Raw genomic sequence first — 56,973 nt, 5'->3', positions numbered from 1 at the left:
CGATCGTCTTCCAGATCCGGGCCGCCTGAGCCGCGACCGCCGCCATGTTCAGCGTCGCGGCGGTGCTGGTCGCCGACAACCGGCGGACTTGGCCGTCCTGGTGCGGCAGCGTGGGCAGGCCGGTCCAGTTCGCGTCGTGGATCTTGTGGTGCACCATGCCGTCGGGCGCCTGCATCTTCAGCAGGAACTCGACCTCCCAGCGTGCCTCGTCGAGGATGTCGGGCACCCCGTTGGCCTTTTCCGGGATGGCGAGCTTGCCGTCGCCGAGTGCGGCGGTGTCACCGATCAGCTTGGCGCGCTCGTAGGTGTTGAGCACCTGCCACGCCGAGATGCCGCCGTTGACGACGTACTTGCCGTGATCGCCCGCGTCGTACCAGCCTCCGCGCACGTCCAATGTGTAGCCACAATTCAGGTCCGACCGGCAGGGCACGTCGTCGTCGCCCTGGTTCGGAGCGACGTTGAGGTGGCCGGCGGGCCGCGCGTAGGTGGCGCCGACGTCCTGCGCTCCGATCTCGATTCCACTGCGCTGATGGTGGAAGAACGCCAGCGAGTCGTACCGAAGTTTCTTGATCGGGTCGGCGGAGATGTCGAACGGGAAGCTGGTCTCAGCGCCGACGGTCAGCGTGTAACCCGTGCCCGCGGTGTCGTAGGACGAGAAGTCGACCAGGTGGACCGGATCACCGGAGAGCGAGTCGACTCCCTTCGGCGTGGTCCGGCCGGTGGCGACGGTCGTACCCGCGGAGTTCTTCAGCGCCCACGTCCGCGCGGCGGACGCGTCGGACACGAGAGTGGCGTGCTTCGGCAGACCCGGCAGGTACGCGACCTGGTCGACCTGGACCTTCTTCGTCGGCGCGGCCGGACCTCCGGGCGGGATCACACCGCCGACCAGTGAGACGTTGTCGACGCAGACGGTGTTGTTCGCCGCGTTGCCGCCGAGCTGGAAGGTGATCTGGCCGCTACCCGAGTCCGGGAAGTCCAGATCCGACGTGAAGGTGAAGGTGTACTTCTGTTTGCTCGTGGTCAGCTGGACCTCGTGCCGGGCGATCCCTCGATAGGGGCTGACCCCTTCGCCCGCGTTGGCCGCGATGGGCTGGGGTGTGGTGGCGTAGGCGTCGAAGGACATCGTGTACTGCTGTCCGGCCTCGAACGGCACACCGTTCTGGCCGATCAAGGCGTCCCAGGGATTCGCCGTGCCGCCGGTGACCGACGCGCACAGCTCGTCGTCGACGACACGGTTGGTCACCCCGGCGCTCGCCCACCAGGGGTCGGCGGTACCCGAGTCGAAGGCGCCGTTGAGGATCCGCTGGTAGTCGGCGGCGTGGGCCGTGCCGGTGGCGAGCGACGCGGTGAGGACGACAAGGGTCAGGGCGGCGGTCGCGTGGCGGCATCGGCGGGGAAGGGGAAGCGATCTCATCGGACTGGTCTCCTCCGTCTGCTCTGACGGTCGACGAACTGCCTGGGAGCGCTCCCAGTCTTACCGCAGGGGGTCCTTGGTTCGCAAGGGTGGGTGGGACGCGGATGTCTGTCCGCGGTCGGCTTAGCGTGGCGGAATCACCCTTCGGGGTTATTCGGACCACTTTCATTATTGCCCGCCATTGCGAACACGTGTTCGACAGGTTCTGGTATTCTTGGGGCGTGTCCGAGACGACGTTCCTTCCCGAGTTGCCGCAGGAGTTGTGGCGCGCCGGCAAGCTGGAGCTTGCTCATGGCGTGCAGCAGTTCTTGCAGGTGATGCGGGTCGCCTCTGCTGGTCTGGGTCGGTATTTGGCGGAGATCGAGTCTCGGGGCTGCAAGGATTTGTACGGGTATGGGACGACGTTGGCTTGGTTCGCCGATATCGCCGGTTTGTCCCAGACTGAGGCGCGCCCGTATGTGAATCAGGCGATCGATCTGAATCCCACGCGCGCTCTCGACGGCCGTGAGGTTCCCGCGTTCGCACCGGCTACGGCTGTGGCGGCGTCCGACGGTGCGATCGGGCAGGAACGGATCAAGCAGGTCCTGGGAATCTTGAAGGAGATCCCGGCTGAGGTGTCGGCTGAGGATCGGGAGCGTACGGAGAAGACCCTCGTCGACCTGGCTCGGGACGCGGGTCCCAGTGAAGTTTCGGGGCTGGGGAACACTCTGCTGGGCTTGCTGGATCCTGACGGTGCGGAGCCGAAGGATCCCGAACCCGCTCAGCCGCGTCGTGAACTGACCGTGGAACGCCGTAAGGACGGGTTCTGGAAGATCAAGGGCCTGCTCGATGATGAGTTGGGTGCTCGTACCGCGGCCGCGCTTGAGGCTTATGCGAAGCCTCGCCCAGTCGACGAGTTCGGCGAGGCTGATTGGCGTACCAAGGCCGAGCGGCAGGGTGACGCCTGGGCCGAACTGCTGGATCTCGCGATCGCCTGCCCGGATCAGCCGGGCACCAGCGGCTACCGGACCCTGATCCACGTGACCGTCGGTCTCGACGAGTTGAAGACCGGGATCGGGAAAGCCTGTTTGGATTTCGTCGGGGAGATGACGGCCCGCGAGGCGCGGATGGCCGCCTGCGACTGTCTCATGCTGCCGGTCGTGTTGAACGCCGCGGGAGAACCGCTTGATGTGGGGCGGCTCCGACGGTTCGTGACTCCGGGCCAGCGACGGGCGTTGAACATCCGGGACGGGGGCTGTGCGTTCCCGGGCTGTTGTCGGCGGCCGAAGAATTGTCACGCTCACCATATTCGTCACTGGGCAGACGGCGGGCGGACCGATCTCCGGAACCTGGTGCTGCTGTGCGGTTTTCATCATCGGTTGATTCACCATGGTGAGTGGGAGGTGCGGATGGCCGCGGATGGATTGCCGGAGTTCATCCCGCCCCAGTATCGGGACCCGTTACGACAACCTCGGCGCAACACGCTTCACCGCGCCGCCGCTTGACCCGCAGGATCCGAAGAGCCCGCCACCGATCCGGCGACGGGCCCTTCGGCATGCCCGCTGGCCGGGTCTGTCGCCCTGGGCTCAGTCCGCGACGTCGCCAAGGATGCGAGTAAGGCTTTTCTCGGTGTCGTTACCGACCTTTTCGAACACGACCTTGGCGATCGGGGAGGCCAGTTTCGCGGCCCCGGAGAACTCGATGGTGGCGTGGTAGGTCAACTCCGTCGTCGAGGGTCGTTCGCCGGCGGTGATGGTGATGTCGTCGGTCGAGGTCGCGGTGTCGTTCGTGCCCACGAACACGATCCGGCCGGGCTCGAGACGGGTCAGTTCGTAGGTCAGCTCGGTGCGGATACCGCTGATCTTCGAAACGTTGTGCCACTTCGCGCCGACGGCGAGCGGGCCCGCGTCGATGCGTTCGCAGGACATCGTGCCGGGATCCCAGTCGACCGCACGGGAGAAGTCCCGCAGGTAGTCCACTACGGCGTCCGGCGATGTCGCGACGGTGAAACGCCGGGTGACTTCGACCATGGTGCTTCTCCTCTGTCTGTCGGGGGTGACACGCACGGATACCCCGGCGACGCCGGGTTCACGCGTGTGGTGTGCGTCTCGACTCGGCAGGCCGGAGCCGTCGGCGATTCGACGGCTCTTTACAAGCCATTCCGACGGCGCTACGGTCCTGTTCTGGGAGCGCTCCCTGGTTTTCGCCGGCCGCTCGACCGCCGAGGCTTAGATCACCCTCATTTTGCTCGTTTCGGCTCTGCGCACTTCACTGTCAATGCCGACATCGGTGAGGAAACCATGTTGAAGAAATGGGTAATGTTCCTGGCGGTCGCCTTGGCCGCGGTGGCTATCCCTGCATCCGCCGCTTCGGCCGCGGCCGGATTCCACGTCGGCAACGGCAGGTTGCTCGACGCCAACGGCAACGACTTCGTGATGCGCGGGGTCAACCACGCCCACACCTGGTACCCGAGCACCACCACCCAGTCGTTGAAGGACATCAAGGCGCTGGGCGCCAACACCGTCAGGGTGGTGCTCAGCTCCGGCGACCGGTGGACCAGGAACGAGGCCTCCGAGGTGGCGGGCGTCGTCGCCCAGTGCAAGGCCAACAAGGTGATCTGCGTGCTGGAGGTGCACGACACCACCGGCTACGGCGAGCAGAGCGGTGCCGTCACCCTGGCCCGCGCGGCCGAGTACCTGCTCGGCGTCAAGAGCGCGCTCGTCGGTCAAGAGAAGTACGTCATCGTGAACATCGGCAACGAGCCGTACGGCAACACCACTTACCCGGCCTGGACCGGCGACACCAAGAACGCCATCCAGGCGCTGCGTTCCGGCGGCCTGACACATACGCTGATGGTCGACGCGCCGACGTGGGGCCAGGACTGGTCGTTCACCATGCGCGACAACGCCGCGTCCGTCTTCGCGGCCGACCCGCAGGCCAACACCGTGTTCTCCGTCCATATGTACGGCGTCTTCGACACGGCGGCCGAGATCGACGACTACCTGAACCGGTTCGTGGCCGCGAAGCTGCCGATCGTCGTGGGGGAGTTCGGTTTCGACCACAGTGACGGCAACCCCGACGAGGACACCATCCTCGCCACCACCCAGCGGCTCCAGCTGGGCTACCTGGGCTGGTCGTGGTCGGGCAACGGCGGCGGCGTCGAATACCTGGACATGGTCACCGACTTCAACGCCGCCCAGCTCACTTCGTGGGGGCAGCGCATCTTCAACGGCGCCAACGGAATCAAGGCCACGTCGCGCGAAGCGAGCGTCTTCGGCGGTAGCACGGGCCCGGCCGACAGGACGCCGCCGACCGCTCCCGGCACGCCGGTGGCCTCCGCGGTGACGTCCACTTCCGCGAGCCTTTCCTGGGTCGCGTCGACCGACGACGTCGGCGTGACCTCGTACCAGGTCGTCCGGGTCGACGGCGTGACCGAGACGGTCGCGACGACGTCCACCGGCGCCTCGGCGGCGATCACCGGTCTGCGCCCGTCCACCGGCTACGGCTTCGCCGTCTACGCGCTGGACGCGGCCGGCAACAAGTCGACTCGCTCCGCCCTCGTCGCGGTGACCACGCGCACCGGAGAGAGCGGCGGTTGCGCCGTGACCTACAAGGTCGGAAGCCAGTGGCAAAGCGGCTTCCAAGGCGAGGTGTCGATCCGCAACACCGGGACCTCGGCCGTCGACGGCTGGACGGTCGCCTGGTCGTTCGCCAACGGTCAGCAGGTCACCCAGATGTGGGGCGCCATCGCCACCCAGGGCGGGGCCGGGGTCAGCGCCCGCAACGAAAGCTGGAACGCGGCCATCCCGGCGGGCGGGTCGGTGAGCCTCGGCTTCACCGCTTCGCACACCGGCATCAATACCGCGCCGTCCGCGTTCGCCCTCAACGGTGCTTCGTGCGTTGCCGGCTGAAGGTTCCGGGCGTGTCAGGGGCCCGCTCGCTCACCTGAAACGCTGGCCCGGGATTCGAGCTCTTTCGGGATATCGGGTTTATCCCGAAGCGGAATGGAAACACCTCGTGTGGGTCGTTCGCACGGGTGCGCGATCCGGGCCCTGCCGGTCCAGAACCGGGCCGGCGGGGCGTGCCCCTTTTTCTGTTCCGGACTGGATATCGCCACTCGCCGAATCGGAGAGACACCATGTCGACCGACGCCATCGTCTTGCTGAAGAACGATCACGACACCGTCGAGAAACTGTTCAAGGAGTTCGAAAAGGCCGGTCCGAACGCGTACGTCACCAAGCGGAAGATCGTCGACTCGATCATCGAGGAACTCACGGTGCACGCCTACCTCGAAGAGGAGATCTTCTATCCCGTCGCCCGGGAGGCGGTTCCGGATACGAAGGATCACGTGCTCGAAAGCGTGGAGGAACACCACGTCGTGGTGTGGATGCTGAGCGAGCTGGCCGGGATGGATCCCGAAAACGAGCGGTTCGACGCGAAGGTCACCGTGCTCATCGAGAGCGTCCGGCACCACGTCGACGAGGAGGAAGAGGAGTGGTTCCCGGACGTGCGTGAAGCGATGGGGCGTAAGCGTCTGCAGGAAATCGGGCGGCGGATGCTCGACGCGAAGCCGTCGGCGCCCCGTGATCCGCTGAAGTTGCAGAGCGCCACCGCCTAGGAGACCGAGGCCATGGCGGGCGACGTGGACCGTGCGGCCGAAGCCAGGAGATCCAGCTTTTCCGCGTCGGCGGACCCGGCGTCCGGGTGGAACACGACGAGCATCAGGCCCTCGGTTCCGCCGATGCCCAGTCGTTCCCGGTTGAGGGTCAGTTCTCCGACCCGCGGGTGATCGAGCCGGATCGGCGTCCCGCGCTGCCCGCGGACCTCGTGGCGTGCCCACAGCTCGCGAAAACGTGGACTCGCTTCGGCGAGTTCTCCGGTGAGTTCGACGAAGCGAGGATCGTCGACGTCGTTGCCCACGGACTGCCTCAAGTTCGCTACGAAGCATTCCGTGACGTTCTTCCACTCCGGATGCAGCGCCTGCTGCTCCGGATCCAGGAACAGGTCCCTGAGCTGATTGCCGCCTGCGGCGAGACCGGGGGAGAGCGCCCGAGCGAGGGCGTTCGAGGCCAGGATGTCGAAATACCGGCCTTCGATGAAGGCGGGCTGGGCGAGGGAGTCCAAGAGCTTGAGCGCGCCGGCCGGTGGGATCTCCTCGGCCGGTCGCCGTCCGCGCTGCCGGGGTGCCTCCGCGACCAGGAGCCGCAGGTGGGCGAGGTGGTCGTCGTCGAGCCGTAGGACGCGGGCGATCGACTCGAGTACCTGCGGGGACGGGTTGCGATCGCGGCCCCGCTCCAGCCGGAGGTAGTAGTCGGCGCTGATGCCGGCGAGCAGGGCGACCTCCTCGCGCCGCAGTCCGGGTACCCGCCGTACGCCGACATCGGGGATGCCCGCCTGCTGGGGTGTGACCAGCTCGCGCCGGGCCCGAAGGAACGCACCGAGGGCGTTCGAGGTGGACAGAGGGGGTCCTGCCACACCCCGGGTTCGAGAGGGCTCTGGCTGAGGCGGATAGCTGCTCATACCGTCCTCAACGGTCCATCCGGGCCGCGTATTTCGCGAGGAGAGCCATGACCGTCACCTTGATCACCGGCGCCAACAAGGGCATCGGTTTCGAAACCGCCAAACAGCTTCTGGCGCTGGGACACGTCGTCTACATCGGTGCGCGCGACCTCGAGCGCGGCGAGAAGGCCGCGGCGTCGCTCGGCGCGCGATTCGTGCAGCTCGACGTGACCGACGACGCGTCGGTGGCCAGCGCCCTGGAAACGATCGGTTCGGCCGAGGGCAGGCTCGACGTTCTGGTGCACAACGCGGGCGTCCTCGAGAGCGACGTCATCGACGGCCCCACGGCTCTGAGGGTCTTCGACACCAACGCGGTGGGGATCGTGCGCGTCACGGAGGCGGCGCTCCCGCTGCTGCGCGAATCTTCGAATCCGACCGTGGTGACCGTGTCGAGCAGCGCCGGCTCGTTCTGGGCGGTGAACAACCCCGACCGGCCGGAATTCCATCTGCCGCTGACGCTCTACTCCGCGTCCAAGGCGGCCGCCACCATGCTGACGGTCCAGTACGCCAAGTCCGAGCCGGGCATCAAGTTCAACGCACTCGAACCCGGCCCCACCGCCACCGACATGACCGCGGCCTTCGGGATCGGGCGAGCACCGGAGGAAAGCGCCGGGGTCGTCGTGCGCTTGGCGACTCTCGACGTGGACGGTCCGACGGGGACCTTCCAGGACGAGGCCGGGGAGCTGCGCTGGTAAGGCCAAGGCGCACAAGGACATCTTCGTCGGCCGGTTAGGCGCGGTCGCTCGGCCGAAAGCAGCTACACCCGTAGATCATACGCACATGCGTACTAATCTGAGGAGCCTGAAGTTCCCTTCGCGTACACGCTCTGGCTCGTGCGACGTCACCGGTGATCACTTCAGACGTCCTACCTTTGGCCCGTCGGTATCGGGTGTAGCTGAATGTGGGTGTTCGATGGATCGCAGGTCGTTCATGCTGGCCACGGGTGGCGCGGTGGCCGCGACCACCGTGCTCGGCGCTCCGGCGGAGGCCGCCCCCGGCCGGGATCCGCTCGGCCCGGCCGTGCGGTTCAACATCATCAGCGACATCCAGGGAGACCTCGCCGATTTCGGCAAGGCGCTGAACGACATCGAGGTCACCAACCCGCGCGGTGCCGGGCTCGGCGTGGCGGGGGACATCACCCCGCGCGGCTACGACTTCGAGTACGCGCAGGTGCGGTCGGTGCTGGACAAGCACCCGCATCCGAAGAACGTGGCCTGGGCCATCGGCAACCACGAGTTCTACGTGCCGAAGTGGCGGGACCCGGACACGCTCGCGCAGGAGACCTGGCCCAACGGCACCACCGAGGAGTCGTTGTTCCGCAGCTTCTACAACTTCGCCAGGCGCAACACGGTCTACTCGGAGACCTCGTTCGGCGGGGTGCCGGTGTTGTGCCTGGGCACCGAGCGCTACGCCAAGTACCACGACCCGAAGCTCTGGGACGAGGTCTGGCTCAGTGACCGGCAGTTCACCTGGCTGGAACAGCGTCTCGCGTACTGGGACCGGTGGCGCAAGCCGGTGATGGTGCTGACCCATCACCCGCTGCCGAACACCGTGTCCGGTACCCGCAACAAGCTCTACCTCGGCGACTACCTTCAGGCCGACCGCCTGCTCGCGGTGCTCGGCAAATACCGGGACGTGTTCCTGTTCTCCGGGCACACCCACTGGGATCTCAACCTGTCCGACTGGGTCACCCGCCGGGTCGTTCCGGGCAGTGGCAATCTCGAAGGCTTCACGGTGGTCAACACCGGAGCCGTGCAGACCGGCTGGGTGGACGACGGCAAGGGCGGCGAGGTGTCCCTGGGCGGCGGTTTCAACCAGGGCCTCCAGGTAGAGGTGTACCACCGCGCCGTGGTGATCAAGGCGCGCGACTTCACCACCGGCACCTGGCTGAAGCAGATCACCGTGCCGCTGCGAGACAGCCTCTGAAATCCGAATGACCACTTTTCTCTGCGCTTTCAGTGCTGAAGACGCATGAATGGCGTGCCGGCGGGATCAGATTCCGTGGTGCTGGATCAGGGGATACTTCTGGTCGGCTTCGACTCGCCACTGTTGTCGCCGGCACCGCAGAATCACGACCGCCAGTAGCGCGCTGCTCAGCAGGGCCGAGGCCACGGCGAGCGGAATGCTGCCGGACGCCATGGACAGGAGGACGAGGCCGAGTCCGCCGAGGAAGAACGCGGCGACGGACAACGCGGCGGGGCCGGCGGGCTGCCAGACCCACCGGTCACCGTTTTCCACGGTGGCAAGGAGTTCTCGTGCGCTCGTCTCGAGTTCGGGGTCGTTCACCTGGAGATCCAGGATGCGTCGGCCGGCCTCGCGGCAGAGTTCTCGCTGACGGCTGGTGGTCAGTATCGGCCCATGATCACGTGTGACGCTACGCGCTTCCGACGCGCGCCGATAAAGAACCGTGGCCATTTCATGTCGTAAGGTGTAATCCGCCGGACTGTTGGCCAATAACCGTTCCAGTTCGGTAAGTCGTTGCGAGTATTCTTCGTACACGGATCCTCCGAAACGTTATTCGATCCTGTTTGGCGTCGTGCTACGGTCTGCAACTTGCAGAATGCAATGATCGACGAGGGGGTCGGATGCCTGGGATCGCGCAACTCGACGGTCGGCGGCTCGCGGCTGTCGCCGTCGTGGTGAATCTGGTGTGCTCTTCCCTGGTCGGAGTGACATGGGCGCTGTTCGACCGTCCCCCGGGGACGGGGCCGGCGGAAGTCGCCGCGAATCTCACCGGCACCGGTGAACCTCCTGCCATTCCGACCACCACCGCCGAGACGCGGCGACCTCCGCCGGTGACCACGGTGACGCGGACACCTTCGACCACCGAGACGTCGGGCGGCGGAAACTCGTTACCGCTGTCCATGGAACGGGTGAACGGGCCAGGTGGGCTCGAAACCGTGATTCCCCGCGGCTGGCCGACGAAAACGCTCTCCGAACCCGGAAGCGAGCAGGCCACGGATCCCCTCGACGACCGCCGCGTCATCAAGTTCGGCGGGGCGCCTCCGACCGACAGTTCGAGCATCTTCGACTATCACGCCGATTACGAACGCAAGGTCTCGAAGCGTTCCGGTTACGTTCTTCACGCTCTGACGCCGACGTCGGTGCGGGCCCAGGAGGCTGTCGACTGGCAGTTCGAATGGAACGCGCCCGAGGGTCGTCGTCACGTTCGCGCCGTGTACTGGCGGGCCGGTGGCATCGAGTTCTTCGTGTATGCGCACGGGCCCGCCGAGAGCTGGCCGGAGACCGCGTCGATCGTACAGACGATGGTGGATCAGTCGACGCCGTAGCCGCGGAGCCAAAACCACTTGAGAGGAACACATGTCTGCCCCCGGTGCTGACGACACCACGAGATATCTCTGTGCGGCGTCCTATTTGGACCCCGCGTACGGTGGCCGCGCCATCAGCGAGTTCTTGGTCGAGCCGACCCGTCCCGTGCCGCCCTCGCCGGGACTGGACGCGGGAAAGGTCCTCGCCGAAGCCATCCGGGCCCGAGCGCGGCGCAAGAACTACGACGGGCTTCTCATCCTGGTCATGCTCTTCGTGGTGGGCCTGGGATGGGGGAGCACCCTGCTCTACGCGTGGATCGGCCTGTCCGTGCTCTTTTCGATTCCGGGGTGGCTCAGCAGCGTCAAGCCGGGAGGTGAAAGAACGTGGAACCCGAAGGGCGTGATGTTGCTGCTGTTCCTGTTCCCCTTCCTGCTCCTGATGGTCGAGAACGCCGACGACATCTTCGACGGCGGCCCCAGCTTCCTCAGGGGGCTGCCGTCGGAGGGAGACACCGTCCGGCTGGTGATCGCGGTGATTCTCGCCCTCGCCGCAGGGGGCATCGTGGCGTATGAGCGGTGGACCTTGTGGCAGCTGCTGAGCACCAGATTCAGGCGCGGAGCGAACGCCGACTCGAGCGTCCCCGGCATGACCGGCTTTCTCACCGAGGACTTCAGCGAACAACTCGGCCGCTATCACGGTGCGGAACGGCTGGACGGCGTCCCTGGCGCCCCTCTCGTCGTGTATCGCGGCTACAACCCCTTTGTCGGTGCGGGATTCCGCCGCGGTGCCTGGTCGATGGCGATTCCCTTGGAACGCGATCCGGATGCCGGAGAGCTTCGGCCGCTCTCGACGGCCATGCTGTACGACGGAGTCCGTGCCGCGATCGAGCGGCTGCGCACGGCGGGACCGCTCTCGCCTGATCGCCGCCTTTCCGGACTGCGCGTGACCGACATGGTCTTCACCCCGGCGGCCGAGCTGATCGATCACCTCGCGAGTCCCGAATCGCGGAGCTACCTCCAAACGCTGACCGAACCGCCCAGCACGCGGCTGACACCGGCAGAAGTGACTCACCTCAAAGAGGAACCTCGCGAATGGGCGCGCTACTACCAGCGGTTCGAGGTCGAGACGTGGGACAGGGACCTGGTGCTCTCCACGTTCCTGCACCTGGCCGTCGACGAGACCACGCTCTACCTGGAATGGACGCCCTTCGTGCTGCCGCCGATCCGTGCGGAGTACCGAGTGGTCGACAAGATGCGTCCCGATTCCCTGCGACCCCTCGCCCAGGGGCTGCTGATGTGGTTGAAACTGCCGGCGAGCCTGCCGGGAAGACTGCTGAACCTGGTGTCGTGGATCCGGCCTCCGAAGCGGGAGAACGGTGTGATCGACGCCGACCGCTACGGGGTCGCGCAAAGCTTGCGGGAACTCGCCTCGGTGAACCTCTTCGCCGACTATTTCCAGCTCGTCGACATCGAGCGCTACGAGAAGATCATCGAGAGCAGGCTGCTCCCCGCGATCGGGAAGCTTCTCGGTGACGCCGGCTACTCCACCGCGAAGTTCGAGGAACAGGCCGCGGTGGTCGTCAACCAGGACATCACCATCTCCGGCAACAACAACGCGCCCATCACCCAGGCCGGCCTGCTTCGCCGGCAACGCCGGGTCAGCCAGTAGGGGAGAAGATCGTGCACCGGATCAACCAGAAGATCAACGTGGGCCGGGACAACTCGGGGGACATCACCCAGACCGGCGTATCCGGCGATACCGCCGACACGACGAAGGAACTGCTCGACCTGATCGGCCGTCTCCAGGCCGAACTCCGTGGCGGCAACCTGCCCAAACAGGAAGTTCTCGACGACGTCCTCGACGATCTGGCAACGGACGTCAGCCGGGGCGACGGCGAGCCCGCCGTGATGCGCCGATGCTGGGAGAAGGCGAAGAACCTGCTTTCCGGTGCCTCTCAGTTCACCGAGCTGGTCGCCAAGATCTCCGACGAGGTGGAGAAAGTCGTCAGCTGACGCACTCACGTATCGCCCGGGCCGGCGGCTTCCCGTAGTGCGGCCCGGGCCCGGCCTCGCAGCCAGGCGTGCGCGGGGTCGTTGTCGTAACGCTGATGCCAGGTGAGCTGGATGGGGATGGCGGGCATCGCCACCGGCAACGGCGCAACGCGGAGCCCGAGGTCCTGAAGCAGCGGGCGGCTGACGAGCTCGGGGACCGCCGCGACGAGGTCGTGGTGACGGACGAACTGCAGTGCCGCGACGTTGGTCGGGGCGGCGGCGACCACATGCCGTTCGAGGCCCTGTGCCGCCAAGGCGTCGTCGATGGGGTCCCGCAGCCTTCCCCGGCGTGACACGGTGATGTGTTCCGCGGCCGCGTAGTCATCGAGGGTGAGGGCGCCACCGTTGAGCGGGTGCTCCGGGCGCAGGGCGAGCACGAGCCGGTCGTGGCCCACGATCTCGTGACGGTGCTCGGGTGCGGAGGGCGTGGCCGCCCCGGCTTCGAGGTCGATGTCCCCTCGTCGCGGGTCCTGGACGTCGCTGCCGGCTTCGGCCATGAAGCGGAGACGGACGCCAGGTGCCTCGGCTCGCACGGAATGGAGCAGAGCCGGTCCCGCCGCGGCCGCCAGGGCGTCGTGCCATTTCAGGATGAAGGTCCGCTCCAGGGTGGCCAGGTCGACGTCGGTGTCCGGGGAGAGCACGACCTGAGCCCGCTGGACCAGGTCGTGCACGGTCTCGCGGAGGGCCAGGGCACGCGGAGTCGGCGTCATGGTCCGGCCGGTGCGTACGAGGATCTGGTCACCGGTGGCCCGGCGGATACGGCCCAGGGTGCGGCTCATCGCGGGCGCGGTGACGTGGAGACGGGCCGCGGCGCCGGTCACGCTGCCCTCTTCCAACAGAGCGTCGAGGGCGAGAAGCAGGTTCAAGTCCAGTTGCATATGAGTAAACCCAGCCGTAACTAGATTGCATTTGCTGTTAATGATGCCCGCTCTTAGTGTCGAAAGCGAGCCAAGAAACTACGAAATCCCTTCCCAAGGAGTGATCATGGACGTTCTCCCCGCCGTCGTGGCCGTGGTGAAGGCAGCCGGCGAACGCCTGCTCAAGCGATACGACGTCGATGCCCGTCCCGGTGATTTCGGGGAGATCGTCCGCGAAATCGACGCCAACGACGAGGCGATCCTCGAAGTCGTCAAGGAACCTCTGTTGCGGACGCGGCCCGGTTCCCGGTGGGCCGAAGACGAACTGGCGGGCGGACCGCTGCCCGAGGGCGAATGGTGGGTGGTGGACACCGCCGAGGGCAACATCAACCACATCCACGGCATGGGGGAGTGGTCGGTGACCGCCACCCTGGTGCGCGACAACGTCCCGGTGCTGGCCGTCGTGCACGTGCCCTTGACCGGCGAGACCTACACCGCCGTCCGAGGCGGCGGGGCGCACCTCGACGGGGTGCCGTTGCGCGTCTCCGCGAAATCAGAGCTGAAAGCGGCACTCGTCGGCACCGGGCAGGCCAAACCCGGTGAGAAGGAGGAAGACCTCCGCCGGATGGGTTCCTCGGTGACCGCCATGCTCCTCGACGCACTGGTGGTTCGCGTCTCCGTACCCGCGACCATGCAGCTCATCCACGTCGCGGCCGGCCGCATGGACGTCTTTTGGCAGTTCTCCGACGTGCGTTCGGGCCTGCTGCCCGGTGCGCTGCTGGTCGCCGAGGCGGGCGGCATGGTCACCGACACCCGGGGAGAACCGTGGACCTTGGCCAGTAAGGACTTCCTGGCATCCGCCCCGGGGCTGCACGCGCGGGCCGTCACCGTCCTGTCCGAGCAGGTCTGATCACTTTTCCTGCTGTGAAGGGAGAACAGGATGAAAATCGCCGTACTGGGCGCCACCGGCCGGACCGGCAGGCTGCTGGTCGCCCGTGCCCTGGAGCGCGGTCATGACGTCATCGCGCTGGCCCGCAGACCGGAGCAGGCCGATATCTCCGGGAACCTTCGGGTGGTCCGGGCGGACGTGGCCGATCCCGGCAGTGTCGCCGCCGCCGTCGAAGGCGCCGACGTCGTGCTGAGCGGTCTGGGTATCACCAAGACGCAGGATCCCGCGATCCTCGTCGACGGTGCCCGGGAGATCGCCTCGGCCGCGCCCCGCGTCATCTGGCTCACCTCGCTGGGCATGGGCGCCACCCAAGGAGCGCTCGGCACCCTCACCGGCGCGCTCCTCGAACGCGTTCTGCGCTACGAATGGGACGCGAAGGGCGAGGCAGGCCGCGTGGTCCGGGACGTCGGCGGGACCACCGTCCACGCCGGACCCTTGACCGACAAGTCCTATCGGGGCAACGGGAATCTGCTGCGCGCCGAGGAGTACGAGCCCCGGCTCTTCCCGCCCCTGGCGCCGCGCGCCGGGATCGCCGACCTCATGGTCGCGGAAGCGGAGACGCCGCGTTTCCCCGACGCGGACACGGTCGCCGTGTTCCTGCGCCAGACTTATTGAGAGGTAAGGCAAAGGTGGCGTGGTCGGCGCCGGTCGTTGCGTCCGGCCGCGCGGCAGGTGTTGCGAAAGCCACTCTCGCAACGTCGAAGGTTGCGAAAGTGGCTTTCGCAACCTTGACGAGCGGGTAGCTGAGACACGAAACGTTTGCCTTACCCCTCAAGAGAACGTGGCAATCCGGGTCGGGCGCCCTGTGCGTCAAGACTCCTTTGTGGACGTCCTTTCGGCGGAAGCGTTGCTCTCCAGGGGGTTCTCGTGCTCGCGCCGGGTGAGGACCAGTGGGGCGTCCTCGGTGATGGCCACCGTGTGTTCGGAATGGGCGGTGCGGGAACCGTCGGCGGAGCGGATGGTCCAGCCGTCGTCGTCGAAGATGATCCGGTCGGTGGTGCGGGCGAACCACGGTTCGATCGCCAGGGTCAGTCCCGGCTGGAGTTTCAGGCCGCGGCCCGCCTTGCCCTTGTTGGGGATGTGCAGGTCCTCGTGCATCTCGCGGCCGATGCTGTGCCCGCCGAATTCGGTGTTGACCGGATAGCCGTGGCCGGCGGCCACCGCCCCGATGGCCGCCGAGATGTCACCGAGGCGGTTGCCCGGACGCGCCATCTCGATCGCGGCCTCCAGTGCTTCCTCAGTGGCGCGGATGATCCGCAGGTCCTCCTCGGCGGCGGTCCCGACGATGACCGTGCGTGCGGAGTCGGCCGCCCAGCCGTCGATCTTGACCGCCAGGTCCGCGGTGAGCACGTCCCCGTCGCGCAGGGTGTAGTCGTGGGGGAGACCGTGCAGGACGGCGTCGTTGACCGCCAGACAGATGACGTTGCGGAACGGGCCCTTGCCGAAGGACGGCTCGTAGTCCCAGTAGCACGACTCCGCCCCGCGCCGCTCGATCATCCCGCGCGCGTGGTGTTCCAGATCCAGGAGGTTGACGCCCACGTCGGCGATCCGGCCGATCTCGGTGAGCACCTCGGCGACGAACCGTCCGGTCACGTGCATGCGCTGGATCTCGGCGGGCGTCTTCAGTTCGATCACGGGTACCTCACGGTCAGGGTTGGTATTATTATACCGGCACCCTAGCAGGGGTCGGTATAATAATACCAGTCGGGTTGTCGCGTCCACATGAGACGGATCGAGTCGCGCGACGACGGCTACTCGGGAAATTCAGAGTTATTCCAGAGTCGCGAGACCGGCGGTCCCGGTGAACAGGGGGCCGGAAAACGGTTAAAGCCAGTCGATTCATCGTATACGCACCGTGTTCGCATCGTCGTTCATCGTTGGCGGGCGCCTGGATAATCTGGTGAATCTCCAGCCGGCGAGCGCCATCCCGTTACTCGCCGGTGTGTTGTCGATCCTCGGTCCACCACCACCCGCCGACCGGATGGAGAGAGTTCATGGAGGTCGAAGTCCGGCACCTTCGAGTGATCGTGGCCATCGCGGAAGCCGGCAGTGTCAACCGGGCCGCCCGACAGCTCGGGGTCTCCCAGCCCACTCTCGTCGGACAGCTCCGGCGCATCGAGCGTGCGCTGGGCGGCGCGTTGTTCCTGCGCGCCGAGAGCGGTTCGAGTCCGACACCGTTCGGGCACCACGTGCTCAACGACGCCTACGTCGTGATGCGGGGACTTCAGAGCATCCAGCGGGAGGCGCAAGCGCGGCGGGCGGACGGGTTTCCCGGTACCGCGGCGCGTATCGGAGGGCGCTGCGGTTTCGCGCAGGTCGAATTGGTGCGATGGATGACCCGGACCGGCTGGGGCCACGGCGCGCGGCTCCAGGTCCGATACGATCCGCAGGCCGCCGTCGACGAGGTGGCCGACGGGACGCTGGACCTGGCGGTGATCCACGACTGGCCGGGATTCGGCGTGCGGGTACCCGACGGGTTGCGGGAAGTGATCCTCGTGCCGGACGAGCCCGTCTTGGTCATCATGGATCCCGAGCATCCTTTGGCGGACCACGACATCGTGCGGGTGGAGTCGGTCGCCGAACATCCTTGGCTGGACGAGCCCGCCGGGGTGAGCCACTGGCTCGCCTACCTGCACCACGTCGGCCATCAGCGGGGCGTGACGTTCGAGCAACGACACGAGGTGTTGTCCGATGTCGCGGCCTTCGCCCTGCTCTCCGGAAGCAGGTCCATCGCACCCGCCTCGGCCACGTTCTTGGCGCGTGAAGAGAAGCTCGCCCTGCGTGGCCTCGCCGGGAATCCACTCCGTCAGCGGCTGCTCGCGGTGTACCGGCGACGATCGTCGATCGCCGCGCATATCGAGGAGATCTGCGCGCACATCATCGAGATCTATCACCGTCGCCGGGAGTGCAACGACTATTTCAACCAGTGGTGGCTGGAGGAAGGCAGTTCGACGGTACCGACCTTCTGAGCGGGGCCCGTAATCCCAGGCCGCTATCGCGTCGCCCGGAAGTGCTATATCCCGCCGGGATCTCCCCGGCCGCCGGCGAACGATCAACGATGGTGACCTCGCCCCCTCTCGGCTGTTTCCACCACGAACCTAGGAGTCCGATGAACATCGAGAACGACGACCAAGCCGACGCCGGCTCGACGGACAACGAGATCACCCGCAAGAAGATGCTGAAGATGACGGCCATGGCGGCACCGGTCCCGCTCCTCCTGGCTGCGGGAATCGGAGTGAGTTCGGCGCAGGAAGGCGTTATCCGACCGGACGCGAAGGACGGTCTGCTGCCTGCCACTCCGGAATGCCAGGACGGCGATCGGCCGACCGTGGCACAGACGGAGGGCCCGTACTTCACTCCCGGCTCGCCGCGACGCTCCGAACTGGTGGAGCCCGGAATGGTGGGCACCCGGCTGCGTGTCACCGGCTTCGTCTACAACCGGAGTTGCACTCCGGTGGCGAACGCGCTGATGGATTGGTGGCAGGCCGACAACGGCGGCAACTACGACAACCGGGGATACCGGCTACGCGGTCACTTCTACACCGACAGCGCGGGCAAGTTCACCCTGAGCACCATCGTTCCGGGTCTCTACCCGGGCCGTACACGACACCTTCACGTCAAAGTGCAGGCGCCCAACCGGCCCATCCTCACCACCCAGCTCTACTTTCCCGGCGAACCGGGCAACAGCAGGGACACCATCTTCGACCCCCGGCTCCTGATGAAGATGAGCAACGGCGGGGGCGGCCGTGTCGGTACCTACGACTTCGTCCTCAACTTCACCGGCGGGTGAACGGGGACGTCGAACACGGCGACCGGACAGGCCGACGGGGTCCGGCGGGAGGGCCAGCGAGAGCCGGCCTGATCGGTGAGGGGACCGGGTCGCCCTATTCCCATTCCCAGCGGATGCCCGCGACGCCACGCCTGGGATTCTGGGCCGCCATGAGCGCGAAGTGCGCGTTCGTCAAGTGGATCTCTTGTTCGGCGCGGGGTTCGTCGGCGTGTGCGGTCCGGAACTGGTAGCACCGGACGGGAAGTTCCGACGAGGCGAACTGGACGCGGAGTACGTAGAGGCCGACCGATCGGGCGAAGGCGCGAAAGTATTCGTCTTCGTCGATCGGCTGGTCGATGACCGCCGAGTACTCGATCAAGAACGTTTCGCCCGTGTTGTAGACCCGGTCGAGAAGTAGTTCCGTGCCGACCAGCCACCGGGAATAGTCCCTGCGGACCCGGCCGGGCCGGCAGTTCAGCACGGCCTTCACCTGAACCGTGTCGAGGTCGTGGGCGCGGTCGGCGAGGTTCACCGCGAAACACCGGTCCACACCGTCCGCGCCCGCCTGGGCGAGAAACCGTGTCCGGATCTCGTAGAGAACCCGCCCTGGCGCGAGAACCACTTCTTCTTCCGTCTGCAGGACCTTGACGTCATTGGGTATCTCGGGACAGATCTCGCCGATGATCTTCGCGACCGCCGGACCGCCCGGTACGGCGTCGAATCGCAGGTGCTCCAGACCTCCGGCGGACAGTCTGCCTCGAGGGCGGCGCGGGCCGAGCAGGGCTGTCAGGGCGCCGGGGGCGAGGGTGAACAACTCTTCGAGCGCGGCGACCGCCCGCAGGGACTCCGCTCGTTCCGGGCGGTTGAGGCCGGTCTGCCAGCTGCTCAGGGTCCCGACCGCCACCTGGACGCCGCGGCGGGCGAGGCGGCCTTGGACGGCGTGCAGGGTCAAACCGCTGTCGACGATCGCGGATCGAAGCGCGGTCTCGAAGGTGAGGTGTGCCCGTGAGCGCATGGTCGGCCTCCAAACCCCGTGATGGTCCCACATGTCGGGTTCGCCGGGTTCTGGGTTTTTCCGGGGACTCATGGTCTTTCCGCGGCCTGTGTCGGCTCGTCAGGAAGTGAGATGAGCGCGGTCGGTGCTGGGCGGTCGAGATCGCCGAGAATGGCGAGGGCGTGGTTCCAGATGGTGTGAGCGGCGTCGGAGTCGTCGGTGGCGTGGTGGATGTTGCCGAGGTGCGTGAGGGTGCCCGCTTCGTTGTAGCGATCGCCGAGTTGGCGGAACAGCCGGAGCGCGTGCTGATAGCAGGCGGTGGCGTGCCGCGAGGCGCCGAGGTGGTGGTGGGCGTGGCCGAGGCTGTCCCAGGTATGCGCCTCGCCGGCCCGGTCGCCGAGTTTCCGGTGCAGGGCAAGGGCTTGCCGGCAGTGAGAGAGGGCTTGGTGGTGGTCGTCCAGGTGGGCGTGACACCAGCCGATCTGGTTGAGGGCCCTGGCCTGTCCGTCCTGGTGGCCGGTGGCGGTGAACAGGTCGAGGGCTTGCGAGGCGTGGCCGAGTGCCTCGGCGTGGCGGTTCTGCCGTTCGAACAGCCAGGCGAGGTCGAGGTGGGTGTGGGCTTGTCCGGCACGGTCACCGAGCCGGGAGAACAGGGCGAGGGCGGCTCTCAGGTGGGTGTGGGCGTCGGAGTACCCGCCCAGCCGGATTTCGGCGCCCGCCAGGTCTTGGTGGGCTTGGGCCTGGGTGTGCCGATCGGCCAGCCGCCGCGCGCCTACGAGCGCGGCGCGTTGTGCCGTGGCCAGGTCGTGCCAGTGCCCTTGCCGTTCGAGGAAGGTCGAAAGGGACCAGGCCAGCCGGCAGGTGTGGGTGTCGGCCCCGGTACCGACGGCGGTGCCGATGACGGCCAGGAGGGTGGGGCGCTCGGTGGTGAACCAGACCAGCGCCCGTTCGACGTCGGCCGGTCGCTCGACGGTGGTCCCGGCTTCCGGTGCCGTCAGGGCGAAAGGGTGGAAGCGATGCGGGTGGAGCAGCAGGGCCGCGTCGTGCGCGGTGTGCAGGTAATGGTCGAGCAGCCGGTGCCGGACCGTCCGTGGCGGGTCGTCGGCGTCGTGGGCGGTGGCTTGCTCGGCGGCGTAGGCACGGAGCAGGTCGTGGAAGCCGAATCTGCCGGGGGCGTGTTCGGTGAGGAGGTTGGCTCCCGTCAGTTCGGCCAGCAGCGTCCGCGCCTGCCGGAGCGGGACACCGGCGAGGCTGGCGGCGGCCGCCGTCCCGATCTCCGCGCCGGGATGCAGGCCCAGCAGGCGGAACATCCTCGCCGCCGTCGGGTTCAACGCGTGATAGGACCAGGAGAACACGGCACGGACGTCGGTGGCCGGGTCGCCACCGCGGAGGGTGTCCAGCGCGCTGGTGGCATCGCGTAGCTGCGCCACCAGCGTGGCGAGCCGGAAGCCGGGACGGCTGGTGGCCTGGGCGGCGACGATGGCCAGTGCCAGCGGCAGCCGCGCACATCCTTCGATGATCGCTTCGATCGCCAAGGGTTCGTTCGCCACCCGGTCCGGCCCGAGACGGTGAACGAGGAGGTCTCGTGCCTCGGCATGAGGCAGCAGACCCAGGTCCAGCGCGTGAGCGCCTTCGACGGCGACGAGAGGGGTGAACCGGTGTCGGCTGGTCACCACGACCAGGCAGCCCGGAGAACCGGGGAGCAGAGGGCGGACCTGTTCGAGGTCTCCCGCGTTGTCCAGAACCACCAGCATCTGCTTGCCGGCGAGCGCACTGCGGTAGAGGCCGGTCAGCGCGTCACGATCCACCGGGAGCCGCGCCTCGGGAACACCGAGAGCGCGGAGGAACCCTCGCAGCGCGTCGGCGGGGTCGAGCGCGGATCCGGCGGTGCCGAACCCTCGCAGGTTCACGTACAACTGCCCGTCCGGGAACCGGGCGGCGACCCGGTGAGCCCAGTGCACGGCCAGCGCGGTCTTTCCCACTCCGGCGCTGCCGGACACCGTGGCGATCGCCACCGGTGCGGACTTGCCCGGCAGGATCGCCTCCAGTTCGGCCAGTTCGCCGCCGCGGCCGGTGAAGGAGCGCACGGCCGGCGGCAATTGCGCCGGACGGGCCGCGGCCGAAGACGTGGCGCGCGCGAGGAGCAGGCGCGAGTCCTGGGCCAAGACCTGCCGATGGATTTCGGAGAGCCCGGCGGAGGGCTCCACGCCGGAATCCTCGATGAGCACCTCGCGGGCCCGGTGGAACGCGCTCAGCGCGTCGGCCTGGCGTCCGGCCCGGTACAGGGCCGTCATCAGCTGACCCCAGAGCCGCTCGTGCCCGGGGTGCCGTGCGAGCAGACCCTCCAGTTCGGCGACCAGAACCTCGTTCTTCCCGGTCGCCAGATCCGCCGCGATCCGATCCTGCACGGCGGTCAGGCGGAGCCGCTCCAGCGGGGTGCCTTCGGCGTGAAGCGCGGCGGTGTCGGTGAATTCGCCGTACGCCTCGCCGCGCCACAACGCCAGCGCCGAGGCCAACCGTTCGGCGGCGGCGTCCGGCTGCCCCGCGTCGAGGGCCCGCCGCCCGGCCACGGCAAGCCGTTCGAACCGTCGCGCGTCCAGCATGTCCGGCTCCCGGCGCAGCGCGTAGCCGGGCGGCCGCGTCACGATCAGATCTTCCGCCCCGGTCCGCCGCAGCGTCTTGCGCAGCCGCGAGACATAGGTGCGCGTCGTCCGCGCGGCGTCCGGCGGGGCCTCCGTCCTCCACAGGCTCTCCACCAGCGCCGCCACGCTCACCGCGCGGCCCGCGTCGGCCGCCAGCAGCGCCAGCACGAGACGTAACCGGGGGCCGCCCAAATCCTCGACGACCCGGCCGTCCACGGCGACCTCCAACGGGCCGAGCACGCCGACGGTCCACTCACCGTGTGCCGGTACCGGCCCGACTTCTCCCACGGTCCCGCACCACCCGCCCTGCTCTGCCGAGAAACGCGTCGGTGACATGAGCCGAGGTGGCCAGGCCCAGATACGTCGACTCGTCCGATCGGCCAGGGCCGGCCGCTCCGGCGGAAGGACTGTCGACCGGCTGTCGACGGCTTGTCGACAGCCCCTGCCACGGTGAGTTCGCCGACGAGGTCTAAGTCTCGAACCGGATCGACGGGAACTGGCCCTAGAAACGAAATCCGGCACGGAAACAGGGATAAGGGGAGAATGCCATGCGAAAGTCAGTGTTGAGTATCGGGGCGATGGCGGCCGTGTTCGGTCTGTCCGTCGCGCCTGCCGCCGTCGCGTCGTCCGGCTCGGCGGGGCAAGGAGGTGCCGGCACGCTCGCGTCGGTGGTCATCTCGGCCAAGCGGATCCCGGTGGACAACCGCTACATCCCGCCGCGGGTCGGGGGAGACGCCGAGTTCAACGGGCACGGTCCGGACGTCTTCGCCAGCGCGACGCTGGTGGGAGTGGGCACGAATCGCCTGCGGGTCAGGATCTTCATGGACGCGATCGAAACGAGGGCCGACTTCACGCACGCGAGGGGGACGTCGCCCGACTTCCTGATCTACGTGGCACCGCCGGGGCAGTGCGTCCGGAGCGTCAGCCGGGGAGGATATGAGGAAATCCGCTATCGCGACACCGATCACGCGGTCGACGCGTTCGCGGGTCAGGTCACGGACAGCTTCGTCAGTGGCTGGTCCTTCGTCGGGGACACCGACGGTTCGGAAGCGGGCACCAGAACGGGTGCGGCCCTGACCACCTTCAGTTTCGTCGCCGACGTACAGCCCTGCTGAGGCCGGACCGGTCCGGCTGACCGGCGGTGTCGCAGGTACGCCTGTGCCGCGCCGGTCAGCCGTGCCGCCCTGTTCGGCGGTACCGCCGAGGTCTAGGCTGATTACGCGCCTTTCTCGATGGCGCACCGGACATCCGCTCCGGACTTCGGCGGCGCTGGCAGGTTTCGCCGACGCCCAAGGGGGCCGCGGATATGTCGTCAACCTCGTCCGAAGTGAAGGTCGAGCGGCCGATCCACGCCGCGAGCGTCACGGCCGGAGTCGGTCTGCTGCTCATGTCGGTGCTGGCCGGTTTCGGCAAGTTCGTCGCGGTGGACGGGCTGGTGACGCCAGGAGACGCGGCGCGGACGGCGAGGGACATCACCGAATCCGCGGGGCTTTTCCGGCTCGGTATCGCCAGTCTTTTCCTGGTGATCGCGCTCGACGTCGTCGTGGCGTGGGGACTGTATCGCGTGTTCAGCCCGGTGAACCGGAATCTCTCGATGGTCGCGGCGGCGTTCAGACTCGTGTATTCGGGGGTCTTCCTCGTCGCGATCGGTCAGCTCTTCGGGCCGCTTCGCCTGTTCGCGGGCGATGCCTACCTCGGGGTGTTCGACGCGGATCAGCTGAATGCCCAGGCATTGCTGGAGATCACCGCGTTCGCCGACCTGTGGATGATGTCCCTCGGCTTGTTCGGAATCCATCTGCTCGTCTTGGGCTACCTGGCGTATCGATCAGGGTATGTGCCGAGGGTGCTGGGTGTCCTGCTGGCCGTCGCGGGGCTCGGCTACGTGATCGACACCTTCGGCGTGCTGTTCTCCCCGAATGGCTGGACCGATGTCTCCACCTACACGTTCCTCGGCGAGTTCCTCCTGGCGCTGTGGCTCGTGATCCAGGGCCGACGGGTCACCTCGACCGGTTCCTCCAACTGAATAGAGAGTGAATTCCCATGGCTGCACCAGAAAGATCGATCAGCCCTCCGGACGCCGGCCCACTCGACCGGCCGAGCGGGCCGACGACGGCGTCCACCCGCAAGACCGCGGTCCTCATCGGACTCCTGTTCCTCGCCGCCACGGTCGCGTTCATCTTCGCCGACTCGCTCACCAGCGGGGTACTGGGCAGCCCGGACTTCCCGGCCGGCGCCTCCACGCAAACCGGAGCGCTGGCCACCGGTGCCCTTCTGCTGGCCGGGCAGTTCGGGGTGGTGGGCATCGCCGTCCTCCTCTTCCCCTTGGTGAAACACCACGGCGAAGCACTGGCGTTGGCGCACATCGGCTTCCGAGTCACCGAACTCGCCGCGAGCCTGTTCTACCTGGCCGTCCCGCTGATGGTGATCGAACTCGGGGCCGGCCTGCGTGACGGCACGATCGACGCCTCCACGTCGGCGAGTCTCGGCGCTTCGCTGAAAGCGCAGCAGGGCGTCGCCACCATGCTGATCTATCTGGTCGTCACCGCGGCGGGCCTGTGCATGTCCATCCTGCTCCACCGATCGGGACTCGTCCCGCGCTGGCTCGCGGTCCTCGGCATCGTCAGCTATCCGACGTTGCTGGCCGGATGCGTCCTCGACCTGTTCGGCGTGGTCGACGTGACCCAAGGCGTCGGGCTCGTCGCGCTGGTCCCGGGCGGCGTCTTCGAGGTGGTCCTGCCGATCTGGCTGTTCGTCAAGGGATTCACCTTCCCGGTTCACACCCGGAGCCAGGCGATCCCGCGATAGGTGGCGCCCGCCGCGTCGAATCCGTAGCCGATGATGACCGTGCCGGTCCGGTTGATGTGCTGGGCCACCATCGCCACGAGACCGGGCGGCGACGGCAGCGGGATCGGGATCGCCTCGGCGTCCCAGTGCACGGGCCGGACCGATCCGTCATTCACGGATTCCCCGACGACCGTTCCGGCGTCGTCGATGTCGAAACAAGTGGTGGCGACGTCGGACGGAAGCGGGACCAGTCTGGTGGGCCGGCCGGCGGCGTCCCACCGGACGCAGGTCGCGTGCCGGTCGGTGGTCACACCCCATCCGATCGCGGCGCCGGAGCCGGTGATCCGGACGGCCTGGCCCGCGGTGAACCCCGGATCGCCTTCCAGCAAGGTGGTTCCGCCGTCGCGCTTCCACACCACGCCGTCGCCGAGGACCGCGCCGGGGTCGTTGATGTCGCAGGCGGTCGCGCGGCGAGGCGGAGGCAGTTTGCTGATCTTGCCGGTGCGGTCCCACCGCACCGCGGCGCGGATACCGGCCCCGTCCCTGGCGGATCCGGCTACCTCGTCCAGCTCGTTCATCCCGTGTGCCTGGGTCTCGCCGTTCCCCGGCAACGTGCCGAGGCATACCGGTTCGCCATCGGGATCCCAGCGCAGCGCTCGCGAGTGGTAGCCGGGTCGCATCGCGTTCCCCAGGATCGATCCGCGTCCGTTGATCCGGATCGCCGTGCCGGACACCATGCCGTCGGGAAGCACGAGGCCGTGCACGCGGCCGTCCGGATCCCAGCGCACGGGGTGGAGATCCTCGCCGCGGTAAAGCGCTCCGGCGACGACGCCCGACGCGTTGACACTTCCGCCGCGTCCGCCGGAGAAACCGTCAAGGGCGGGGAGCGCCGAGGGAAGTCCGTCGAGATCCCAGCGGGCGGGCCGTGAACCGGACTCGCCGACGATCGTTCCCGCGTCGTTGACGGCGTACGCGCAGGTACCTTCGCCGTCGGCCAGCGGCCGGAGGTCGATCGCGGTGTAGCCGGTCGCCTCGGCTGGTGTCGCCTGCGGAGTGGACGGATCGGGCACGGCTGCGAAGCCTAGTGACTGAAGGCTTGCAACGGTGGAAAGTGGACTGACCGGGTGAAAATCGGTGTCGCCGGAACGCCACCCGTCCCGTCAGGACACTCCTTTTAGGACAGCGGCCCGCGGCGGCCGGGGACGACGATTCGCCGGCAAGTGCCGTTGGCCTGGTCCGGCGGGGCTTAGGTCCCGACGATAGGTGTCCTCCGTACCTGCGCGCCGCTCTCCGCCGGGAGCACCGTTTGAACCCGAAGCGGTGCGGGAGCGGAGGCGGGACATGGTGGAGCGAGAGCGGCGGGGACGCTGACCTCGAACTACCGGGTTTCGCCCAGGCACTCATGCGCTTCGGCTATCCGTCCGGGACGGTGCCGAGCAGCCCGCGCCGCGCCGTCGACGAACTACTCGGACGCGGGTTCTGAGACCAGGCCACGTAAGACGGAAACAGGGAAACGGGGACGAAGTCATGCCGGAACACTCGGGTCAGGCCGTGGTCGTCGGAATCGACGGTGCGGAATCCGCCTCGCGGGTGGTGCGCTGGGCGGCCGCCGAGGCCCGCCACCGCCACGCCGAACTGCGGTTGGTCCACGCGATCGACGACGAAGAGCTGCGCTATCCACGTTCGCTGCCGCTGCACGAGGACCTGGCCGAGAAGGCGCGGATGCGCGGGCATCGCCTGCTGCGCCACGCTCGCGAGGTCGCCCGGGAAGCCGATCCCTCGATCGAGGTCGTCGCGATCCTGCGGCACGAGAGGCCGGCACAAGCGCTGCTCGCGGCGTCGGAGGACGCGGCGCTGCTGGTACTGGGGGCCGAGCAGATCCGGCCGCTCGGCCGGGCGCTGGTCGGCTCGGTGGCGATCGCCGTGGCGACGCACGCCCGATGCCCGGTCGCGGTGGTGCGTCCCCATGTCGCGGAAGACGAGGCTCCCGCCGAAGGCCCGGTCGTCGTGGGCGTCGACGGTTCACGGGCGAGCGAGGCGGCGCTGGCCCTCGCGTTCCAGGAGGCGTCCTGGCGGGGCGCGCCGCTGGTCGCCCTCCACTGCTGGGACGACGCCTTCCTCTCGGCCCTGTTCGCCGAGGCGCGATGGACCCTGGACACCCGGGACATCGAGGAGCGGGAGGGCGAGGTCCTGGCCGAGCGCTTGGCAGGCTGGCAGGAGACCCATCCGGACGTGCCGGTCGAGCGGGTGGTCACCCGGGGCCGGGCGTCCGACGAACTGCTCGGATACGCCGACCGTGCCCGGTTGCTGATCGTCGGCAGTCGCGGCCGGGGCGGGGTCGCCGGGATGCTGCTCGGTTCGACCGGCCAACGGGTCCTGTCCGCCGCGCTCTGCCCGGTGATCGTCGCCCGTGCACGGGAAGACGGGAAACGGTGATCGGCGCGGGTCTCGCCCGGGAACCGGCGGGTCTCACCGACGACGAGGCGGAGGCCACGTTGCGGCGGGACGGACCGAACGTCCTGCCGGCACCGAAACGGAAGCACCCGGCGCTCGTGCTGGCCGGCCAGTTCGTCCATTTCTTCGCGATCATGCTGTGGGTGGCCGCGGGGCTGGCCTTGGTCGCCGGGATGCCCGCCCTCGCCATCGCGATCGCGGTGGTCGTGCTGTTGAACGGCGTGTTCTCCTTCGCGCAGGAATACCGCGCGGATCGCGCCGCCGAACGCCTGCGCGATCTGCTGCCGGTGCGGGCGACGGTGCGCCGCGGCGGACGCGCGAAGGTGGTCGGCGCGGTGGACCTCGTCGTCGGCGACGTCGTCCTGCTCGAAGCAGGCGACCGGATCTGCGCCGACGGGAGCCTGATCGAAGCCGGACGGCTTTCGGTGGACGAATCCATGCTGACCGGCGAGAGCCGCCCCGTCCGGCTGGAGCCGGGCGGCACGGTGCACGCCGGTACCTACGTCACCGAGGGCCACGCCGCCGCCTTGGTGACCGCCACCGGTGCCCGCTCGCGGCTGGCCGGGATCTCGGCGGTGACGGCGGGCGCGGTGCGGCCCCGGAGTCCGCTGACCACGCAGCTGCACCTGGTGGTCCGGGTGATCGCCCTGGTCGCCGTCGTGGTCGGCTGCGTCTTCTTCGGCACCGCGTTCGGACTCGGCCGCACCGCCACGGAAAGCCTCCTGTTCGCGATCGGGGTGACGGTCGCGCTCGTCCCCGAAGGGCTGCTGCCGACGGTCACGTTGTCCTTGGCCCGTGCGGCGCAGAAGATGGCGGGCCGCAAGGCTCTGGTGCGACGGCTCGAAGCCGTCGAAACCCTCGGGGCGACCACCTTCATCTGCACCGACAAGACCGGAACCCTGACCAGGAACGAAATGTCGGTCGTGCGGGTGTGGACGCCCGCCGGGACCGTGACGGTCACCGGGGAGGGATACCGGCCTTCAGGTGAGCTGAGCGGGACGCCGGGAGCGGTGGCGGCCGCGTCGGCTCTCGCCGATTCCGCGGCGCGGTGCTCGCCGGATGCCCACGCCGTCGAACAGGCGGGACAGTGGAAGCCGGTCGGCGATCCGATGGAGGTGGCCTTGCACGTCCTGGCCGCACGCGCGGACGTGCCGCCACCGCCGTCGCCGATCGAGCGACGTCCGTTCGATCCGCACCGACGGCGTTCGTCCTCGACCGACCGGGACGGAGTACACGTGTCCGGTGCCCCGGACAGCGTCCTGCCGTTGTGCCTGGGGGTGCCGGACGAGGCGGAGGACGCCGTCACCGCGATGAGCGCGGAGGGCCTGCGGGTCCTCGCCATCGCGCACCGCGGCCGGGCATCCACAGAGGACAGTGAGCGCGATCTGGAACTTCTCGGGCTGGTCGGTCTCCAGGATCCGCCGAGGCCCGACGTCGGCGCCGCGATCGCCTCCTGCCGCCGAGCGGGGATCCGGCTGGCGATGATCACCGGCGACCATCCCGGCACGGCGGCCGCGATCGCCGCCGAAGTCGGCCTGATGGGCGAGAGAAAACTCGTCGTGGAGGGAAAGAACCTGCCCGCCGACGACGGTGAGCTAGGCGAACTGATCGACGTCGACGGTGTCGTCGTGGCGCGAGTGGCTCCGGAGGAGAAGCTGCGGATCGCCAAGGCGCTGCAGGCGCGGGGACACGTCGTGGCGATGACCGGCGACGGGGTCAACGACGGTCCCGCCCTCCGTACCGCGGACATCGGCATCGCGATGGGGGCCTCAGGCAGCGACGTCGCCCGGGAAGCAGCGGATCTCGTACTGCTCGACGACCACTTCGGCACCATCGTGGGTGCCGTGGAGCTCGGGCGGGCGACCTTCGTCAACATCCGCCGCTTCCTCACCTATCACCTCACCGACAACGTCGCCGAGCTGACGCCGTTCGCGGTGTGGGCGCTCGCCGGCGGGCAGATCCCGCTCGCCATCACGGTGCTGCAGGTGCTGGCGCTCGACATCGGCACGGATCTGCTGCCCGCCGTGGCACTCGGGGCGGAGCCCCCGAACAAGCGCACGATGGCCGGGCCCGCGCGGGGTGGATCCCTCATCGACGGCAGGCTGGCCCGCCGGGCCTTCGGCGTGCTCGGGCCGGCGGAGGCCCTGATGTCGATGGCCGGGTTCCTGATCGTGCTGCTCGCCGGCGGATGGTGGTTCGGCGATACGCCCGACCCCGATCTGCTCGCCGTCGCGTCGGGCACCGCGTTCGCGGCCATCGTGCTCGGCCAGCTCGCCAACGCCTTCGCCTGCCGCAGCGAGTCACGTTGGATCGGCCGGGTCGGTGTCCTGGGGAACCCGCTCCTGTTGTACGCCCTCGTGTTCGAACTCGGGATGCTGTCGCTGTTCCTGCTGCTGCCGCCGTTGCCCGGTCTGCTCGGCGGCGCCTTCCCGGGGCCGCTCGGCTGGGTGCTGGCGTTCGCCACCGTTCCGGTGGTCCTGCTGGCGGACACCCTGCACAAGGCCTTCCGGGCGCGGACCCGGTGATGGTCGTCGGGTGGACCCGGACCGGGGGAAAGACGTGCCCCGCGAGGGACTTTGGTCCCTCGCGTTCGGTCCCTCCGGCGTGGAGAGAACCCCATGAGGCTCTGGAGGCGGGCCCCGCGGCTCCAGCAATCTGGTTGAGGACGCGGTCGTCGTGAGCCAGTCGAAGGGAGCGAACCATGCGCAAGGTCACCGAGGGCGCCGTCGTGGCAGGGATCGACGGATCGGGATCCGCCGTCCGTGCCGCCGTATGGGCGGCTGGTGAGGCCTCGCGCCGTAACCGGCCCCTCCGGCTGGTGAACGTGTACACGGTTCCGGCGCGGATACCCAGCGTGGCGGGCTCGGCGGAGGAGATCCGGGCCGGCTTCGAGAACCGCGGCCAGGAGTGGCTTTCGGTCGCTCGTGAGGCAGTGCTGGAGCGTCACCCGGATCTCGTGGTCGAAGCGGCGGCGCGCGAGTGGAATCCGGTGGCGGCGCTGGTCCAGGAGTCACTGACCGCGACGATGATCGTGCTCGGTTCGCGGGGTCTCGGCGGTTTCACCGGGCTCCTGGTCGGGTCGACGGCGGTGGCGCTGGCGCAGCACGGGCATTGCCCGATCGTCGTCGCCAGAGGCAAACACCCGGCGGATTCACCGCCGGAGACCGGACCGATCGTCGTGGGGACGGACGGTTCCCCGGCCAGTACGTCGGCCATCGCGTTCGCCTTCGAGGAGGCGGCCTTGCGCGGCACCGGACTCGTCGTGGTCCGGACCTGGAACGAGGTGGCGGAGAACGGTGAACGGTGGCCCCACGGGCACGCGGTCGACGCCGCCGCGACCGAGGTGGCCGAGCGCACGGCGGTCGAGGGGCAGGTGGCCCTTTGGCGGGACAAGGAACCTGACGTCCCCTTGGAGATCGTCGTGACGAAGGGACGTCCCGTACGGACTCTGCTCGGTTTCGGCGAGCGTGCGCAGCTCCTGGTGGTGGGCTGCCGGGGACGCGGTGGTTTCCAGGGGATGCTGCTCGGTTCGACGAGTCAGGCACTGGTGGCGCATTCGGAGTGCCCGGTCGCCGTGATCCGGCCGGAACAGTCATGAGGGCACGCGATCTGATGAGCGTTCCGGTCGTCACGGTGACGCCGCGGACGACGGCCAAACACGCCGCGGAGGTGCTGGCGGACCGGGGGTTCACCGCACTGCCGGTGGTCGATGACGACGACCGTCTGATCGGCATCGTGACCGAAGCCGACGTGATGCGGGACAGGTTCCCGCAGGACATCCGCTCCGCGGGCGCACGTGACGGACGATCCGATCCCGGGACCACCGTCGCCGACGTGATGACGACACCGGCGACGGGGATGAGCGGCGGTTCCGACATCGCCGATGTCGGCCGGGCGTTGCTGGACGGCCGCATCCGCGCGATGCCCATCGTGGACGGCGCCAAGCTGATCGGGATCCTGACGCGCGGTGATTTCGTGCGCGCCTTCGCGCGTCCCGACGCGGCGATCGAAGCCGACGTCCGGCATCACCTCGGGATCTACGGCGGCCACGGCCGGTGGACGGTCGAAGTCCACGACGGCGCCGTCCGGATCGGCGACGCCTATGACAGTGACACGGACCGGCACGTGGCGAAGGTGCTCGCCGAGGCCGTTCCCGGAGTGACCGAAGCCAAAGTGATGTATCAGGAGGGTGAGTGATGGCCGACTCGGGGAAGATCGTCGTCGGGGTGGACGGGAGCGAGCCGAGCGGTGAGGCGGTCCGCTGGGCCGCGGGCCTCGCCGGGCAACGGCGGCTGGGACTGCTGATCGTGCACGCACTCCACCTCGAGAGGTTCGCCTACGGTGGCGGGCTGGCCGGACCGCAGATCCTCTTCGACGACATGGCCGGAGAAGGGCGGCGAGTGCTCGACGAGGCCGTCGGGCAGGCGCGTGCCGTGTCGCCGGAACTGGACGTCGACACGTCGATGCCCACGGGTTCGCCGATCCCGTACCTGATCGACGCGTCGGACACGGCGGCGTTCGTGGTGCTCGGCAGTTCCGGCCGCGGGTTCTTCTCGGAGCTGACGCTCGGGTCCACCGCCTCGGCGGTGGTCGGTCACGCGGCCTGCCCGGTGGTGGTGATCCGTGGCCGGAAGGGGACGACCACCTACTCGGTGAACGGACCCGTGGTCGTCGGGATCGACGGCAGCCCGCTCAGCGAACGCGCGCTGGCGGTCGCCTTCGAGGAGGCGTCGTGGCGTGGAGCGCCGCTGGTGGCCGTGCACGCTTGGAAGGACGTGACCTACGACGACGCGTTCGGGATGGCCCGGCTGGTGACGCAGTGGGAGTCCATCGAGGACGAGGAAGCCAGCCTGCTGGCACAGCGGCTGGCCGGATGGCAGGAGAAGTATCCCGACGTCGAGGTACGGCGAGTCCTGGCCAGGGACAACCCGAGGCATGTACTGCTGGAACGGAGCGCCGAGGCGCAGCTGGTGGTCGTGGGCAGCCGGGGTCGCGGTGGGTTCACCGGCTCGCTGCTCGGTTCGACGAGCCAGGCACTGGTGCACCACGCGGAATGCCCGGTGCTGGTGGTCCGGCCGAAGAAGTCGCGGTGACGGTCCTGGGCGCACCGGCCGCCGGTGGGGAACTGACCGCGACCGAACTGTCGCAAGTGGACGCTCAGTGGCGCGCCGCGAACTACCTCGCGGCCTGTCAGATCTACCTGATGGACAACCCTCTCCTGACCGTGCCGCTGAAACCGGAGCACATCAAACCCCGGCTGCTGGGACATTGGGGGACCTCACCCGGTCTCAACTTCGTGTACGCCCATATGAACCGGGTCATCGTGAAGCGAGATCTCGAAGCGATGTTCGTGACCGGGCCCGGTCACGGCGGTCCGGCGCTGTACGCGCACACCTGGCTCGAAGGCAGCTATTCCGAGGCCTGGCCCGAGGTTTCCCGCGACAGCGCGGGTCTGCGCCGGCTGGTGCGGCAGTTCTCGTTCCCCGGTGGGGTACCGAGCCACGTCGCGCCCCAGGTACCCGGTTCGATCCACGAGGGCGGCGAATTGGGCTACTCGCTCGCGCACGCCCACGGAGCCGCGTTCGACAATCCGCACCTCGTCGTCGCCTGCGTCGTCGGGGACGGCGAGGCGGAGACCGGTCCCTTGGCCGCCAGCTGGCATTCGGGCAAGTTCCTCGACCCGGCCCGTGACGGCGCGGTCCTGCCGATCCTGCACCTCAACGGCTACAAGATCGCGAATCCGACGATCCTGTCCCGGATCTCGCAGACGGAACTCGACGAACTGCTGCGCGGATACGGCTACGCGCCGAGGTATGTGGAGGGCGACGACCCGGCGTTCATGCACCAGGAGATGGCGACGGCTCTGGACGGCGCGCTCGACGAGATCGACGGCATCCAGACCCGGGCCCGCTCGGCGAGCCGGTCCTTCGGGCGGCCGAGATGGCCGCTGATCGTCCTGCGCAGCCCGAAAGGCTGGACCGGACCGTCCGTTGTGGACGGTAAGCAGGTCGAGGGGACCTGGCGGTCGCATCAGGTGCCGATCCCCGAAGCCCGCGTCGATCCCGCGCATCTGCGGCAGCTGGAGGACTGGCTGCGGTCCTACCGGCCCGAGACGTTGTTCGACGAAGACGGTCGACCTTCACCGGAGGTGACCGCGCTCATCCCGCGGGGTGACCGGAGGATGGGATCGAGTCCGCACGCCAACGGCGGCCTCGTACTGAGGTCGCTGGACCTGCCCGGCGTCGCGGCGCACGCGATCCCGGTCGCGCGGCCGGGCATCGTGACCGCCGAACCCACCCGTGTACTCGGGCGGTATCTGCGTGACGTGTTCGCGTTGAACCGCCGTGCCGCGAACTTCCGGCTCTTCGGCCCGGACGAGACCGCTTCCAACCGGCTCGACGCGGTCTTCGAGGTGACCGACAAGACCTGGACCGCGGCCGTCGAACCGGCCGACGAACACCTCGCGCCGGACGGCCGGGTCATGGAGGTGCTGTCGGAACACCTGTGCCAAGGCTGGCTCGAAGGTTATCTCCTTTCCGGCAGGCACGGGCTTTTCTCCTGCTACGAGGCTTTCGTGCACATCGTCGATTCGATGCTCAACCAGCACGTCAAATGGCTCAAGGTGCACCGGGGGATCCCGTGGCGGCGGCCGGTGGCCTCCCTGACCTACCTGCTGACCTCCCATGTCTGGCGGCAGGACCACAACGGGTTCTCGCACCAGGACCCCGGTTTCGTGGATCACGTGGCGAACAAGAGCGCCGAGGTCGTCCGGGTCTACTTCCCGCCGGACGCGAACACCTTGCTGCACGTCGCGGCGCACTGCCTGGCGAGCCGGGACTACGTGAACGTGATCGTGGCGGGCAAGAACGACACCCCGGTGTGGCTCGACGACGAGCAGGCCGCGCTGCATTGCGCGCGCGGCGCGGGAATCTGGGAATGGGCGAGCACCCATACCCATCGCGAACCCGACGTCGTCCTCGCCTGCGCCGGCGACGCGCCGACGCTCGAAGTACTCGCGGCGGCCAAACTGCTGCGGGAGCTCCTGCCCGACGTCGCGGTGCGGGTGGTGAACGTGGTCGACCTGATGCGTCTGCAACCCGCCGTGGAGCATCCGCATGGCATGGGGGACCGGGAGTTCGACGCGATGTTCACCCCGGACCGGCCGGTTCTGTTCGCCTACCACGGTTATCCATGGCTGATCCACCGGCTGGCCTATCGCCGTACGAACCACGACGGCCTGCACGTCCGCGGCTACATCGAACACGGCGCCACGACGACGCCGTTCGACATGCTGGTGCGCAACGACATGGACCGTTTCCAGCTGGTGATCGACGTGATCGACCGCGTGCCGGGGCTGCTCGCCACGGCGGGCGCGGTTCGGGAGCGGATGACCGACGCCCGCGAACGGCATCGCCGCTGGATCGTCGAGCACGGCGAAGACCTCCCGGAGATCCGGGACTGGACATGGGCCGGCGCCGATGGGTGACGGCCGGGCATCGAGGGAGCTCTCGTGCGGGTGTTGACGGTGAATCCGGGCTCTTCGAGCCTGAAGGCGTCACTGGTGATCGACGGGTCCCCGGTGGGCTGGGCGGCGTGGCCCGCGGACGCCTCCGAGAAGGTGGTGTCCGAGGTACTCGGCCGCTGGTCCGATCTGGACGCCGTCGCGATCCGGTTCGTTCACGGGGGTTCCCGATCCGGGCCCGAGCTGTTGACCAAAGAAGGCGTCGACGCCCTCGAACGGCTCGTTCCGCTCGCCCCTCTGCATCAGCCACAGGCGGTCGCGTTCGCCAGGGCGGTTCTCCGATCCCACCCCGGCGTACCGGTGGTGGCCGGATTCGACACCGCGTTCCACGCCGGCCTCCCGGCCGCCGCCGCCCAGTACCCCCTGCCGCGGGAATGGACGCGGCAGGGGAGGCTTCGCCGCTACGGTTTCCACGGTCTGTCGTGCCGGCATGCCGTTCGCCGCGCCAGGGAGCTTCTCGGGATCGAAGATCCCAGGCTGCTGTGCTGTCACCTCGGCGCCGGAGTCTCGGTGACGGCGATCCGGAACGGGCGGAGTGTCGACACCAGTATGGGTTTCACCGCGCTGGAAGGCCCGGCGATGGCCACCAGGTCCGGTTCGATCGACCCCGGCCTGCTCCTGCACGTCATGCGCACCGCGCCCCTGTCGGCCGACGCGATGGAAGACACGCTCTACCGCCGCTCCGGGCTCGCCGGGATGACCGGGACGGACGGGGATCTGCGCGCCGTCTTCGCGCTGGTCGCCAAGGGCGACCCGGACGCGGCGACGGCCATCGAGGTCTACCTGCACCGGATCCGGCGTGAGATCGGCGCGATGGTGGTGAGCCTCGACCGGCTCGACGCCGTCGTGTTCACCGGCGGGGTGGCCGAACATCGGCCGGAGCTGCTCACGCGGGTGGCCGAGAACCTGGACGTGCTGGGGATCTCCGTCGATCCGGCCCGCTGCCTCGGCGACGGCGATCGGGTGATCAGTCCGGATGGCGCCCCGGTGACCGCGTTCGTCCTGGGCACGGGGGAGGACGGCGAGCTGGCGATGGACGCGGAAGCGGTGCTGGCCGCGGGGGCAATTCTTTCGGGAAAATGACGGGATCGTGAAGTGCGTTGCCCGGGTCGGACCGCCGGTGTTCCGATTCCCTCCGACATCGACACTGGAGGGAACCCATGGAAACGATCAATGAGCCGTCGGCACGTTCGAAGTCGCGACGCAAAATCCTCGCCTTGGCACTTTTCGCACCTCTCGTAGCTCTCGTCGCCGTGCCCGGGGCCGAGGCGGCCGCGGCGCCGGCCGAACGCACGATCAAGGTCGTCACGTACAACGCGGGGGACGCGGGCGGCTTCAAGGCCGACCTCGTCCGCCTCATCGAGACCGAACGCCCCGCGGTCATCGGGCTGCAGGAGGTCGCCGACCGCGAGGAAGTGGTGAAGGAGGCCGCGGCCGCGACGGGGTACGTCGCCATCTACGAGACGGACCGCCGAGCGGTCAAGCACAACGCCATCCTCGTGCGCGGCAACATGACCATCACCGGCCACGGCGCTCAGGAGATCTCGCCCGCGTCCAAAGTGGACCCCTCCACACCCGGCACCGGGCCCGCGGAACCCGGTGACTGCGGCTGCTGGGTTCCGCCGAAGTACGTCAACTGGGTCCGGGTCGGAGGAGCGGGCTTCGAGTGGGTCGTCGGGGTCGTGCACCTCACCCCGTCCGCGCAGCGGTTCGAGCTCAACCGCGAACTGCACAATCTGCAGGTCCGCAAGACCGCGGACTGGTTCTCCTCTCGCGCGGCCGAGCCGGTGGTCATGGGTGACTTCAACGCCGAACCGGGCTCGGACCTGATGGCTGGGCTGCGGCGTGTGGCCGAACCCTTCAGCGCCCCGAGTCACGACTCCAGGTCCATCGACCACGTATGGGCGAAGAAGGACTCGACCGGTTCCGAGGTCGACGCCCTCGCCGGCTACGGAAGCGATCACCGCCCGGTCCGCGTCCGGGTGACGGTGACGCGATGAGGCGGGGCTCGCCAGGCCGCGCCTTGGTCGCCGTCGCGGTCCTCGCCGGTCTGCTGGTGCCCGTACCGAGCGCGACGGCCGGCCCGGCCGAGACCGGCCCGCGCGACGAGTCGCTGGACTTCCGGTTCCCGGCGGCGGATCTGATGCGAGTGCCGGACACGAACACCTACGTCGCTGTCGGCGCGAGCATCCCCGGCAACAAACTGCCCTATACGAAGGTCGAGTTCGCCGGCGGGACCTTCCAGCGCCGCGGCGCGATCGACGGAGACGCGTGGGAGGGCGCCACGTTCCCCGCCGGTTACTGGGCGAGACCGGACTCTCCACTGTGGACACCGGGGATGTTCGCGCGCCAGGAGGACGGCCGGGTCGTCTACTACCTTTTCTACAGCGCGGCACTGCCCGGCTCCGAGCCCGCCGGTCAGGCGAAGCACTGCATCGGTTACGCGACGTCGTTACGCGCCACGGGAGGGTTCGTCGCCAACGCAGATCCGCTGTTCTGCCCGGAGCGCGGGTGGGCGATCGACGCCGACGTGAGCAGGGGACAGGGCGAGGTCTGGCTGACCCTGCGCAACGGGGCGTGGACGCAGGACCGAGTCACCGCCCTGGGCGCCGCCAAACTGGACTTCGACCGATCGCGCCACGTTCGGCGGTTGTCGGAAGCCGACGCGAAGAAGCTCATCGACAACGCGAATCTCGAGTGGACACACCACAACAGTCCGCCGGAGGACGTACTCACGATCGAGAATCCGAACGCCGTCCGCATGGACGGGGAGTGGTATCTCTTCTATTCGGGGAACAACTGGTACGCGAACCGCTATTCCACCGGCGTCGCCTACTGCGGGACGGCGTTGACCGACAACCGGTGCACGCCGATGTACGAGCAGCGCGCGTACTTCTCCTACCAGCCCGACCCGGACGGCGAGCCACGGTTCCGGCCGGGCCTGCCGGACCGGTACCACAAGAAGAACCTGCCGGGTAACAAGCGGGGACCCGGCGCCTTCAACGCGTTCCAGGCGCCCGACGGCTCCTGGTGGGCCGCGTGGAACTACATCACCGACGCGAGTCCTCTCCCGCAGGACGACCCGTCCCCGGAACGACGGAGCAGGATCGCGCGGCTGACCAAGACCGGCGGCGGGGCCACCGCCGAGTTCACCGTGACCTGGTGACCGAAGACCTCGTCCGGCTGCTCGAACCGAGCGGCCGGACGAGGTCCACTACCTGTCGACGCTCGCTCGAAAGGACTACGGTCCGTTGATGACCTGGTTGAGCGAAACCCGGAACTCCTACGACGCCGACGCGGCGGACTACGCCGAAGAGACCCGCGACCTGCTCGAAAGGAAGCTCCACGTTCGCGCGGGGGTCGTCCTGTTCGCCGACCTGGTCCGCGCGATCGGCGGCGGCCCCGTCGCCGACGTCGGCTGCGGGCCGGGACACACCACCGCGCTGCTGCGTGAGCTGGGCGCGGACGCGTTCGGTATCGACCTGTCACCCGCGATGATCGAGATCGCCCGCCGCGAGCACTCCGATGCGCGGTTCGAGGTCGGTTCGATGACCGATCTGCGGCTCGCCGACGCTTCTCTCGCCGGTGTGCTCGCGTGGTGGTCGCTGATCCACATCCCGGACGACGCCGTGGCAGGCGTGCTCGCCCAGTTCCATCGCGTCCTGCGGCCGGGCGGGGTGGCGGCCGTGGGATTCCACGTCGGTGACGACCACGGCGACCGGACCACCCGGGCGTCCGGATACCTCCGTCAGCCGTCCCGCGTGGCCGAATGGCTCCGCGAGGCGGGTTTCACCGTGGAATCGCAGCATCTGCTGAATCCGGACGAGCCGAAACCCGGTGCGATCCTGTTCGCCCGAAGGCCCGCGTCGCCGTCTCGCTGATCCAGGTCAGCGGCGGCCGGCGGCCAGGATGACGAGGAACTGGCCGCCTCCCGGTTCGATGTTCGCGGTCACCGGCAGCCCCGGCACGAGCCGGGAGAACCGGTCCACGAGCCAATCCGCCGCTTCCCGGGCGTCCTGTTCGGTCGGACAACGGGCCACCATTTCGCGGCCCCCTTTGCGTTCCAACCTCCCGGCGACGGTGATCAACGGCGCGGGTTCGACCACGTGCAAGCCGTCCGGCCAGGCGATGACCACCTTGACCGCGCCCTTGCGGGTATTGCAGCCGCGATGCGCGAGCCGCTCGGCGATCTTGGCCTTCCGGTCGGCGGTCCGGCTGTCGACACTCGGCCCCCTCGGGTCGTTCACCGACATGTCGGGGTCGACCGGTTCGTCGCACACCCAGCAGCGCCAGCCGTCGCGCTCGGCCACATCATCGAGGAGGGTCACCCGAGGAAACTAGCCTGCTCCGCCACGGCCCCGCGCACCGCATCCGTCCACGTCACCGGTTTGTATCATCGCTCTCGATCAAGGGGGCGTCATGAAATCGCTGGAAGCCGGGGAGCCCGCCGAGGTGGGTCGTTACCGGGTGTTCGCCGTGCTCGGCCAGGGTGGAATGGGCCGGGTGCTGCTGGGCCGCTCGCCCGACGGGCGGCTGGTCGCCGTCAAGCAGGTGCGCCCGGGCTTCGCCCACCATTCCGGTTTCCGCGAGCGGTTCCGCCGCGAGGTCGCTGCTTCGAGAATGGTGTCGGGCGCCTTCACCGCCGCGGTGATGGATGCCGATCCCGACGCGCCGACCCCCTGGCTGGCGTCGATGTTCGTACCGGGCCCCTCGCTTGCGGAGGCGGTGGCGGCCGGTGGGCCGTTGCCGCCGTACTCGCTGCGGTACCTGGCCGCCGGGCTGGCAATGGCGCTGGGGGAGATCCACCGCGCCGGGCTGGTCCACCGCGATCTCAAACCCGGTAACGTCATTCTCACCGGAGACGGCCCGCGGGTGATCGACTTCGGTATCGCCCGCGCCATCGAGGGCGACTCGGAACTCACCCACACCGGAGCGATCATCGGCTCGCCCGGGTTCATGTCGCCGGAACAGGCACGCGGACAGGCGATCGGCCCGGCGAGCGACCTGTTCTCCTTCGGATCCTTGCTGGTGATGGCCGCGACCGGGCAGGGCCCGTTCACCGGATCGTCCACTCCGCACACCCTCTACAACGTCGTGCACGCCCAGCCTGATCTGAGCCGGGTCCCGGACGACCTGCGAAGGATCGCCGAGGCCTGCCTGGCGAAAGATCCCGGTGACCGGCCGGACCCCGCCTGGGTACTGCGTCAGCTCGGTCCGATCGCGCCGGCGGCCGACCCATGGCCACAGCCGGTGCCCCAGCTGTTCGAGGCGCAGCAGGCCGAGGTGCGGGAACTGCTGAACCCGCCCGCGCCTAAGCACTCCCGGCGTGTACTTATTTCCGGTATCGCCGTGGCCGTGGTGGTGCTGTTGGTCGCCGCCGCATTCGTGGCGATCAAGCTACTGAAGCCGCCGGAACCAGCACCGGCGGTCGCGTCGGCGCCACCGCCCGGAACGGCGGTGACCACGCCGGTCAATCCGGATCCGCTCGGCCCGGACAACCTGCGCCGGGTCGACCTGTGCAAGGTGCTGGCAGGCTGGGAGGCACCCGTGCTCGGTGCGCTGGCGGTGACCTCACCCGGGCGACGGCTGGACTGCCTTTACGGTGCGCTGAAGCTCGGTGTCGGTCCCAGCCCGATCGAGAGCGTCCCGGCCGGGGACCTGGAAGGCCTGCCGATGTACACCAGCACCTTCGGCAGCTCGTGTACGGCCGCCGTTCCGGTCGCCGGTCTCCAGAACGTCATGCTGCTCTCCGAGATCGGCGGCCCGCTCTCTCCGGACGAGATGTGCGCGGTGGCGAAAGCCGGACTCGGAGAGGCCGTGCGGCGGATCCGCGCGGGTGGTCACGGACGCGACATGGCGCCGAAATCGCTGATCGGGCTGGACCCCTGCGCACTGCTCTGGCCCGAAAGGGTCGCCCGGGTGATCGGCCCCGTGCGGGCCACCGCCCTCGAGGACCTGCACCAGTGTGTCTACCAAGCCGACGGCACCTTGCGACTCGTGGTGGAGCTGGGGTATCCGCCGCACGGACCGGAGCAGGCCGCCGCCGGGGGTGTCGTGCCGGTGGAGGTCGGCGGTACCACGGTGTACCGCGACGAGCGCCCGTCGGGGGGACCCCCTGGCTGTGCCCTGACCTGGCAGCACCGGGCGATGACCGAGCGCGTCGGCGAGAACGTCAGGGTGACGTATGAGCGCGAAGGCGGCAAGACCACGCAGCAGACCTGTGCCAAGGCCGAGGAGTTCGTCAGTGCGCTGCTCCCGATGTTGCCGAAACCCTAGGACCGGCCGATGAAACCGTTGAATCCCGGGGACCCCCGGCAGGTCGGCCCCCACCGGATCATCGCCGAACTCGGCGAAGGGGGTATGGGCCGGGTCGTACTCGGACTCGCCCCCGACGGCCGGCTCGTCGCCGTCAAACAGATCCACGCCGAGTTCGCGCACGACCCCGGCTTCCGCGAACGCTTCCGCCGCGAGGTCACCGCCTCACGCCTGGTCTCCGGCGCCTACACCGCCGCTGTCATGGACGCCGATCCCGAAGCCGAATCCCCTTGGCTCGCTTCGGTTTTCGTCACCGGCCCCGATCTGCGCGCGGCCGTGGACGCGACCGGCCCGCTCCCCGCCGAAGCCGTCCGCCGGCTCGCCTCCGGACTGGCCTCCGCACTCACGGACATTCACCGTGCCGGGCTGATCCATCGCGATCTCAAGCCCAGTAACGTCATTCTCGCCGGCGACGGGCTCCGCGTCATCGACTTCGGCATCGCCCGCGCGGTCGAAGAAGCGCAGGAGCTCACCCACACGGGCGCCATCATCGGCTCACCCGCGTTCATGTCGCCTGAACAGGCCGGAGGCGGCCGTGTCACCACGGCCACCGACATGTTCTCCCTCGGTTCCATCCTGGTCATGGCGTCCACCGGGCGCGGCCCCTTCAGCGGTGCGTCGGCGCCTCAGACGCTGTACGACGTCGTCCATACCGACCCCGATCTCTCCGCCGTACCACCGGAAATCCGGCGACTCGCCGAACCGTGCCTGGCCAAGGATCCGGCCCGGCGGCCCACCCCCGAGCAGCTACTGGACTTCCTCGGTCCCGTCCCGTCGGAGACCGCACCCTGGCCGGACGCCGTGCACGCCCGCATCCGGCAGCAGGAGGCCGAAGTGCGTTCGGTGCTCTCGTTGCCGATCCCCGCGTGGCGACCACCTGCGAAACCCTTGCCGGAAAAGAAAAGCCGGGCGGGACTGCGGATCGTCACGGCTCTGGTGGCGGTGGCCGCCCTGATCGGCACGCTGGTCGTCGTCATCCAGGCGATCACCTCGCCGCGGGATCCCGGTACCGCGGCCATGCCGGTGGCGGAGGCACTGACCCTGGACCGGCTCCGCCGGGTCGACGCGTGCACGGTGCTCGATGGCCGGTACACAGAGGACCTCGGCACGCTGGAGCCGGACTCGAACCCGATATCTCCGGACAGGTGCACGTTCGAGAATTCCTCTGGCCTCCGTTTCGACCTCCGGCTCGGGGAACCCGTGGTCAACGGCGGCATCGGTACGACCAACCGCACCGCCGAAGGGCTGCCGCTGTTGCGTGCCTCCTTCAGCGGGGGCTGCCACTCGCTGATTCCGGTGACCGGCACTCCGGCGCTTTACGTGATGCTCTACAACGACACGAGCGTGGGCGACGAATGCGCTGTCGCCGACAGTGCGCTGACCGTCGTGCTCGCCCGCCTGCGCACCCACGAGGTCGATCGCCAGGACGAGCCGGCCGGTGTGCTCCCGCTCGACCCTTGCGCCCTCCCCGATGCCGCCGTGGTCACCAAGACCATGACCGACGTCCGGGCCGTCACAGCCGGTCTGCGGAACTGCCGGTGGAGTAAGGACGACGAACGTTTGGAGGTGAAAGTGCAGCGGAGTCTGTACGTCGACGACGGTGCCCCAGTCGATCTCGGCAACGGAGTCGTCGGGCACGTGACCGACGACTCCGAGTCGAGCTGTCGCCTCTCCTGGCCGCACCGCACCCTCCCGGATGGCGATGCCGAGTACGTTTCGGTGTGGCTGCATGGATACAGCGGCGGGCGGGCCTGTGAGCGGGTACGCGCGATCACCGATTCCGTCCTGAACCGGCTGCCGAAGCGCTAGAACTTTTTCCCTGCCCGACCTCCGGCTACGTGGCGGTGACGACGGTGACGGCCACGGCGGCGGTGGACGCCGCGATCCCCGCCGCGGTGCGCGTCACCGCGGTGTTGACGGCCGAGGCACCCCAGTTGCCGCTCTCGATCTCCTTCGCGCGCTGGTGGACCTTCCCGGACCACGCCAGGGCGGGCCGGAGTGAGGGCAGCGCGCCGCTCGCGGAGAGCAGTGCGGTCACCGCCGCGGTACGCGCGTCCGGAGTCTTGTCCTCCTCCAGCACGGCGCGGATCTCCTGCCTGAGCGCTTCTTCGCGTCGTGTGTCGGCCGCGGGCAGCCTGGTTGTCGGGAACAGACCCAGCACCCGCTTCTTCTCACGCCTGATGAGGCCTCGCTCGATCAGCCTGTCGGTCACGGTCTTCCAGAGCCCGCCGCCGATCGTGAGCAACAGCGGCTGAACGCGCCGGGTCTTCTCGGCGACCTGGTCGTAGGCGGCCTGCAGCAGCGGGTCGGGAAGCGGCCCTTCTCCCACCGCGACGATCTCGGGCCCGTTCAAAGCGGAGGTCTTTCCTTGTGTCTCGACCCTGCCGAGGAGGGCGAGCTCGGCGAGGACGGCACCGCCGAGGGTGTAGGGCAGGGTGCCCGCTCCCGCGGGGGTCCCGGTCTCGTCGTCGAGCAGCAGCAGGAGCAGGTCCTCGACGATCAGCGTTTCGCTCCGCATTGTTCTCCCGTTCTCCATACCGTCCACAAGGGATGGACGGAACCGTGCGTCCCCCGATGGTCCAACGGATGCGGAGACGGGACCAGTGACACGGTGTCATACCTTCGTGTCGAGCAGCAGTTCGGCGAGCTCCACGGGCATGGTGATCATGCAGTCGTGGCCGGTGGGAAGCTCCCGCAGAGTTTCGCCCGCCGGTACCGGACGCCGGGTGATGCCCGCCGGCTGGTCCTCGACGCAGTGGATGTGCGTGCGCGGGATCGCGCGCGCGGCCGGGTCGTCCAGCCGGACCGGCTCCTGGAGACATCGCGCCGGGTGGTCCGACAGGGTCGAACGCAACCAGGCGACGTCGCCGGGATCGGTGACCCCGAACAGGCCGAGCGGCGGCGGCTGCTCCGGCGGCGGCGGGACCCGCCAGCCGTCGACGGCGATGTCGACGAGCTGCTTGGTGACCGGGAGGACGTCGGCCGCGGTTTCGCCGTCTTCGGGGACCATAGCGTCGAGGAACACCAGGTGCGAGATTCGTTCCGGGAGCCGGTTGGAGACTCCCGATATGACCATCCCGGCGTAGCTGTGCCCGACGAGCACGACGTCGTCGAGACGCTCGTCCACGATCAGGCCGGCGACGTCGTCGATGTGGGTGCCGAGCCCGACCTCGGGGCTCAGCAGGTGGGCCTTGTCGCCGTAGCCGGTCAGCGACGGGACGAGGACCCGGTGCCCCGCCGACTCCAGCAGCGGGACCAGTCGGTCCCAGGCCCGCCTGCTGTGCCAGGCGCCGTGTACCAGCAGAAAGGTGGCCATCGTAGTACGGTTCCTCCTAGTGCCTCGATACCTTTTGGTAACCGAGACCCATCGTGAACCCCGGAACGCGCACCAGGCAATACGGCACTTTTCGGTGCCCCGGTTCTCAGGAGGTAACCATGCAGGACCCGTGCCAGGCCCGCGAAGTCCTCGGGATCGTCGGGGACAAGTGGGCGCTGCTGATCGTGCGCGTGCTCAAGGACGGGCCACTGCGGTTCACCGAACTCAAGCGGTCCATCGACGGCATCAGCCAGCGCATGCTGACCGTGACGCTGCGCGACCTCGAGCGCGACGGCATCCTGACGCGCACGGTCCGCAACGTCATGCCGCCGCACGTCAGCTACGAGCTCACCACGATAGGCCGGACGCTGCGCGAGGCCACCGCGCCGCTGCTGGAGTGGAGCCTCACGCATCTGCCGAAGATCGGCGAGGCTCGGGCGGCGTACGACAACCGGTAGCCGGCTGGGGACACCGGCTCTCCTGTGGCGACGGGGCCCAGGAGGACGATCACCGAGGCCGGCAGCAGGCGGTAGCCGTGGTTCAGTGGCGATCAGCTGGTCGAGGATCTGGCCGGGAGTGTCCGCGGTCAGAGCGGCCGCAGCGCGGGGGAACCGCAGCTGGGCGCTGATGCCGAGGGTGGTCGTGGCGATTCCGAGGAAGGTGGCTCCGAAGAGGGCCGCGGCGACCAGCGCGGCAAGGAACAGATGTACCGGCGATCGGAGGCGGCCGATCCGGATCATCAGAGCGGGGGAGCCGGTGGCGGCGAGCCCGACGATCATCCAAGCGCCACTTCCCAGAGACCCGCTGATCGCGGCGACCAGGAATATGCCCGCGATGATGTAGGCGACGAACATCGCGGCGAACCGACTCCGAGAACCTTCCCGAGGCGGGGGACCGCGGCGACGTGATGTTCGCCCGGGCGGAGACTCCACGATGCACGGCCAGGGAACGGACGAGACGTGGTGCGGCGATACCGGCGAAGTAGCCCGACTAGTTCGCCGTCGCTTCGGCGGTGAGGGGGTCTGAGCGGTCATCAAATGCCATGCCCACTTCCAAGGCCGCGGCTGCCTGGAGAGCGCTCACGACCGACCGGAGTCGTTCGTGCGGAGTATGTCCACTTCGGACGCTCCAGAGGCCCCGAAGAATTCTTGCGTCAACCTCCTAACGAGCATCGTGGGCCGTCGTTCGGTTAGCGGGCATGCCGAAGGGCCCGTCGCCGGTGGCTGGCGGGCTCTTCGGGGTCAGGCTGCGCGGTGGAGGGTGTTGCGCCTGGGACTTCGTAACGGATCCCGATACTGAGGCGGGATGAACTCCGGCAACCCATCAGCGGCCATGCGGACTTCCCACTCACCGTGGTGAATCAGGCGGTGGTGGAAGCTGCAGAGCAGGACGAGGTTGCGGAGGTCGGTCCGTCCGCCGTCTGCCCAGTGATGGATGTGGTGTGCGTGACAGCCCTTCGGCCGTCGATGGCAGCCCGGGAACGCGCAGCCCCCGTCGCGGATGTTCAGGGCCCGGCGTTGGCCGGGTGTGACGAAGCGCCTGAGCCGTCCCACATCGAGGGGTTCCCCAGCGGCGTTCAAGACCACGGGGAGCATCAGGCAGTCGCAGGCGGCCATCCGGGCTTCCCGCGCGGTCATCTCCCCGACGTAGTCCAAGCAGGCGGTCCCGAGTCCGGTTTTGAGTTCGTCGAGTCCGATGGTGACGTGCACCAGGGTCCGGTAGCCGTTGGTGCCGGGTTGGTCCGGGCAGGCGATGGCCAGATCCAGCAGGTCCGCGAACGCGTCACCTTGGCGTTCGGGCTTGGTACGCCAATCGGCCTCGCCGAACTCGTCGGTCGGGCGGGGTTTGCTGTAGGCCTCGATGAACGCTGCTGTGCGGGCGCCGAGTTCGTCATCTAGAAGACCCTTGAGGTTCCAGAAGCCGTCTTTGCGGCGCTCCACAGTGAGTTCGCGGCGCGGCTGGGTGGGCTCGGGATCTTTGGGTTCTTTGCCGTCGGGGTCGAGCCATGCCAGCATCTGCTTCGCACATTTCGCGATCTCCGAGGGCCCGGCGTCACGGCCGAGGTTCGCGAGCTGGTTCTCCGCGCACGCCCGATCCTCGGGTGAGGTCTCTGCCGGGATCTTCCGCAGCATGTCCAAGATCTGATCGATCCGCTGCTCACCGACCAGCCCCTCGGCCGCGACAGCGGCGGTGGCAGGCGCGAATGGCGGGACTTCGGTGCCATCAAGCGCGCGCGTCGGATTCAACGCGACCGCACGCTTCACCACATCCCCCGCCTCACCACGGGTCAGACCGGCGAGATCAGCGAACCACGCCTCGGTAGTCCCGTAGCCGTACAAATCCTTGGCACCCCGAGACTCGATCTCCGCCAGAAACCGCCCCAACCCGGCAGCGGCGACCCGCATCACTTGCAGGAAGTGTCGCGCCCCATGGGCAAGCTCCAGCTTCCCGGCACGCCACAACTCCTGTGGCAGCTCAGGGAGAACGGGAACTTCGGTCTCGGACACCCCTCAAGAATACCACACCGTGGTCGAACAGGTGTTCGTAATTTTCCGTAGTTGCGGGCGGTTTCAACTGGTGAGTGCACCGCATCTAGTCTAGCAACACTTTGCTGAACGCTTCGGTCGGCTTAAGCCATCCCAGCGTCTGCCGCGGCCTGTCATTGAGCTCGTAGGCGATGGCATGGAGTTCGTCCTGCGAATATCCGGATAGGTCGGTTCCCTTGGGGAGGTATTGACGCAACAATCCATTGGTGTTCTCGTTGCCGAGGGTGAGCGCGGATCGCAAAAATAAACCGGAATTCCCGCCGCCATGGTGAACTGCTTATGATGGCTCATCTCGCCGCCCTGGTCCCAGATGACGCTGTTTTTGAAAACGCCAGGTAAGGTGTTCATTCTGGCGGCCAGTCGTGGGGCCACGTACGCCGCTCGGCCAAGGTCGCGACCTGTGACTGATTGTTCGCGCCCACGATCAGATCGCCTTCCCGGAAACCCGGCACGGCACGGTCCTCGGTCTCGGCCGGCCGCTCGCTAATCAGGACCATGTCCTTGATCTTGCCCCGCAGCCCCCCTCGCGACCGGGCCCGTCGCTTGATCCTGCCCTGACGTAACCCTCGGCCACCTCCGCCCGCAAAGTCCCCTTCGCCCGCACGAACAACGCCTGATAAATCGCTTCATGTGACACTCGGCGAGAATGATCCATCGGATACTCGAACCGCAACCTGCGCGCGATCTGCGCCGGCGACCACTTCTTCCGCAGCCCCTCGTCCACCACGCGAGTCAGAAACGATGACTTCAGCACCTTGCGTTCCTTCGGACGCTTCCTCATCCGATCAGCCCGGCGCTGGGCAACCAACGGCGAATAATTCTCCCTCCGCCGTTACGGCCGACCTCGCGGGACACCGCCGAGCGATCCCGCCCAATCCAAGCCCCAACCTCCCCAAACGACTTTCCCTGCCCCAGCCCGAACGCGATCAACTCGCGCTCCACCGACCGCAACGGAACACCACGCGACACGGAACACCCCTCCGTCAACTAGAACGATCATTATCTCAGCCGGTGCACTGACCATTTGAGCCCAAGGCGGAATTGTGCGAATAACACTGAAGGGTGATTTCGCCGCAACCGGTCGGGCACCGGCCACGCCCCCTTCGTCTTACCCCGCATAGGATGCGGCCGTGGAACTGCGCCAGCTCCGATACTTCGCCGTCGTCGCCGAGGAACTGCACTTCGGCCGGGCGGCGGCCCGGTTGCTGATCGCGGGTCCGTCGCTGTCTCAGCAGATCAAGGCGCTCGAACGCGATCTGGGGGTGCCGCTGTTCGTCCGCGACCGCCGGACGGTCGCGCTCACCGCGGCCGGCGCTGAGTTACTGCCGGAGGTTCGCGCGCTGCTCGAACGCGCGGACGAACTCCGGAGGCGGGCGCATCGGCTTTCCGGGGCCGACCCGGTGCGCATCGGTTACGTCAACTGGTTGCCGCCGGATCTGACCACCCGGACGTCGGGGATCGCGCAGCTTTACGTGGACGCGTGGATCGCCCCGTCCCACGCGCAGGCGGCGAGGGTCGCCGACGGCAGTCTCGACCTGGCCGTGTGCTGGATCCGGACCGCCGACCTCGCCGAACTCGGCTTGACGGCCCGGCTGCTCGGCGCGGACCGGCTGTACGCCGTCTCCATCGGTACGGACACCGGCCCGGTGAAGGCGCGGGACATCGCGGTGCTCGTGGACGACGACGTCACGTCCTGGTCGTCCTGGAACGAGTTCGCCGAGGAGTTCGCCCGTGACACCGGTGCTCGCGTGATCCGCATCCACAATGGCGCGATCACCGGCCCCGCGTTCTTCGACCACGTCCGGGGATGCACCACCCCGGTGCTCAACTCGCCGAAGGGTCAGGTCACGCCGCTGCCCCCGGACCTCGTCCGTCGCGAGGTGATCGCGCCGGAGGTGATGTGGACATGGTCGCTCGTCCATCGTGAGGACGAGGTCCGCGAGTCCGTGCTGGCCGCCGCCGAGGCCATCGCGCGTGACGTGGGTGATCTCGGCTTGCAGGTGGAGAGCGTCTGGCTGCCGTCGGACGATCCTCATCGAACACTCGGAGGCTGAGCCTCTCACGAGAGAGAAAGCAAGTCGTGGCGAGAAAACTCGCACGGGCGCACGATCAGGACAGAGTTCCTTTTCTCCTCGAAAGCGAGTAACCGATATGAACAGCGGAAAAGTGGCGGTCGTCACCGGCGCGTCACAGGGGATCGGCGCGGCTCTCGTGCCCGCCTATCGCAAACTCGGCTACGCGGTCGTGGCGACGTCACGGTCGATCGGCACGTCGGACGACCCCGAAGTGCTGACGGTGCGAGCCGACCTGTCACTACCCGGCGAAGGCGCCCGGGTCGTCGATGAGGCGATAACCCGGTTCGGCCGGGTGGACACGCTGGTGAACAACGCCGGCGTCTTCGTCGCCAAACCGTTCGCCGACTACACCGACGACGACTTCGCCACCGTCGCGGGCACCAACCTGCGAGGCTTCTTCGACATCTCCCGCGGCGCGGTGGCGGCGATGCTCGCCCAAGGCGGCGGGGGCCACATCGTGAGTCTGTCCACCAGCCTGGTCGACCACGCGCTTTCCCAGGTGCCCGCCGCGCTCGCGGCGCTGACCAAGGGCGGCCTGAACGCCGTCACCAAGTCGCTCGCGATCGAGTACGCGACGGCCGGAATCCGGGCCAACGCCCTCGCGCTCGGCATCATCCGCACCCCGATGCACCCGCCGGAGTCGCACGACGCCCTCGCCGCGCTGCATCCGGTCGGCCGCCTCGGCGAGATCGACGAGGTCGTCGACGCGATCATGTTCCTGGAGCAGGCCGCTTTCGTCACCGGCGAGATCCTGCACCTCGACGGCGGGCAGAGCGCGGGGCATTGACATGGACGACGAAAAGATCCTGCGAGACGTGATGGACCGCTGGAAGGACGCGGTGGCCGCGCACGAACCCGAGCGTGTCGCCGCGAACTTCGCCACGGACGCCGTTTTCCAAGGGCTGCGCCCTCATGTCGTCGGCCGTGAGGCGGTGGCCGCGTATTACGCGGCGCAACCGCTCGGCCTGAAAGCGGAATACGAGTTCCTCGAAACACGCAGGTTCGGCGACGGAGTGGTCCTCGGCTACCTGAGCGTCGATTTCGCCTTCGCCGACCGGCCGACGTTGAGCGTGTACCTCGGCGTGCTCGTGCAGGACGGTCTCATCGCCCACTATCAGGTCAGCCCGCGACCTGGGGAGGGTGTGTCGCCGACGGTGTGACCCGCACGTCATTCGTTCCGGCCACCGCGGTCGTTTGGCGCGTGCGTGATGTTGTCCCGTACGGTGAGGCTGTCCGCCCGATCGACCACGAGGTGACGAGATGTTCTGGACCATCCTTGGCTGGATTCTGTTCGGCCTCATCGCAGGTTTCATCGCGCGAGCCCTGGTACCGGGCAAGGACGACATCGGCGTGCTGCGGACGATCGTCCTGGGCGTGGTCGGCTCGGTCGTGGGCGGCCTGCTGTTCGGCCTGCTCACCGTCGGCCTCCGTGGCTTCCAGCCCGCCGGCTGGATCGGGTCGATCATCGGCGCGATCATCGTCCTGGTCATCTACAACAAGGTGACCGGCCGGAAGAGCCGCTCGCGAACCTGATCCGCCCGGGCGGTGCCGTCACCGCTCCCTCTTCTTCGGGAGTGAGCGCACCGCGGGCCCCTGCAGCACAGAGCCGTCGAGGGCGAATCTCGACCCGTGACACGGACAATCCCAGGTCTTCTCCGCGTTGTTGAACGCGACCAGGCAGCCGAGGTGGGTGCAGTGGGCGCCGACGGCGTGCAGTTCGCCCTCCGGGTCACGGTAGGCGGCGACGAGTTCGCCGCCTACGCGAGTGACCTTGGCCTCGCCGGGGGTCAGTTCTTCCAGGGGAGCGGGTTGTCGCAACGCGCTGAAGTGGTCACCGATGAGGAACTTCGCGACCGTCGCGTTGTTCTCGACGGTGCTGATCGCCGACCGGAGGTCGAACCGGTTCGGGTCGTACAAGCTCGCCGAAGGATTGTCCTTGCCGGTCACCAGGTCCGCCAGCAGCAGCCCCGCCGCTGTGCCGCCGGTCATGCCCCATTGGCCGAAGCCGGTGGCGACCCAGAGGTGGCGGCTCGCCGGATGGTAGCGCCCGACGTACGGCACATTGTCCAAAGTGGACAGATCATGTGCGGACCAGCGGTGGGTCACCCGGTGCAGGCCCGCGTTCCGGGCCGCCCAGATCGCCAGTAGCTCGTAACGGCTCTCGACGTCGACCGAGGCGCCGACGCGGTAGTGCTCGCCGCCGACGACGCCGTACCGGACGCCGTCGTTGAGGTAGGCCCGCACGGAATGATGCGTGTCCGCGTCGAGGAACATCCCGTCCGGCAACCGGTTTCCTTCGACGGGTCCGGCGACCACGAGATCTCGCACCGGATCCAGCCGGGCGAAGAACAGGCCGCGGTCCAGCATCGGGTAGTGGGTCGTCACCACGACCTCGCTCGCCCGTACGTCGCCGACGCTGGTCCGCACCAGGGTGCCGCCGAGTTCGTCGACGCCCTCCGCGCGGATCCCCTCCACGATCGTGCCGCCCGCGCGTTCGATCTCCTCGGCGAGGCCGAGCAACCACTTGCGCGGGTGGAAATGGGCCTGTGCGGTGAATTTGACCGCTCCGAGCGCCGATACGTCGAGATCGACGCCGGTGACATAGGTCGCGGGGAGACCCGCCTCGGCGGCTGCTTCCGCTTCGCGCTCAAGGCTTTCCACGGTCTCGGGCTTGGTCGTGTACACGAAGGACTCGGCGCGGGTGAACCCGCATTCGATGCCGAGTTCCGCGGTCGTGGCAGCGATCCACTCCAAGGCCGAGGCCTGGCTGTGGGCGTATGTCGCGGCGGCGTCGGTGCCCTTGGTCTTGGCCAGGGTGGCGTACTTCAGTCCGTGCTGCGTGCTGATCTTCGCCGTGGTGTGACCGGAGACCCCCGCCGCGAGCCGTCCTGCCTCCAGGACCAGCACCGACCGCCCGGCTTTCATCAGGCGGTAGGCCGTCGTCAGTCCCGCGATGCCGCCGCCGAGGATGGCGACGTCGACCTCCCGCGGCAGTGGCGTGCCGGTGCGATCGGGTGCGGGAGCGGTGTCGAGCCACAGGGAACGCGTGTCGGGCAACTCCGTCATGGCGCCCGGATTCCCGCACGACAACGTGGGCAAACCAAGCGGACCCGGGTTTTCTGGTTCACTCGAAAGGGTAGTTGTCGCCCATGAGTGCATCCTCCAACTCTTCAGAGGAAAAGAACATTTTCGTCATCGGCCTCGACGAGGCCAATGAGGAGGTCCTGCGGCGGCTCCCCGGTGCGGGCCGGTATCGCTTCCATCCCTTGCTGTCGCCCGAAGAACTTCAGCACGGCACCATCCCGATCGTCGAACTCCTCGAAAAGGCGCAGTCGCATTTGGACGCTTTCGCTGGGCCGATCGACGCAATCGTCGGCTACTGGGATTTCCCGTCTTCGACGATGGTGGCGATGCTGTGCGAGAAGTACGGTCTTCCCGGCGTTTCCCTGGAGGCGGTGCTGAAGTGCGAGCACAAATACTGGAGCCGCCTCGAACAGGCGAAGGTGATCGACGAGATGCCGTCGTTCGGGATCGTCGATCTGGACCAGGAGGACCCGCGGCCACCCGAGGGGGTCGATTACCCCATGTGGCTCAAGCCGGTGAAGTCGTTCTCCTCGGAACTGGCCTTCCATGTCGCCGACGAGGACGAGTTCGAGAAGGCCGTCGCCGAGATCCAGGCGGGTGTCGATCGGGTCGGCAAACCCTTCGACCACATCCTGGGCAAGGTCGAACTGCCGGCCGCGGTGGCCGAGGCCGGGGGAGCGGCGTGTCTCGCGGAGGGAGAGCTCAACGGCGTGCAGGCCGCGGTGGAAGGGTATGTCCACAAGGGACAGGTGACGGTGTACGGCGCCCTCGATTCGATCAACTATCCCGACACCGCTTGTTTTCTGAGACATCAGTACCCGTCGCAGCTACCCGAAGACGCGGTCGACCGGATGAAGGAGATCTCCGTCCGGGTGATGGAGCGGATCGGCTTCGACAACGCCACGTTCAGCATCGAGTTCTTCTGTCATCCCGAATCGGGGCAGGCCTGCCTGCTGGAGATCAATCCGCGGCATTCGCAGGCCCACGCCGAACTGTTCGAGTACGTCGACGGTGTGGCGAACCATCACCTCATGGTGCAGCTGGGTCTCGGCCGGGATCCCGCCGGACGGCGCCATCGGGGCGACTACCGGATCGCCGGCAAGTGGTACCACCGCCGCTTCCGTGATGGACTGGTCACCCGGGTGCCGACCAGAGGCGAGATCGCCGACGTGGAGGCGCGGAACCCGGGGGTGAAGATCGAAGTCGTGCCGGAGAAGGGCACCCGGCTCTCGGACATCCCGGCGCAGGACAGCTACAGCTACGAACTCGCGCATCTCTTCGTCGCGGCGCAGACCCAGCGGGAGATGGAGCACAAATACCGCCGGTGCGTCGACGCGCTGCGGTTCGAATTCGAGGAGGGATAGCCCATGCGGACGGTGGCTTCGCTACCGTACGAGATCACGGAGTCCGACCACCTGTGGATCCCGGTGTCCGACGGCGTCCGGCTGTCGGCAAGGATCTGGAGGCCGGTCGCCTCGGACGGTGAGCCGGTACCGGCGATCCTGGAGTACATCCCGTACCGCCATCGCGACCTGACGTCGGTGCGCGACTCGATCCACCATCCCTACCTCGCGGGACACGGTTACGCCTGTGTGCGCGTGGACATCCGGGGTTCGGGGGAGTCGGAGGGTGTGCTCGCCGACGAGTATCTGGAGCGGGAGCAGCAGGACGCGGAAGAGGTCCTCGAATGGATCGCCACGCAGCCGTGGTGCACCGGCCGGACCGGGATGATGGGGATCTCCTGGGGTGCGTTCGCCGCGCTGCAGACGGCCGCACGCAAACCGCCTTCGCTGACCGCGATCGCGATCTCGTCGTTCACCGACGACCGGTACGCCGACGACATGCACTACATGGGTGGCTGCCTGCTCTCGGACAACGTCGCCGAGGCGTCCACCATGTTCGCGTACAGCACGCTTCCGCCCGACCCGGCGCTGGCCGGGGAGCGCTGGCGTGACCGGTGGCTCGAACGGCTGGAGAACTGCAGCCTCTGGATCGGCGAATGGCTGAGTCATCAGCGCCGCGACGACTACTGGCGGCACGCGTCGGTCTGCGAGAACTACAGCGACGTCCAGGTGCCCGTGCTCGCCTCCAGCGGCTGGGCCGACGGCTACTCGAACGCCGTCTCCCGGCTGCTCGCCAACCTCGACGTGCCCCGCCGCGGGCTGATCGGCCCCTGGTCGCACAAGTACCCGCATCTGGGGCGGCCCGGACCGGCCATCGGATACCTGCAGGAACTGGTCCGCTGGTGGGACCACTGGCTGAAGGACGTCGAGAACGGCGTCATGGACGGGCCGATGTTGCGGACCTGGATGCAGGACAGTGTGCCGCCGTCGACGTCGTACGAGGACCGGCCCGGTCGCTGGGTGGGGGAGCCGTCCTGGCCTTCGCCGCACGTCCATCCGTCGGAGCACCGTCTCGCACGGCACCGGATCGCCCGCCCCGGCGAGGAGGTCCCGGCCGAGCGGCTGTCGGTGGAGTCGCCGCTGTCGGTCGGTCAGTTCGCCGGGAAATGGGCTTCCTACAGCGCTCCGCCCGACCTGCCGTACGACCAGCGGGAGGAGGACGGCGGTTCACTCGTCTTCGACACCGACGAACTCACCGAGCCGTGCGAGATCCTCGGTTCGCCACTGGTGGATCTCGAGGTCTCCGCGGACAAACCGGTGGCGCAGGTCGCCGTCCGGCTGTCCGACGTCGCACCGGACGGCCGGGCCACCCGGGTGACGTACGGCCTGCTGAATCTGACCCACCGGGACGGACACGAGGATCCGGAGCCGCTGGAACCGGGCGAGCGGTACCGGGTGCGGGTCGAACTCAACGCCGTCGCGCAGGCTTTCCCGGCCGGACACCGGATCCGGCTGTCGATCTCGTCGTCGTACTGGCCCTTGGCCTGGCCGCCACCGGAACCGGTGATGGTGACCGTCCACACCGGACAGAGCGCGCTCACCCTGCCGGTCCGTCCGATGGCCGAAGCCGACGAGGTTCCCGCGCGGCCGTTCGACGAGCCCGAAGGCACCGAACCGTTGCCGGCGACGCAGATCGAACCCGGCGAGCAGCGCTGGACCGTCTCCCGGGACCTGATCGAGTACCGGTCCGCGCTGGAGATCGTGAAGAACGCGGGCAGGGTCCACTTCGACGACATCGACCTCGACTTCACCAGTGACGTGTTCGAGCGCTATTCGTGGATGGCCGACGACTTCTGTTCGCCGGTCGCGGAAACGGCCTGGTCGATGACGTTCGCCCGGGACGGCTGGGTGGCCAGGAGCGAGACCCGCACACGGGTCTCCTGCACGCCGACGGAGTTCGTCATCGACGCCCGGCTCGATGGCTACGAAGGCGAGCGACGGTGTTACTCCCGCAACTGGCATCGGACGGTTCCCCGCGATCAGGTCTAGCTTGAGTTTTACCGTCTGGGTGGTCGGCGGCGACCCAGACGTTGAAACACGCCCCAGCTCACCCGGGTGGGTACATCTCCTCACTCGATCCTGGACGGACCCGTTTCCCGCGACGCGTGGACGCCGATCCTGTCAACGGCCGTGGACCTACCCGGCCGAGAACGGCAGAGGAGACGATCACGTGATCAGCATCAAGCGCCGGACCGGCTATCTGGGCAGCGTCCTGGCAGCCATCGCGTTCACCGGTATCGCGGCGATCCCGGCCGCCGCGTCGCCGGTGACCGCGATCGACGCGGGGCCCGCGATGCCCGATCTGGTCGGGAAACCGCTGGATGTCGCGTACCAGGCCTTCGACTACCGCACCCGGATCACCGCGGAAGACCTGTCCGGAGCCGGACGCCACGTCGTCTGGCCCGCCAACTGGAAGGTCTGCACCCAGGACCCGGCACCCGGCGTGGTCCTCGTCGACAACGCCAGGGTGACCCTCGGTGCGGTGAAGAAGGACGAGACCTGCCCGAAGAACGGCTAGCCCGCGGAACTCCGCTCACCGTCGTGCCGTGCTCATTTCGCGCTCCTGCGCGGGAAGCAGCCCGGCGGGCCGAAACACGGCGGTGTGCGTTGTCCACAGTGGTCGTCGCCTTCGCGCAAGGCCGCGACGAAGCGTGCGACCTGGCTCGCGGACGGCGCGACGGCCTCTCCGCCGAGGTACCGGATGACGATGAGGTCTTCGCCGGAGTGGGTCTCGATCGCGGCCGCCCAGCCGTGGGTTTCGTCCCACAGCAGGGCGACGTCCCGGCCGGGATACCCGGGAAGCCTTCCGTCGAGGGCGACGTAGGCCGAGATCGGCCGGTCCTGGTCGACGGTGCAGGATTCGAGGCCGACACCCAGTTCGCGGGTGACGTCGGCGAGGTATTCCCACACGGCGTCGAGTGCGGGATGAAGGTGACGGGCCGGCATGGCGAGCGTGGCGGTCAACGGGGTGCGCCCCTTTTCCTTCCCGGCCGTGGGCCGGTGCGAGGACCGGGCCTCGCACCGGCCCACGGCGTCAGGCCTGGATCTCCTTGCGGTCGGTTTTGGTGCCGGTGATGTCGATACGCCGGGGCTTCGCCTTCTCGGCGATCGGGATGCGCAGTGTCAGCACGCCGGCTTCGTAGTCGGCCGCGATGCGGTCGGTGTCGAGGGCGTCACCGAGGAACAACTGGCGGGAGAACACGCCCAAGGGGCGTTCCGAGACCTGCATCTGGACCTCGCCGCCGGTGGTCGGCCGCCGTTCCGCCTTGACCGTGAGGACATTGCGTTCGATGTCCAGTTCGATCGCGTCGGCGGACACGCCGGGAAGATCGAAGCAGACCACGAACTCGTCGCCGGCGCGGTAGGCGTCCATCGGCATCGTGGCCGGCTTGGACCAGGTTCCCTGGGGCGCGGCGCCGAACATCTGCTGGGTGAGACGGTCGAGTTCACGGAACGGGTCGGTGCGCATCAACATGGGTTCCACCTCCTGGGTTCGCTGTTCGTCTGGTGTCAACACGCCCCACTGTTCTAACATGTCATCGAAACGATGACAACAGCTAAGTCGTCGAAAGGATGACAATGACCGAGAAGGGCCTCGCGCATCGCGTGCGGGACGTGCACGACGTGGTGGCGGCGGCTCGCGCCGGTGCTGTGGAGCCCGAGGCGCTGGTGGTGGCGTTGGCGACGTTGCGGGCGGTGCGCGAGGAGCTGGCGGCGTGGGAGCCCGAACTGATCGCGGCGGCCCGTGCCGGTGGGGCCAGCTGGACGTCGCTCGCGCCGGCCCTGGGGGTCGCGAGCCGGCAGGCGGCGGAACGGCGCTTCCTGCGGCTGCGACCCTCCGTCACCGGTGAGGGCACGGGCGAGGCGCGCGTCGACGCGGAACGCGATCGGCGGGCGGGTGATCGTGCGGTGGCCGACTGGGCACGGCGTAACTCGGCGATCTTGCGGCAACTGGCCGGGCAGGCGGGCGCGCTGGACGGACTGGACGCC

55 protein-coding genes (2 of these 55 cut by a window edge) are annotated in these 56,973 nt (G+C 68.3%); 37 read left to right on the top strand and 18 right to left on the bottom strand.

Annotated features, from left to right (window positions below; translation table 11 throughout):
- Positions 1–1,414, bottom strand: the 5' portion of a protein-coding gene (locus H5J31_RS01950) for a glycoside hydrolase family 9 protein (RefSeq protein WP_181770655.1). The gene continues 1,463 nt to the left of window position 1, outside the view; only the first 1,414 of its 2,877 coding nucleotides appear in the window; it begins with the start codon at positions 1,412–1,414; the stop codon falls past the left edge of the window.
- Positions 1,415–1,635: 221 nt separating this feature from the next.
- Here H5J31_RS01950 and H5J31_RS01945 point away from each other — a divergent pair, with 221 nt between their 5' ends.
- Entirely contained in the window at positions 1,636–2,898 is a 1,263-nt protein-coding gene (locus H5J31_RS01945; RefSeq protein ID WP_181770654.1) for an HNH endonuclease signature motif containing protein, read from the top strand.
- An 81-nt stretch (positions 2,899–2,979) separates the two neighbouring features.
- Here the strand turns inward: H5J31_RS01945 and H5J31_RS01940 are convergent, their stop codons facing one another.
- Positions 2,980–3,423, bottom strand: a complete 444-nt coding sequence (locus H5J31_RS01940) for an SRPBCC family protein (protein WP_181770653.1) — start codon at positions 3,421–3,423, stop codon at positions 2,980–2,982.
- 273 nt (positions 3,424–3,696) lie between these two features.
- On the opposite strand from H5J31_RS01940, the gene H5J31_RS01935 reads away from it, so the two are divergent.
- Positions 3,697–5,304, top strand: coding sequence for a cellulase family glycosylhydrolase (locus H5J31_RS01935; protein ID WP_236004505.1), 1,608 nt, complete (start codon positions 3,697–3,699; stop codon positions 5,302–5,304).
- 227 nt (positions 5,305–5,531) lie between these two features.
- Complete coding sequence (locus H5J31_RS01930; RefSeq protein WP_181770652.1) at positions 5,532–6,011, top strand: hemerythrin domain-containing protein; 480 nt, start codon at positions 5,532–5,534, stop codon at positions 6,009–6,011.
- On the opposite strand, the gene H5J31_RS01925 is transcribed toward H5J31_RS01930, so the two are convergent.
- A complete protein-coding gene (locus H5J31_RS01925; protein WP_328701345.1) occupies positions 6,008–6,868 on the bottom strand; it encodes a helix-turn-helix transcriptional regulator in 861 nt (286 codons plus the stop codon). The genes H5J31_RS01930 and H5J31_RS01925 overlap by 4 nt on opposite strands.
- Before the next feature lie 92 nt (positions 6,869–6,960).
- Between H5J31_RS01925 and H5J31_RS01920 the strand changes: the two genes are divergently transcribed.
- Together H5J31_RS01920 and H5J31_RS01915 are read left to right on the top strand one after the other, a co-directional pair.
- The gene (locus tag H5J31_RS01920) at positions 6,961–7,647 is read left to right on the top strand and encodes an SDR family NAD(P)-dependent oxidoreductase (protein WP_181770650.1); all 687 of its coding nucleotides are present in this window, start codon (positions 6,961–6,963) and stop codon (positions 7,645–7,647) included.
- 217 nt (positions 7,648–7,864) lie between these two features.
- The gene (locus H5J31_RS01915) at positions 7,865–8,878 is read left to right on the top strand and encodes a DUF4073 domain-containing protein (RefSeq protein ID WP_181770649.1); all 1,014 of its coding nucleotides are present in this window, start codon (positions 7,865–7,867) and stop codon (positions 8,876–8,878) included.
- 66 nt (positions 8,879–8,944) lie between these two features.
- On the opposite strand, the gene H5J31_RS01910 is transcribed toward H5J31_RS01915, so the two are convergent.
- Positions 8,945–9,451: a hypothetical protein gene (locus H5J31_RS01910; protein WP_181770648.1), complete on the bottom strand. Its 507-nt coding sequence runs from the start codon at positions 9,449–9,451 to the stop codon at positions 8,945–8,947.
- An 86-nt stretch (positions 9,452–9,537) separates the two neighbouring features.
- Between H5J31_RS01910 and H5J31_RS01905 the strand changes: the two genes are divergently transcribed.
- From H5J31_RS01905 to H5J31_RS01895, 3 genes are read left to right on the top strand one after another with little or no spacing between them, the layout of a single operon-like run.
- Entirely contained in the window at positions 9,538–10,242 is a 705-nt protein-coding gene (locus H5J31_RS01905) for a hypothetical protein (RefSeq protein WP_181770647.1), read from the top strand.
- 31 nt (positions 10,243–10,273) lie between these two features.
- On the top strand, positions 10,274–11,890 hold the full coding sequence (locus H5J31_RS01900; protein ID WP_181770646.1) for a hypothetical protein: 1,617 nt from the start codon (positions 10,274–10,276) through the stop codon (positions 11,888–11,890).
- 11 nt (positions 11,891–11,901) lie between these two features.
- Positions 11,902–12,234: a hypothetical protein gene (locus H5J31_RS01895; protein WP_181770645.1), complete on the top strand. Its 333-nt coding sequence runs from the start codon at positions 11,902–11,904 to the stop codon at positions 12,232–12,234.
- A gap of 5 nt (positions 12,235–12,239) precedes the next feature.
- On the opposite strand, the gene H5J31_RS01890 is transcribed toward H5J31_RS01895, so the two are convergent.
- Positions 12,240–13,151 carry a LysR family transcriptional regulator gene (locus tag H5J31_RS01890; RefSeq protein WP_181770644.1) on the bottom strand — a complete coding sequence of 304 codons (912 nt, stop codon included), beginning with the start codon at positions 13,149–13,151 and terminating at the stop codon, positions 12,240–12,242.
- Between the two features lie 106 nt (positions 13,152–13,257).
- Between H5J31_RS01890 and H5J31_RS01885 the strand changes: the two genes are divergently transcribed.
- A complete protein-coding gene (locus tag H5J31_RS01885; protein ID WP_181770643.1) occupies positions 13,258–14,040 on the top strand; it encodes an inositol monophosphatase family protein in 783 nt (260 codons plus the stop codon).
- 30 nt (positions 14,041–14,070) lie between these two features.
- Positions 14,071–14,694: an NAD(P)-dependent oxidoreductase gene (locus tag H5J31_RS01880; RefSeq protein ID WP_181770642.1), complete on the top strand. Its 624-nt coding sequence runs from the start codon at positions 14,071–14,073 to the stop codon at positions 14,692–14,694.
- A 195-nt stretch (positions 14,695–14,889) separates the two neighbouring features.
- Here H5J31_RS01880 and map read toward each other — a convergent pair whose 3' ends face one another.
- Positions 14,890–15,714: a type I methionyl aminopeptidase gene (gene map / locus H5J31_RS01875; protein ID WP_181770641.1), complete on the bottom strand. Its 825-nt coding sequence runs from the start codon at positions 15,712–15,714 to the stop codon at positions 14,890–14,892.
- A gap of 359 nt (positions 15,715–16,073) precedes the next feature.
- On the opposite strand from map, the gene H5J31_RS01870 reads away from it, so the two are divergent.
- Positions 16,074–17,048: a LysR family transcriptional regulator gene (locus tag H5J31_RS01870; RefSeq protein ID WP_181770640.1), complete on the top strand. Its 975-nt coding sequence runs from the start codon at positions 16,074–16,076 to the stop codon at positions 17,046–17,048.
- Positions 17,049–17,188: 140 nt separating this feature from the next.
- On the top strand, positions 17,189–17,869 hold the full coding sequence (locus H5J31_RS01865; protein ID WP_181770639.1) for a dioxygenase family protein: 681 nt from the start codon (positions 17,189–17,191) through the stop codon (positions 17,867–17,869).
- 94 nt (positions 17,870–17,963) lie between these two features.
- Here H5J31_RS01865 and H5J31_RS01860 read toward each other — a convergent pair whose 3' ends face one another.
- Entirely contained in the window at positions 17,964–18,863 is a 900-nt protein-coding gene (locus tag H5J31_RS01860) for a hypothetical protein (RefSeq protein ID WP_181770638.1), read from the bottom strand.
- A gap of 68 nt (positions 18,864–18,931) precedes the next feature.
- A complete protein-coding gene (locus H5J31_RS01855) occupies positions 18,932–21,772 on the bottom strand; it encodes an AfsR/SARP family transcriptional regulator (RefSeq protein WP_181770637.1) in 2,841 nt (946 codons plus the stop codon).
- Between the two features lie 260 nt (positions 21,773–22,032).
- Between H5J31_RS01855 and H5J31_RS01850 the strand changes: the two genes are divergently transcribed.
- The 3 genes from H5J31_RS01850 (at position 22,033) to H5J31_RS01840 (ending at position 24,289) form a co-directional block, all read left to right on the top strand.
- Entirely contained in the window at positions 22,033–22,599 is a 567-nt protein-coding gene (locus tag H5J31_RS01850; protein ID WP_181770636.1) for a hypothetical protein, read from the top strand.
- A 191-nt stretch (positions 22,600–22,790) separates the two neighbouring features.
- Positions 22,791–23,507 carry a DUF4386 domain-containing protein gene (locus H5J31_RS01845; RefSeq protein ID WP_181770635.1) on the top strand — a complete coding sequence of 239 codons (717 nt, stop codon included), beginning with the start codon at positions 22,791–22,793 and terminating at the stop codon, positions 23,505–23,507.
- A 17-nt stretch (positions 23,508–23,524) separates the two neighbouring features.
- Positions 23,525–24,289: a DUF4386 domain-containing protein gene (locus tag H5J31_RS01840; RefSeq protein ID WP_181770634.1), complete on the top strand. Its 765-nt coding sequence runs from the start codon at positions 23,525–23,527 to the stop codon at positions 24,287–24,289.
- On the opposite strand, the gene H5J31_RS01835 is transcribed toward H5J31_RS01840, so the two are convergent.
- Positions 24,259–25,338, bottom strand: coding sequence for a hypothetical protein (locus tag H5J31_RS01835; protein WP_181770633.1), 1,080 nt, complete (start codon positions 25,336–25,338; stop codon positions 24,259–24,261). The genes H5J31_RS01840 and H5J31_RS01835 overlap by 31 nt on opposite strands.
- A 236-nt stretch (positions 25,339–25,574) precedes the next feature.
- Between H5J31_RS01835 and H5J31_RS39720 the strand changes: the two genes are divergently transcribed.
- From H5J31_RS39720 to H5J31_RS01780, 11 genes are all read left to right on the top strand, one after another.
- Positions 25,575–25,751 carry a hypothetical protein gene (locus H5J31_RS39720; RefSeq protein ID WP_236004502.1) on the top strand — a complete coding sequence of 59 codons (177 nt, stop codon included), beginning with the start codon at positions 25,575–25,577 and terminating at the stop codon, positions 25,749–25,751.
- A 44-nt stretch (positions 25,752–25,795) separates the two neighbouring features.
- The gene (locus H5J31_RS01825) at positions 25,796–26,704 is read left to right on the top strand and encodes a universal stress protein (protein ID WP_181770632.1); all 909 of its coding nucleotides are present in this window, start codon (positions 25,796–25,798) and stop codon (positions 26,702–26,704) included.
- Positions 26,701–29,247, top strand: a complete 2,547-nt coding sequence (locus H5J31_RS01820; RefSeq protein WP_181770631.1) for a cation-translocating P-type ATPase — start codon at positions 26,701–26,703, stop codon at positions 29,245–29,247. Before H5J31_RS01825 ends, H5J31_RS01820 begins: the two co-directional genes overlap by 4 nt.
- Positions 29,248–29,423: 176 nt before the next feature.
- Entirely contained in the window at positions 29,424–30,320 is an 897-nt protein-coding gene (locus H5J31_RS01815; protein ID WP_181770630.1) for a universal stress protein, read from the top strand.
- Entirely contained in the window at positions 30,317–30,919 is a 603-nt protein-coding gene (locus H5J31_RS01810; RefSeq protein ID WP_181770629.1) for a CBS domain-containing protein, read from the top strand. Before H5J31_RS01815 ends, H5J31_RS01810 begins: the two co-directional genes overlap by 4 nt.
- Positions 30,919–31,815 (top strand): universal stress protein, encoded by an 897-nt coding sequence (locus tag H5J31_RS01805; RefSeq protein WP_181770628.1) that lies wholly within the window; start codon positions 30,919–30,921, stop codon positions 31,813–31,815. Before H5J31_RS01810 ends, H5J31_RS01805 begins: the two co-directional genes overlap by 1 nt.
- The gene (locus tag H5J31_RS01800) at positions 31,812–34,208 is read left to right on the top strand and encodes a phosphoketolase family protein (protein WP_328701344.1); all 2,397 of its coding nucleotides are present in this window, start codon (positions 31,812–31,814) and stop codon (positions 34,206–34,208) included. The genes H5J31_RS01805 and H5J31_RS01800 overlap by 4 nt, the downstream gene beginning before the upstream one ends.
- A 24-nt stretch (positions 34,209–34,232) precedes the next feature.
- Complete coding sequence (locus tag H5J31_RS01795; protein ID WP_181770626.1) at positions 34,233–35,327, top strand: acetate/propionate family kinase; 1,095 nt, start codon at positions 34,233–34,235, stop codon at positions 35,325–35,327.
- A 134-nt stretch (positions 35,328–35,461) separates the two neighbouring features.
- On the top strand, positions 35,462–36,244 hold the full coding sequence (locus H5J31_RS01790; protein ID WP_181770625.1) for an endonuclease/exonuclease/phosphatase family protein: 783 nt from the start codon (positions 35,462–35,464) through the stop codon (positions 36,242–36,244).
- Entirely contained in the window at positions 36,241–37,410 is a 1,170-nt protein-coding gene (locus H5J31_RS01785) for a family 43 glycosylhydrolase (RefSeq protein WP_181770624.1), read from the top strand. Before H5J31_RS01790 ends, H5J31_RS01785 begins: the two co-directional genes overlap by 4 nt.
- Positions 37,411–37,498: 88 nt before the next feature.
- Entirely contained in the window at positions 37,499–38,125 is a 627-nt protein-coding gene (locus H5J31_RS01780; protein ID WP_181770623.1) for a class I SAM-dependent DNA methyltransferase, read from the top strand.
- Positions 38,126–38,131: 6 nt separating this feature from the next.
- Here H5J31_RS01780 and H5J31_RS01775 read toward each other — a convergent pair whose 3' ends face one another.
- Positions 38,132–38,572 (bottom strand): hypothetical protein, encoded by a 441-nt coding sequence (locus H5J31_RS01775; RefSeq protein WP_181770622.1) that lies wholly within the window; start codon positions 38,570–38,572, stop codon positions 38,132–38,134.
- 91 nt (positions 38,573–38,663) lie between these two features.
- Here H5J31_RS01775 and H5J31_RS01770 point away from each other — a divergent pair, with 91 nt between their 5' ends.
- Both H5J31_RS01770 and H5J31_RS01765 read left to right on the top strand, forming a co-directional pair.
- Positions 38,664–40,520, top strand: coding sequence for a serine/threonine-protein kinase (locus H5J31_RS01770; RefSeq protein ID WP_181770621.1), 1,857 nt, complete (start codon positions 38,664–38,666; stop codon positions 40,518–40,520).
- A gap of 9 nt (positions 40,521–40,529) precedes the next feature.
- Complete coding sequence (locus H5J31_RS01765) at positions 40,530–42,368, top strand: serine/threonine-protein kinase (protein WP_181770620.1); 1,839 nt, start codon at positions 40,530–40,532, stop codon at positions 42,366–42,368.
- A gap of 25 nt (positions 42,369–42,393) precedes the next feature.
- On the opposite strand, the gene H5J31_RS01760 is transcribed toward H5J31_RS01765, so the two are convergent.
- Positions 42,394–43,077, bottom strand: coding sequence for a GOLPH3/VPS74 family protein (locus H5J31_RS01760; protein ID WP_181770619.1), 684 nt, complete (start codon positions 43,075–43,077; stop codon positions 42,394–42,396).
- A 96-nt stretch (positions 43,078–43,173) separates the two neighbouring features.
- Entirely contained in the window at positions 43,174–43,875 is a 702-nt protein-coding gene (locus H5J31_RS01755) for an alpha/beta fold hydrolase (protein WP_181770618.1), read from the bottom strand.
- 119 nt (positions 43,876–43,994) lie between these two features.
- On the opposite strand from H5J31_RS01755, the gene H5J31_RS01750 reads away from it, so the two are divergent.
- Positions 43,995–44,333: a winged helix-turn-helix transcriptional regulator gene (locus H5J31_RS01750; RefSeq protein WP_181770617.1), complete on the top strand. Its 339-nt coding sequence runs from the start codon at positions 43,995–43,997 to the stop codon at positions 44,331–44,333.
- Positions 44,334–45,116: 783 nt separating this feature from the next.
- Here the strand turns inward: H5J31_RS01750 and H5J31_RS01745 are convergent.
- From H5J31_RS01745 to H5J31_RS39710, 3 genes are all read right to left on the bottom strand, one after another.
- Positions 45,117–46,382 carry an HNH endonuclease signature motif containing protein gene (locus H5J31_RS01745; protein WP_181770616.1) on the bottom strand — a complete coding sequence of 422 codons (1,266 nt, stop codon included), beginning with the start codon at positions 46,380–46,382 and terminating at the stop codon, positions 45,117–45,119.
- A 383-nt stretch (positions 46,383–46,765) separates the two neighbouring features.
- Positions 46,766–46,918, bottom strand: coding sequence for a hypothetical protein (locus H5J31_RS39715; protein ID WP_236004500.1), 153 nt, complete (start codon positions 46,916–46,918; stop codon positions 46,766–46,768).
- A gap of 280 nt (positions 46,919–47,198) precedes the next feature.
- The gene (locus H5J31_RS39710; RefSeq protein WP_328701343.1) at positions 47,199–47,363 is read right to left on the bottom strand and encodes a helix-turn-helix domain-containing protein; all 165 of its coding nucleotides are present in this window, start codon (positions 47,361–47,363) and stop codon (positions 47,199–47,201) included.
- A gap of 188 nt (positions 47,364–47,551) precedes the next feature.
- Here H5J31_RS39710 and H5J31_RS01735 point away from each other — a divergent pair, with 188 nt between their 5' ends.
- The 4 genes from H5J31_RS01735 to H5J31_RS01720 all read left to right on the top strand — a co-directional run bounded on the left by H5J31_RS01735 (position 47,552) and on the right by H5J31_RS01720 (position 50,029).
- Positions 47,552–48,475 carry a LysR family transcriptional regulator gene (locus H5J31_RS01735; RefSeq protein WP_181770615.1) on the top strand — a complete coding sequence of 308 codons (924 nt, stop codon included), beginning with the start codon at positions 47,552–47,554 and terminating at the stop codon, positions 48,473–48,475.
- Positions 48,476–48,572: 97 nt separating this feature from the next.
- Positions 48,573–49,283, top strand: a complete 711-nt coding sequence (locus H5J31_RS01730; RefSeq protein WP_181770614.1) for an SDR family NAD(P)-dependent oxidoreductase — start codon at positions 48,573–48,575, stop codon at positions 49,281–49,283.
- Between the two features lies 1 nt (position 49,284).
- Complete coding sequence (locus tag H5J31_RS01725; RefSeq protein WP_181770613.1) at positions 49,285–49,656, top strand: YybH family protein; 372 nt, start codon at positions 49,285–49,287, stop codon at positions 49,654–49,656.
- Between the two features lie 100 nt (positions 49,657–49,756).
- Positions 49,757–50,029: a GlsB/YeaQ/YmgE family stress response membrane protein gene (locus H5J31_RS01720; RefSeq protein WP_181770612.1), complete on the top strand. Its 273-nt coding sequence runs from the start codon at positions 49,757–49,759 to the stop codon at positions 50,027–50,029.
- An 18-nt stretch (positions 50,030–50,047) separates the two neighbouring features.
- Here the strand turns inward: H5J31_RS01720 and H5J31_RS01715 are convergent, their stop codons facing one another.
- Complete coding sequence (locus H5J31_RS01715) at positions 50,048–51,562, bottom strand: FAD-dependent oxidoreductase (RefSeq protein ID WP_181770611.1); 1,515 nt, start codon at positions 51,560–51,562, stop codon at positions 50,048–50,050.
- 83 nt (positions 51,563–51,645) lie between these two features.
- Here H5J31_RS01715 and H5J31_RS01710 point away from each other — a divergent pair, with 83 nt between their 5' ends.
- From H5J31_RS01710 to H5J31_RS01700, 3 genes are all read left to right on the top strand, one after another.
- The gene (locus H5J31_RS01710) at positions 51,646–52,944 is read left to right on the top strand and encodes an ATP-grasp domain-containing protein (RefSeq protein WP_181770610.1); all 1,299 of its coding nucleotides are present in this window, start codon (positions 51,646–51,648) and stop codon (positions 52,942–52,944) included.
- Positions 52,945–52,947: 3 nt separating this feature from the next.
- On the top strand, positions 52,948–54,972 hold the full coding sequence (locus tag H5J31_RS01705; protein ID WP_181770609.1) for a CocE/NonD family hydrolase: 2,025 nt from the start codon (positions 52,948–52,950) through the stop codon (positions 54,970–54,972).
- Between the two features lie 181 nt (positions 54,973–55,153).
- Positions 55,154–55,501, top strand: coding sequence for a hypothetical protein (locus tag H5J31_RS01700; protein WP_181770608.1), 348 nt, complete (start codon positions 55,154–55,156; stop codon positions 55,499–55,501).
- 32 nt (positions 55,502–55,533) lie between these two features.
- On the opposite strand, the gene H5J31_RS01695 is transcribed toward H5J31_RS01700, so the two are convergent.
- Both H5J31_RS01695 and H5J31_RS01690 read right to left on the bottom strand, forming a co-directional pair.
- Positions 55,534–55,929, bottom strand: coding sequence for a DUF6292 family protein (locus H5J31_RS01695; RefSeq protein WP_181770715.1), 396 nt, complete (start codon positions 55,927–55,929; stop codon positions 55,534–55,536).
- A gap of 88 nt (positions 55,930–56,017) precedes the next feature.
- Entirely contained in the window at positions 56,018–56,458 is a 441-nt protein-coding gene (locus H5J31_RS01690; RefSeq protein ID WP_181770607.1) for an Hsp20/alpha crystallin family protein, read from the bottom strand.
- 104 nt (positions 56,459–56,562) lie between these two features.
- Between H5J31_RS01690 and H5J31_RS01685 the strand changes: the two genes are divergently transcribed.
- On the top strand, positions 56,563–56,973 hold the 5' portion of the coding sequence (locus tag H5J31_RS01685) for an HSP18 transcriptional regulator (RefSeq protein ID WP_181770606.1). The gene runs 228 nt beyond the window's last position; the window shows 411 of its 639 coding nt (coding positions 1–411); its start codon is at positions 56,563–56,565; its stop codon lies off the right edge, out of view.

This window comes from Amycolatopsis pittospori (genome assembly GCF_013870525.1).
GTDB classification, from domain to species: Bacteria; Actinomycetota; Actinomycetes; order Mycobacteriales; family Pseudonocardiaceae; genus Amycolatopsis; species Amycolatopsis pittospori.
This window is presented reverse-complemented; position numbering and strand designations above follow the sequence as displayed.

Coding starts and splice junctions, on each gene's coding strand:
- H5J31_RS01885 (WP_181770643.1), top strand. CDS start 13,258: ATGGACGTTCTCCCCGCCGTCGTGGCCGTGGTGAAGGCAGCCGGCGAA.
- H5J31_RS01850 (WP_181770636.1), top strand. CDS start 22,033: ATGCGAAAGTCAGTGTTGAGTATCGGGGCGATGGCGGCCGTGTTCGGT.
- H5J31_RS01720 (WP_181770612.1), top strand. CDS start 49,757: ATGTTCTGGACCATCCTTGGCTGGATTCTGTTCGGCCTCATCGCAGGT.
- H5J31_RS01815 (WP_181770630.1), top strand. CDS start 29,424: ATGCGCAAGGTCACCGAGGGCGCCGTCGTGGCAGGGATCGACGGATCG.
- H5J31_RS01930 (WP_181770652.1), top strand. CDS start 5,532: ATGTCGACCGACGCCATCGTCTTGCTGAAGAACGATCACGACACCGTC.
- H5J31_RS01780 (WP_181770623.1), top strand. CDS start 37,499: ATGACCTGGTTGAGCGAAACCCGGAACTCCTACGACGCCGACGCGGCG.
- H5J31_RS01695 (WP_181770715.1), bottom strand. CDS start 55,929: ATGCCGGCCCGTCACCTTCATCCCGCACTCGACGCCGTGTGGGAATAC.
- H5J31_RS01760 (WP_181770619.1), bottom strand. CDS start 43,077: ATGCGGAGCGAAACGCTGATCGTCGAGGACCTGCTCCTGCTGCTGCTC.
- H5J31_RS01710 (WP_181770610.1), top strand. CDS start 51,646: ATGAGTGCATCCTCCAACTCTTCAGAGGAAAAGAACATTTTCGTCATC.
- H5J31_RS01705 (WP_181770609.1), top strand. CDS start 52,948: ATGCGGACGGTGGCTTCGCTACCGTACGAGATCACGGAGTCCGACCAC.
- H5J31_RS01940 (WP_181770653.1), bottom strand. CDS start 3,423: ATGGTCGAAGTCACCCGGCGTTTCACCGTCGCGACATCGCCGGACGCC.
- H5J31_RS01870 (WP_181770640.1), top strand. CDS start 16,074: ATGGAGGTCGAAGTCCGGCACCTTCGAGTGATCGTGGCCATCGCGGAA.
- H5J31_RS01905 (WP_181770647.1), top strand. CDS start 9,538: ATGCCTGGGATCGCGCAACTCGACGGTCGGCGGCTCGCGGCTGTCGCC.
- H5J31_RS01755 (WP_181770618.1), bottom strand. CDS start 43,875: ATGGCCACCTTTCTGCTGGTACACGGCGCCTGGCACAGCAGGCGGGCC.
- H5J31_RS01825 (WP_181770632.1), top strand. CDS start 25,796: ATGCCGGAACACTCGGGTCAGGCCGTGGTCGTCGGAATCGACGGTGCG.
- H5J31_RS01865 (WP_181770639.1), top strand. CDS start 17,189: ATGAACATCGAGAACGACGACCAAGCCGACGCCGGCTCGACGGACAAC.
- H5J31_RS01880 (WP_181770642.1), top strand. CDS start 14,071: ATGAAAATCGCCGTACTGGGCGCCACCGGCCGGACCGGCAGGCTGCTG.
- H5J31_RS01730 (WP_181770614.1), top strand. CDS start 48,573: ATGAACAGCGGAAAAGTGGCGGTCGTCACCGGCGCGTCACAGGGGATC.
- H5J31_RS01840 (WP_181770634.1), top strand. CDS start 23,525: ATGGCTGCACCAGAAAGATCGATCAGCCCTCCGGACGCCGGCCCACTC.
- H5J31_RS01860 (WP_181770638.1), bottom strand. CDS start 18,863: ATGCGCTCACGGGCACACCTCACCTTCGAGACCGCGCTTCGATCCGCG.
- H5J31_RS01810 (WP_181770629.1), top strand. CDS start 30,317: ATGAGGGCACGCGATCTGATGAGCGTTCCGGTCGTCACGGTGACGCCG.
- H5J31_RS01900 (WP_181770646.1), top strand. CDS start 10,274: ATGTCTGCCCCCGGTGCTGACGACACCACGAGATATCTCTGTGCGGCG.
- H5J31_RS01750 (WP_181770617.1), top strand. CDS start 43,995: ATGCAGGACCCGTGCCAGGCCCGCGAAGTCCTCGGGATCGTCGGGGAC.
- H5J31_RS01890 (WP_181770644.1), bottom strand. CDS start 13,151: ATGCAACTGGACTTGAACCTGCTTCTCGCCCTCGACGCTCTGTTGGAA.
- H5J31_RS01785 (WP_181770624.1), top strand. CDS start 36,241: ATGAGGCGGGGCTCGCCAGGCCGCGCCTTGGTCGCCGTCGCGGTCCTC.
- H5J31_RS01845 (WP_181770635.1), top strand. CDS start 22,791: ATGTCGTCAACCTCGTCCGAAGTGAAGGTCGAGCGGCCGATCCACGCC.
- H5J31_RS01725 (WP_181770613.1), top strand. CDS start 49,285: ATGGACGACGAAAAGATCCTGCGAGACGTGATGGACCGCTGGAAGGAC.
- H5J31_RS01715 (WP_181770611.1), bottom strand. CDS start 51,562: ATGACGGAGTTGCCCGACACGCGTTCCCTGTGGCTCGACACCGCTCCC.
- H5J31_RS01915 (WP_181770649.1), top strand. CDS start 7,865: ATGGATCGCAGGTCGTTCATGCTGGCCACGGGTGGCGCGGTGGCCGCG.
- H5J31_RS01765 (WP_181770620.1), top strand. CDS start 40,530: ATGAAACCGTTGAATCCCGGGGACCCCCGGCAGGTCGGCCCCCACCGG.
- H5J31_RS01805 (WP_181770628.1), top strand. CDS start 30,919: ATGGCCGACTCGGGGAAGATCGTCGTCGGGGTGGACGGGAGCGAGCCG.
- H5J31_RS01920 (WP_181770650.1), top strand. CDS start 6,961: ATGACCGTCACCTTGATCACCGGCGCCAACAAGGGCATCGGTTTCGAA.
- H5J31_RS39715 (WP_236004500.1), bottom strand. CDS start 46,918: ATGGTCCTGATTAGCGAGCGGCCGGCCGAGACCGAGGACCGTGCCGTG.
- H5J31_RS01770 (WP_181770621.1), top strand. CDS start 38,664: ATGAAATCGCTGGAAGCCGGGGAGCCCGCCGAGGTGGGTCGTTACCGG.
- H5J31_RS01690 (WP_181770607.1), bottom strand. CDS start 56,458: ATGTTGATGCGCACCGACCCGTTCCGTGAACTCGACCGTCTCACCCAG.